Consider the following 57,671-nt stretch of genomic DNA (forward strand, 5'->3'; position numbering starts at 1 on the left):
AGCCGACGCAGGCTTTGCCTTCCCCAGCCAATCTGTTTATCTGGAACAAATGCCCCAGGAAAATAGCTAACCAGCACTTAAGAGACGAGACAGCGTTTCGCGCAATTCTTTCGGCATCAACGGTTTATTGAGCAAGGCCAGCCCGTGCTGTTCCATTGTACGAATTAAATCCGGTGCTGTATCACCTGATAAAACAACAGCCGGGAGGGTGCTGTATAGCTTTTTGCGAACTGCAAGAATGGCATCCAACCCGGTTTCACCTTCACGCAGGCGATAATCGGCAATAATGACATCGGGGCGTTCCATCAGATTATTACAATGTGCCAAGGCTTCATCCACGGAACCTGCAATCATTGGGATACAGTCCTACGCCTCCAACATATATTGCGTGGCAACCTGCACATCAATTTCATCTTCAACAAACAAAATTCGGCTGCCTGCAATACCAAATTCATCCAGATCCACCTCAGGGCCTTTAACTTCCTCTTCAATCAAGACAGAAGGTTGATTAAACCAAAAGACTGAACCTTTCCCTTCCTGAGAACGCAAATGGATTTGTGCCCCAATCAGGGTGGAGATCCGTTCACAGATGGCAAGCCCAAGCCCCAAACCCTTGCGACGATCACGTTCGGGATTACCAACCTGGCGGAACTCCTGAAAAATAACTTTTTGATTGTCCTTAGAAATCCCAATTCCAGTGTCATAGACATAAAAACCCAACGCATCCCCATGACGGCGCACACCAACACGCACCCGGCCGTTATGTTCAGTATAACGAATAGCATTGGCGACCAGATTACGCAGCAAACGTTCAAACTGCACCGCATCGGTATTAATGTGCCCCGAACAGGGGATAAAACGCAAATCGACCCCTTTTTCCAAGGCCACCGTTGAAAATTCGGTTTCCAGAGCTCTAAAGCAATCACGCACACTGATCGGTTCCAGCTTCACAGAAACCGCATTTGCATCCAGTTTTGAAATATCCAGAATGCCGGAAAACAGCTCATTCATGGTTTCCAAAGAATTGGTGATGCGTTCCAGTACCTTCATCCCTGCGGGGTCTTGGACAAATTGTTCCAGTACACTCAACAACAGCCCCATTGCATGCAAAGGCTGACGCAAATCATGACTGGCGGAGGCCAGAAACTGTGATTTCGCAATACTGGCAAGTTCCGCTTTTTCTTTTGCTTCTTCCAGTCTTTGTTGATGTTTGGCTTCCTGTGTCAGATCATGATAGGTCGAGAGGACTGCCGTTTCCCCATCATAAAAAATTTTCGTACAGGACAAGGTGAAATACTGTTTTTCGCCTGCTTCATTTTCAAAATCAAATTTATGATCATGAACCGCTTCCCCCTTGGCAAAGGTTTGATTAATTTCCTGCGCGACCCCCAGTCCCTCAAAAATATTTTCCCTCGTGCCAATGTGAAAGGCATCATCAGCAGCCTTGTTAAAAAACAACGCACGCCCATCAACAAGGTGGGTCACAACGATCGGAATAGGAGAAGCGTTAAAAATAAAACGCAGGTTTTCTTCGCTGGCTTTATAGGCTTCCCGGCGGCGGCGATCGTCGGTCACATCAATACCACTACAAGCCAGTCCCATGACTTCCCCATTTTCCGGGTCTTTCATCGGTTCTACAACCAGATCAAAATATTCAGAATTTTCATCCCCGGAAACCGAGGGCATTTCCACCCGCTCGCCAATCCCTGTTTCCAGAACACGGCGCTTAATCACCCCCATTCGATCAGCCAGATCTTTTGGAAGAATATCCCAATCCGTCTTGCCAATGACCTCGTTCTGAACAAAGCCCATATGGCCGTTATAAAGCCATGTATAGCGAAGTCGCGTGTCATGATGGCACAAGGCCATCGGACTGAGCCGCAAAGCGTCCAGAAAACGTTTTTCAGATAAACGCGATTTATCCAGCTCTTCCCTAAGCTGGCGGACTTCTTCTTCCAAACTTGCGATTTTTTCTGACTGATCTGTGTCGTTCATTAGATGTGCCCAAAGGAATTCCCCTTTCAATAAGTCGCATATTTTTTAAGCACTGACCAGACTCTTTCGTGTCATTCCCTACCTTTGACAACCAAACACTTCAAAATACGCCTATGACTACAATTAACAGGGCTTTAATGAACGTCTTTACGGCGATCATTCTCAAAACCGGGACCGGGGTCATGGCAGCGCCGATCAGGGCCAACATATCCTTTTGCCCGCACAAAATCACGGGGATGGTGCATGATGTGCTGGATATGATGTTCCAACTTCTTTGCAGGAAAAGGTTTAATGATATAACCATGCGCCCCCGCATTACGGGCCGCTAAAATATGTTCCTTGTCGCAATATGACGACACCATAAGAACGAAACATTCCGCATGTTTCAAACTGTCATCCCTTCTTAACAAGTGAAGGAACTCAGCCCCCGACAACATGGGCATTTCAAAGTCCAGCAAAATGAAGTCCACATGGGCAAGGCGCAAAATATCGAAGGCATCTGCGGCCTCCCCTGCCCCATAGATTTCACGCGCACCAAAAGATTTAAGCTCACGTGTTAAAACTTTACGGGCAATGCTGCTATCATCAACAATAAGATATGACAGCTCATTCAATGGCCTGAGGTCAGGCTCCTGTGATGTGGTTTGGTTTGGAACAAACACTCCCATGCCTCCTCCCTTTGACCAATCTATTGCGTTGTGCCTTGAAGGTTAGAAATGAATCCTACCTCATAACCACCCAACCAGCAATTATCGAAAGCTGTAACTAGAAGTTTCAGAAAAAACAAAGGGATAAAAGAAAAAAGCCTCAAAGCGATAAGCTTGAGGCTTTTTTAAAATGGTAGGCACTAGAGGATTCGAACCTCTGACCGTTCGATTAAAAGTCGAATGCTCTACCAACTGAGCTAAGTGCCCTCATTTGAGGTGGTCCGAACTGTCGCTTGACGTTGTGTCCGTCCCGTTTGGTGAGGCGGTTTATAGTGGGGTCCAGCCAACTGGTCAATAAAGAAATTCAAAAAAATGAAACTTTTTTAAAAAGCTTTTATTTACAACACTTTATTAAATCCTTTTTTGACCTTCCCTCCCCTTAAAAAAACAAATCCCCGCCATAAAGACAGGGATTTTTTTGAATTAAAGAGTCAACTTTCAGACTCTAAATCCTAATCAGAACTGATAAAGGCGAATCAATCTTCTGCTTCAAAACGTTCCAGCAATTTTTCTTTTACATTAGGCGTGACAAAATCAGAAATATCACCGCCCAACTTGCCGATCTCTTTGACAAAACGAGAAGAAATAAACTGACATTTATCAGAGGCCATCAAAAACACCGTTTCAATGTCCGGGGATAAATGGGAGTTCATCCCCGCCATCTGAAATTCATATTCGAAATCAGAAACCGCACGCAAGCCCCGCACAATGGTCTTCGCCCCTTGGTCCTTGGCAAAGTTCATCAACAGACTTTCAAAAGGCTTGACTTCAATTGTCGCCCCGGTCCGTTTCATAATCGCAGGCAGCTCATGTTCCACCATGGCAACACGTTCTTCCAGGGAAAAAAGCGGCCCCTTGCCCCGATTGATGGCAACAGCAAGGATCAAATGATCCACGATATTGGTTGCACGTTCAATAATGTCGAGATGGCCGTTGGTAACCGGGTCAAAAGTCCCCGGATACACACCGATACGTTTCTTACCCATAACTCGATAACTCCATTAAAGCATAAAGCGGATAAGGGACGCTCAGGCTTACACCTTAAGCGCCCTCAACAGTGTTGTTATTCTCTTCGGCTGCTGCCTGTTCACCAGTTTCCTCAGCAGCGGGGGATTCTTCTTCCCCCTCGCCTTCACTATCATCGCCCATATCGCGGAAACAGCTAACGGACACAACGCTTTCGCCATCAGCGACACGGAACAAGGTCACACCTTGCGTTTTGCGTCCTGCAATGCGAACTTCGCCAACACCTGTGCGGATCAATTGCCCCCCATCAGTCACCATGATGATTTCATCTTCGGCTTCAACCGGGAAGGAAGCCGCAACTTTACCATTGCGTTCCGACATTTCGATATTAGCAATCCCCTTACCGCCACGCCCGGTGGTGCGATATTCAAAGGAAGAAGAGCGTTTGCCAAAGCCACGTTCCGTAACGGTCAACAGGAACTCTTCTTTTTCTTCCATTTCGGCAATTTGTTCGTCGCTCAAAATACCTTTATCCGGTGTTTCACCCTCTGCACGAACAGCCTTGGAATACCGCAGATACGCATCGCGTTCTTCTGAAGTCCAATCCCCGCCATTCAAAATGGACATAGAGATCACATTATCCCCCTCACCCAAGCGGATACCACGCACACCAGTGGAATTACGCCCCGCAAAGACACGAATATCTTCAACCTTAAAGCGGATACACTGACCATCACGCGTTGTCAGGAAGACATGATCTTCCGGCTTACAAACGGAAACAGCCACCATGGAATCACCCTCATCCAGCTTCATGGCAATCTTGCCATTGGCTTTCACATTGGTGAAATCGGACAACAGGTTACGACGCGCCCCGCCCGATGCGGTAGAGAACATGATATGCATGTCCTTGGCCTGGCTTTCATCTTCCGGCAACTCCATCACGGTTGAAATGGTTTCGCCTTCATCCAGTGGCAACAGGTTGACCATCGCCTTACCCTTGGACTGTGGATTGCCCAGCGGCAGTTTATAGACTTTCATCTTATAAACCATGCCTGTGGAGCTAAAGAACAACAGCGGCGTATGGGTATTGGCGACAAAGACATTTTCAACGATATCTTCGTCTTTGGTGCTCATGCCTGAACGCCCCTTACCACCGCGACGTTGCGCACGGTACGTATCCAGCGGCACACGTTTGATGTAACCGGAACTTGTCACCGTCACAACCATATCTTCGCGTTGGATCAGGTCTTCAATATCATGTTCGAATTCTGCTTCCTGAATTTCAGAGCGACGCGGTGTAGCAAACTGGGCATGCATGTCCAGCAGCTCGTTGCGCATCAAGGTCATCAGTTTTTCACGCGAACGCAGGATAGAGAGATATTCTTCGATCTGATCGCCCAACTCACGTAAATCACCCGCGATCTTTTCACGTTCCAGCCCCGTCAAACGGTGCAGGCGCAGTTCCAGAATCGCTTTGGCCTGTGTTTCAGACAACATATAAGAGCCATCAACCACCTGACGGTCCGGTTCATCCAGCAATTGGATCAACGGTTCAACCTGACCTGCGCGCCATTTACGGTCCATCAACTGGGCACGGGCCGTTTGCGGGTCCGGTGCGGCGCGGATCAACTCAATCACCTCGTCGATATTTTCAACGGCCACAGCCAAACCAGCCAAGACATGAGCCTTGTCACGCGCCTTACCCAGTTCATAAATGGTACGGCGTGTAATAACCTCTTCACGGAACTCAAGGAAAGCCTGCAGGATTTTCTTCAAATCCATCTGTTCCGGCTTGCCTTTATTCAGGGCCAGCATATTGACACCAAAGCTGGTTTGCAGCGGTGTAAATTTAAACAGCTGGTTCAGAACGATTTCCGGCTGGTGGCCTTTTTTGATTTCAACAACCACGCGTACGCCTTGGCGATCAGATTCATCACGCAGATCACCAATGCCCTCGATCTTCTTATCACGCACCAGCGCCGCCATCTGTTCGATCATGCGCGCCTTGTTGACCTGATAGGGGATCTCGGTGATGATAATCGCCATACGGTCTTTGCGAATTTCTTCAATCGCCGTTTTACCGCGCATCACCACAGAACCGCGACCTGTATGGAAAGCAGAACGCAACCCAGTTTGCCCCAGGATAATCCCGCCAGTTGGGAAATCCGGGCCAAAGACATAATCACGGATCAAATCATCAATGGTCAGATTCGGATTATCAATCAAGGCACAACAGGCATCAATCAACTCCCCCAAGTTATGAGGCGGGATATTTGTTGCCATACCAACGGCAATACCACCTGCACCATTCACCAGCAGGTTCGGATATTGCGCGGGCAGAACAGAAGGTTCCAGCGTGGTATCGTCATAGTTGGCTTTAAAATCAACCGTGTCTTTATCAATATCAGCGATGAGGTTATGAGCCGCCTTATCCATACGCGCTTCGGTATAACGCATAGCTGCTGGTGGATCACCATCCATGGAACCAAAGTTCCCTTGCCCGTCAATCAAGGGCAAACGCATGGAGAAATCCTGCGCCATACGAACCATGGCATCATAAATCGCGCTATCGCCATGGGGGTGGTATTTACCCATCACATCCCCGACGATACGAGCCGATTTACGGAAAGGCTTGTTATATTCGTAGCCACCTTCCTTCATGGCATAGAGAATGCGCCGGTGAACCGGCTTCAACCCGTCACGTACATCCGGCAACGCACGCGAAACAATTACACTCATGGCATAATCGAGATAGCTGCTGCGCATTTCATCTTCAATGGAAACCGGGGCAATATCCATGCCCGAAGGCGTCTGTTCGTTGTCGCTCGTCAATTGAGTAACCCAATCTATTTATTTGCGTCTTTGAAGGCCGAAGTTTTCCTTTTTTTCAAAAGGATAATCTACGTCCCTCGATTTTGCCCAAAGGTATAGCAATTTTCAAATCCAACAACAACAAAACTATGCCCTTCATATAAAGAAAAACACCTTATTCTCGTCTTGCGGGCTTTGCGAGTGATAGGCAATGAGATAGAGTACCCAAATGGCATTTTCCTAAACCATAAGAATGATTTTCTCGATGGCGACAAAACTGGTAAAGATCACATCCACTGCTTTAAGCTTTTGCGCCACAGCAGCCCCCCATTACGCCCTGGCCCAAGACGTACCTGCAGACAGCTTTGTTGAAAACACCGCAATTGTCCTTTTATTTATCCCTCTCCTGATTCTGATCGGGATTGTTCTCTATCGAACACAAAATCAAAAAACGCCCCCTTTACCACTCGCCAACAAATACCTGGCAGCCCTTGAACAAGCCTCTCAGGGCTTTGCCCCTTTTATGCGCCCGGAGCAAAAACATTCCACCAAAGAAGCAATGGGATGGCTATTAAAGGAAACCGCCCGCACACTTGATGTTTCCCAAGTTTGTTACTGGAGCTTTGAACGGGAACAATCCTCCTTGATGATCAAGCATTTTTTTGATGCACATGGGGACCCCCTGCCGACAAACCAAATTCTGTCACGCCAAAAGCATCCTAACTTTTTTGCAGCTTTGGAAGCGGGCCGCACCATCTGCTTTTCCGATGCGCCCAATGATCCGCGCTGTGCAAAACTGATGGACCCCTTACCCCCTCAGACCTTACCTAAGTCCATCATGGCGGCAACGGTTGGCATTGATAAAGAGGCCCACGGCGTTTTATTGATCTCCGCCAAAAGAAAACAGCGCTACTGGGAGGAAAGTGAACAGCAATATGCCGGGGCAATTGCAGACCTTGCTGCGTTTTATCTCACCACCCAAGATTTACAAACTGCCCAAAAAGCCTTTGAAAAAAGTGAAACCCGCTTTCGCGATCTTGTTGACGCCAGTTCTGACTGGTACTGGGAAACCGATAGGGAACACCGTTTCAGCTATTTTTCAGAACAATTCACGGCCTTGACAGGTATCCCGCAACAAACATTGCTGGGCAAGACACGTAATATTTTTGCAAAAGAATCCGCCATGTCCCCCAAATGGATCAACCATTGGGATGACCTGCAAAACCACCGCCCCTTTCGTGACTTTAAATATTCCACCCCTGTCGGAGAACGGATCTTGCGGGTTTCCATTAATGGCAAACCCCATTTCGATAAAGAAGGAAAGTTTCTTGGCTATCGGGGAACAGGCTCAGACGTCACAGAAACAGCAGCCTTTAAAACCCGTTTTGAAGAAGGGATCAATGCCCTGCCCAATGGGTTCCTCATGTGGGATGCAGATGACCATCTGGTGATGTGGAATAAAACCATTCTCGATATTTTCCCCATCCTTGAACCTTATACCAAGCGCCCCCTCAGCTACCTTGAACTTGTAAAATTATGCGGGCAGGAAGAGGCAATTAAATACCCCCGCCCCTTAGATGACAGCTTATGCGACGATATCCTCAAACGCCATAAAGCAGGCGGAACAACCGAGGTTGAACTGACAAACGGTAAATACTTGCTGGTCAATGAACAGCCAACCTCAGAAGGCGGCATTATTGGCATTTACACAGATATCACGACCTTAAAAGAACGCGAAAAAGAACTTATTCGTAACAAACGCTATTCAGAGGCCCAGACACAATGCAGTAACGTGCTTTTCCATGCACGCAACGAAAGCTTTATCCTGTCTGAGGTCTGCCGCATTATTACGGAAACAGACCCATTTGACGTTGCCTGGATTTCCCTTTTCAACACGCCGGGACAATTACCTGAATTCTTGAAAGTCAACGTGCAAAAAGGCATGGCTGACGATCTATATGAACATCGCCCCTCCAGCACCTTAAAGCAAGTTTTCATAAAACAGGAACATATTGAATTTTCCATCAAACTCATGGTGCAGGCATACCCGGATTTCAAAAAGCACATTGAAAAGGCCGACATCAAATATGCAGGTATCTTCCCCATCTGGATTGATACGAAGATTGCGGGCTTTCTGAATGTTGCCACCAGCCAGCGTTCAAATTTCAGGCAACGTCACGTCAGCTTGTTGATGCGTCTTGCCAATGACATCGGTTATGGTCTGTCCAGCCTCAGAAGTGAACAAAGCCGCCTGATTGCCGAAGAAGCCCTGCGTGAAAGCGAAGGCCGCTATCGCAGTCTTGTAGAAATGTCCCCGGATGCCATTCTGGTTTTAGATGAAAACCAGAAAATCGTTTTCTCCAATCCGGAAAGCTATAACCTTTTCGCAACGATCAAGCGCAATGACATCATTAACCAGCCCTTCAGCAGCTTTACAAAAAGCTCCAGCAACCTGTTTAAAGCCCCTCCGGCCGTTGATGATAAAGACCCGGCGCAATATTTGACCTCAGTAAAGCTCCTGAAACTGGATGGGACAGAATTTGAGGCCGACATCACCGCCCAGCCTGTTTCTTATGCGGGGCTTACAACCCGCCTGCTCATTATCCGGGATGTGACAGAACGCAACCGGATGAATGAACATCTTGCTCAAACCTCCAAACTTGCCACACTTGGCGAAATGGCTGCGGGTATTACCCATGAACTTAGCCAACCGCTTAACATCATGCGCTTTGCCGCCGAAGGCAGCTTGTTGAAGATGGACAAAAACACCCTGAGTGAAAAAGATGTTCAAAAGCAGCTCAACCTCATCAGTATGCAAAGTGCACGCATGGCCGATATTATTGACCATATGCGTGTCTTCAGCCGTAAAGACACAGGGGAAATTGAAACATTTGACCCCACCCTTGTGGTGCGCCAATCGGTTGATATGGTTGAGGCGCAATTCTTTGCCGAAGGCATTATTTTAGAAGCGCGCTACCCCTCTTATTATGGCAAAGTCAAAGGGCGCCCCATTCAGCTTGAACAGGTTATCCTTAACCTGATCAATAATGCACGCGATGCCATTAACCAACGTTATGAACAACTGGACAACGGCAAAAACGAAGAAAAACGCATTATCGTCATTATGACCTATGATCAGGCTGATGATGAAATCAACATTGCTGTTACAGACAACGGTGGCGGTATCGAAGACGATGTTATCGCCAAACTGTTTGACCCTTTCTTCACCACAAAAGAAGTTGGCAAAGGAACCGGGTTGGGACTATCGGTCAGTTACGGCATTATTGCGGCCATGGGCGGAACAATTCAGGCTCGCAATATTCATAAAGGGGCACGTTTTGATATTTGCCTCCCCTGTTTTGACCCACAAACAGAAACCACAACCCCAGCGCAGCCCCCCTTGGAAACAGAAGATGAAATTGAAGAAGACCTCGGCATTAATTTCGGGGAAGGTGAAGGTAATATTCTCGTCGTTGATGATGAAATCTATGCCGCCGAAGCCATGATGGAGTACCTGCTGGAAAACGGATATTTCGTAAATATTGCCAGCGATGGCGAAGAAGCCCTCAACCTTTTTGATCAGGAGCCTGCCGATGTGGTCGTTACAGATATGCGCATGCCTAAAATGGATGGCTATATCCTTTTGAAAAACCTGAAAAAAAGAAATCCGGATATCCCTGTCATTATCGTCACAGGCCATACAGGAATAGAAGAGTCGAACATGGAAGAACTACATACATTGGCATTCAATGTCCTAAAAAAACCTGTAAGTTTGTCACAATTATCATCAGAAGTTGAGAAAGCCCTTCAGACGGTTCAAAAGTATAATTAATTTTCTTTTCAGCATTGTGAAACCCCTCACATTCCAATATGATGTGTCAGCTTTTTAAATCGGAATAGATTACACATGAAAATCCTAGTTGCGGATGACCATAATCTTGTACGCGAAGGGTTAAAACCTTTCCTTGAAGAATTGGACCCAAACGTTGAAACTGTCGAAGCTGCGTCATTTGATGAAGCTTTTCTGGTTGCACAGAACACAGCTGGCCTTGACCTGATTTTGATGGACCTCAAAATGCCGGGGATGAACGGATTTGATGGCTTGGTCAAAATGTGTGAAACCTACACATCTGTACCCATCGTAATTTTATCCGGTCATTTCAATCGCCATGATGTGCTAGAGGCTGTTGAACGTGGTGCTGCGGGCTACGTCCCCAAAACAATCAGCGGCTCTGCCATGGTGAACGCCTTACGGCTGGTTTTATCCGGTGAAAAATACATCCCGTCTGCCGCCTTTCAGGAAACACCAGAAGACAATGATGACAGCCCCATTGGTCGCAGTGCAGCCAGCACAGATATGACCGACGGCCCACTTTCGCGTTTAAGTGAACGTGAAAAAGAAATTTTAGGGCACTTGATTGAAGGCAATACCAATAAAGAGATTGCCCGCAAACTTGGCCTGCAAGAAATCACTGTCAAAGTGCATTTGCGTAACATCTATCGCAAAATGGATGCGGCCAACCGTGCACAGGCTGTTCGCATCGCCCTTCAAAACGGCTGGCAAGGCTGATTGTAGACAAGACCATCAAATAAAAGAAAAGCCCCTCACCAATGTGAAGGGCTTTTTTCATACGTTCAGCAAGGCGAAACTTATTCTTCAGAAGCAACTTCTTCTGACTGAACGCGTGCTTCAGCTTTTTCACCTGCTTTTTCCAGCTTGGAAATACGTGCACGAGCAACAATCACCTGCTTTTCAATATCCGCTTCTGTACACAACCCCAAAGTCACCGGGTTACGTGGTGTAATATTGGCAGAGTTCCAGTGGCTCTTGTCATCAATGGCTTTAATGGTCGGCTTTGTTGTCCCCAACAGCTTTGCAATTTGTGTATGCTGCAATTCCGGGTGATTTTTCAACAACCATGCAATCCCGTCCGGACGGTCCTGACGTTTGGACACAGGTGTGTAACGCGCACCCTTACCACGTGCCTTGGGGATCGGGTTGGTGGATTTTTGCAGCTTCAAGCGTTTTGTTGCATCAGCTGCACAACGGTCAATTTCATCTTGCGTCAACTGACCATTGGCAATCGGATCAAGACCTTGCATGCCCATACCAACTTCACCATCAGCAATCGCCTGAATTTCCAGCTCATGCAAACCACAAAAGTCTGCAATTTGAATAAAACTCAAAGCGGTATTTTCGACAAGCCAAACGGCCGTCGCCTTGGGCATAAGAGGCAGCGCCATCTTCTTTATCCTTTTCTTAAACTAAGATGTCGATTGAAGCATCATCGACCAAATTGATCTTTGCCTACTATATAGTCGACTTTTCGCTCAGGTCAAACCACTTCGTATCACTTGGGCTTAACTTTCCACTTTAAGGACGATTTTCCCAATATGTTGTGAACTTTCCATCAAAACATGCGATTGGGCAGCATCCCCCATATCAAAGCTGGAATGTAGCACGGGCTTTACCTTACCCGCCTCAATCAACGGCCAGACAGTGTCCTTAAGCTCTTGTGCAATTTGCGATTTTACGGCCAAAGGCTGCTGACGCAGGGTGGACCCCGTGATCTGCAACTGCTTCATCATCACACTCATGAAATTGACTTCAGCTTTAGACCCTTGCAGATAGGCGATATTGATCAGGCGTCCCTTGCGGGCAAGGCATTTAATGTTACGTGCAATATACTCCCCACCAACCATGTCGAGAATCATATTCACGCCTTTGCCCCCCGTGGCCTCTTTCATCACCTCAACAAAATCGGCTGTCTTATAATTAATCGCCTGAACTGCACCTAGCTCTTCACAAGCCTTGCACTTTTCATCTGACCCGGCCGTCGTATAGACCTTCACACCCAAAGCTGTCGCCAATTGGATTGCGGTTGTCCCGATTCCACTCGTTCCCCCGTGCACCAACAGGCTTTGACCTTCTTTCAGCCCCCCTTGCACATACAGGTTAAACCACACAGTAAAAAATGTTTCCGGTACAACAGCAGCCTCTTCCATACTCAAGCCAGCAGGAATCGCCAAACATTGTTCGGCCGGGACATTACAATATTGCGCATAGCCACCACCATTGGTCAGTGCACAAACCTTATCACCAATTTTCAGTGTTTCCACACCATCAGAAACGGCAACAACCTCACCGGAAATTTCCAGTCCCGGCAGGTCAGAAGCCCCTGGGGGCGGCGGATAAAGCCCTTTGCGTTGAATAACATCCGGTCGATTGACCCCCGCAGCCCCAACCTTGATCAACACCTCACCATCGGTCAAATCCGGTACAGTGCGTTCCACAAGTTTCAAGACGTCGGGGCCACCCGGTTCACTGATTTCCACGCATTTCATTGTCTGATCATTCATAACGCACGTACCTAAAAAAATTTATTGCCAAAACAGTCTCTATCTATTTGTAAAAGAAACAAGTTGCATATACAAATGTCAATTATTGTTGCGATGCAGCAACTATTTTTCTTGACCTAAGTCATGCCAGCCCCCTAGATTGCGCCTGCCCACAAAGGCAAGTTTGACAGGTTGAGGCCAAATAATAAGGGCTGTCGTTTTTCATTAAGCGACAGCCCAAAATTATTTCAGGCTCCCTTAAAATAGTTTTTTGAATTAACCATTGCCGTCAGCGATAGTTTTGGGCTAGAAAGCCGCGTTTGGAATTTTTTCGCGAAAGTCGCGCGGGAATAGGGATATGACTGACAGAGCGTTATTGCCTACGGGCCTACAGGATATGTTGCCAATTGATGCACAATATGAAGCATCTGTTGTTGATCATCTCATGACTTCCTTTGCCTCCCAAGGCTATGACCGCGTCAAGCCCCCGCTTATTGAATTTGAAGAGAACCTGCTCCAAAGCAATGGCGCTGCGCTTAAAGCACAAACATTCCGGGTGATGGACCCGATTTCACAGCGTATGTTGGGGATTCGCCCTGATATCACTGTACAGGTTGAACGGATAGCCTGTAGTCGTCTGGTGAATGAACCCCGCCCCTTGCGCCTGAGTTACACCGGGCAAGTTTTGCGGGTCAAAGGCTCACAACTGCGCCCGGAACGCCAGTTTGCTCAAACAGGGATCGAACTCATCGGCTCAGATGCACAAACAGCAGATTGCGAAGTTGTTCTTCTGGCCGTGGAAGCCTTAACCAAAGCTGGTGCAAAAAATCTCAGCGTTGATCTGGGCTTACCCCCATTGGTGCCTGCGATCTGCGATAGTTTGAATATGGATGAGCAAACGAAAGCTCAATTACGCACGGCACTGGATCGCAAAGACGCTGCCGAAGTCAAAGCCCTTGGCGGGGAAGCTGCTGATTTGTTCGGCCGGCTTCTTGATAGCGCAGGCCCGGCAAAAGAAGCGATTGCAACGCTTAAAGAGTTAAATTTATCCGGTCTGGCCAAGGAATTATGCCAAAACCTGATCAATGTCTATGACCTGATTTCAAGCCAAAGCCCTGAGCTACGCATCACCGTTGATACGGTTGAAAATCGCAGCTACGAATATCACAGCGGTGTGTCCTACACCTTCTTTGCTAAAGGGGCGCGTGGTGAACTGGGCCGTGGTGGCCGCTACGTGACTGGTTCTGGGGAAGCAGCTACGGGTGTGACACTATTTATTGATACCCTGATGCGTGCACTTCCAAAAGCGAGCGCCTCTGAAAAAGTTTTCGTACCTCTGGGTACAGATGCACAAGCAAGTGCACAATTGCGCCAAAACGGCAATATTACAGTTAACGGTTTGCAAGAGGTCACTGACCAGAAGGACGAAGCCAAGCGTCTGGGATGCAGCCACATTTTCTTAAACGGGAAGATTGAACCGCTGGCAGTCTAAAGCGGGCAAGACGGAGTATTTCATCAAATGACAAACGTAGTCGTAGTCGGGACCCAGTGGGGGGACGAAGGTAAAGGCAAGATTGTTGACTGGCTTTCAGAACGTGCAGATGTAGTTGTACGTTTCCAAGGTGGCCATAATGCAGGTCACACTCTCGTCATTGACGGCGTGAAATACAAGCTCAGCCTGCTGCCATCAGGCATCGTGCGTGGGGGCAAACTGTCCGTGATTGGTAACGGTGTGGTGATTGACCCGGCTGCCTTGCTCCAAGAAATCGACACGATCCGGGGTCAAGGTGTGGATATTACACCTGATAACCTTGCGATTGCTGAAAATGCCTGCTTGATCCTGCCGGTTCACCAGAAACTGGACAATGTGCGTGAAGAAGCTCTGGGCAAAGCCAAGATCGGCACCACAGGACGTGGCATTGGCCCGGCTTATGAAGATAAAGTCGGCCGTCGTGCCATTCGTTTTGGTGATCTCGCTGATACGGCAACTCTTCCGGCAAAAGTTGAAAAACTGCTGGAACACCATAATGCAATCCTGCGTGGCTTGGGTAAAGACGAATGGACAGCAGATGAAATCCTGCAACCGCTTCTGGAAATGGCACACAAACTGATGCCTTACTCTCAAATCGTTTGGCAACTGCTTGATGATGCGAAATCCAAAGGCCAGCAAATCCTGTTTGAAGGTGCGCAAGGCACATTGCTCGATATCGACCACGGGACTGTTCCATTTGTGACTTCCTCCAACACAGTCGCAGGTCAAGCCTCTGCCGGTTCCGGTATGGGGCCTAATGCCCTGTCTTATGTGTTGGGCATCACCAAAGCCTATACGACACGTGTAGGTTCTGGCCCGTTCCCAACAGAATTGTTTGACGAAGTCGGCCAAGGCTTGGGCGAGCGCGGCCATGAATTTGGCACAGTTACCGGACGTGAGCGTCGCTGTGGCTGGTTTGATGCCGTTCTGGTTCGCCAGGCTGTCAAGGTCAATGGTATTGACGGTATTGCCCTGATGAAACTGGACGTTCTGGATGGCATGAAAGAACTGAAAATCTGCACAGGCTACAAGCTGAACGGTGAAGTGATCAAACACCTGCCATCCAACCCGGCCGAACAGGCCGAAGTTGAACCAATCCTTGAAGTGATGGAAGGCTGGTCTGAAAGCACCGAAGGTGCCCGTACCTGGGCAGATCTGCCGGCAACCTGCGTTAAATACATCAAACGCATTGAAGAGCTGATTGAAACACCTGTTGCGGTTTGTTCCACAAGCCCGGAACGTGATGACACAATTTTGGTGACAGACCCATTCAACGGCTAATCTGAAAGAACAGACTTTCAATTATAAAGGTCCGGTTCGTCCGGGCCTTTTTCTTTGGGTGTTTTCTTGGGTCAAACCTCGCTGAAGCACATAAGATCATTTTTTATATTTTATTCACATCCCTTTAACTGTTTATCTTTTATGATCTATAAGATTTTCGTTAGTATATCTGATACGATGTGCACAATCGTAGAAGAAAACTTACGACCAAGGGCGTTATACAGAAAAGATCCATAAATGGCCGATCAAGAAGACCAGAATGCACAAGCTCAGGCGCAGGGCGATGAAGCCGCTCAATCTGCCCCTGAGCCCCCAAAGGAAAAGGCAAAGCCAATTCCACCTGTTGCGCTGGACCGCTATTCCATTCACCCCAGCCTTCCGATTGCAGAACTGAGCACCCCATCGGCCAAAGCCTATGTGGCCGAAGATAAACGAAATACCGAACGCAAACTCTTTGCCCTTGTTTGCCCGCCCTTTCTTGGGGCCAGAACAGGTGTTATGGATGTTCTTAAAGGGGCCAATATTCGTGGTTCCATGAACCTGGTTGAATGGGGAACCGTCTTTTGGCCCCCGATCAGTCAACGAACGGTTATCGTCATTTATGAACGTCCCGGCGGCGGTCGCCTTCTGGATCACCTGGGCCAAATCAACCAGCATGAATGGGTGCGTAAGATTATCGAGCCCCTTTGTCATGGGTTGATGGAACTTTCTTCTCGTGGGGTGACACACCGCCAAATCCGCCCTTCCAACCTGTATTTCCTTGATGGGTCAATGGACCGCCTTGTTCTGGGGGACTGTACCTGCGTCCCCTCCGGATATGATCAGCCGATCCTGTTTGAAACACTGGAACGCGGGGCCGCCCCACCACAAGGACGGGGGGCCGGCGACATTGCCGATGATATGTATGCCCTGGGTGTTTCCATCATGTTTGCCATTGCCGGGGGCAACCCGGTTCCCCATTTGCGAACCGATGATGATATTCTCTATGCCAAGATGGTTGATGGCTCTTACGCCACCCTTGTCGGGCAAGAAGCCGTTCCGGTAAATATGGTGGAATGTCTGCGTGGCCTGCTTTCTGATGACGAGCGTGAACGTTGGAGTCTGGAACAGCTTGATCTCTGGATTAACGGTCGCCGCCTGACCCCGATCCAGAAAAAAGCAGCCCCAAAGGCCAAACGCTATATTGATTATGCCGGACGTGAACATTTCAATACACGGACATTGGCACTGGCTGTCACCCGTATGCCCAGTCAGGTTGACAAGCTGGTCAAAGACGACATGCTAGAAACCTGGCTCAAGCGAGATTTGGAAGATTCTGATTTGGCGGCGCGGGCCTCAAACGCCATTCATATGGCGCAAAATCAGGCTGGTGATAAAGATGTGATGGCCGCCCGTATCGGGATTGTTTTAGACCCATCCCTGCCCATCCGATATAAAGACGTCTGGTGTATGCCGGATGGCTTTGGTACAACGCTGGCCCATTCGATTTTACATAAAGGCAATGCCAATAACCCGATTGAACTGGTCACACGTGGCCTGCCCCGTGCCTGGTTTGATGCACAAGATCTCTATAACCCAGTCCATGTTGCCCTTGAAAAGAACTTTGATCAGCTTCAGGATTTTGTCCAGCAACGCAAAATTGGCTATGGGGTAGAACGGGTCCTTTATGAAACCAACCCAACGATTGCCTGCCAAAGTCCTTTAATTCTGGAAGAATACGTCACGACCATCAAGGAACTGATGCCTGCCTTGGAACGGGTTTCTGCAAAAATTGATAAAAAGAAAAAACCGATTGATCGTCATATCGTGGCCTTTATCGCAGCCCGATTGAACCAAAATATTGATCCTCACCTTAAATCCGTTGGCGATGAACGCGAAGATATTGCCACCTTGGGAATGATCAGCCTTCTAGCCCTTGTCCAATGGCGGACAAAAGCCGGGACGCTCATGGCCTTTACCAGCTGGGTCGGTGCCCATATGGGGCCTGCAATTAAAGCTTATCACAGTAAGTCCATCCGCGAAGAATTGGAAAAAGAAGTTCCAAAACTGATCCGCAAAGGCAACCTTGCCGACCTGTTTAACCTGCTGGATAACCCCGAACAGCGTGCACAGGATCAAATGGAATTTGACGAGGCACGCAAAGAATTTGAAGATGCTGAAATTGAGGTCAAAGATATCGAAGGCAACGAAAAATCCATGCAGAAAAATTCCAGCCGTATGGGGGAACAAGCCGCTGCCATGACCTCGATTGTCATTTCTCTTTTAATTATTACCGTGACATTCTTTGGTAAACTCTGGTAAGGCAATAGCGTCATGGCAAAAACAACAGTAACAGTTACCAAAAAACCGGGAAGTGGCAGCAGCGGCGGATTAATGCTGCTGGGGATGGTTGCCCTTTTTGCAGCCGTCATCCTGATGCTGGTGTCCATGGCCTCTTTGGTTCTGGTCTGTTTTGGGATGCTCCCCACCTTTGTGGCGGTTTTGATTGATCGTTCGCCCCAACGCTTTGCTTTTATCAGTGTGCTGGCGATGAACTTTGCCGGAGTGTTCCCCTACCTTCTTGACCTTTGGATGGGCAGCAACAGCATGTCTGTTGCCATCGACACACTGACCGATGTCTTTTCCCTTTTTGTCATGTACGGCCTGGCTGGATTGGGCTGGCTTCTCTTTATCGTTACCCCGCCTATTGTCACAACGATTTTGACCTTCATTGCCCAACGCCGCGTTTCAACATTGCGTGCCAACCAGAAAAAACTGCTGCAAGAATGGGGCGACGATATCACCGATGATGATGGAATTGGTAGTAGCGCTGCTCCCGGCGAGATGAAAGAACCCGGCGCCCCACCATCTGGAGAGCCAAAGGCACCACAAGCCCCTAAAAAATAACCGCCCTGATCATTCATTCAGGACGGCTTGGAAAACAGACTTAGGGCGTAAACTCATAAAAAACGGGCTTGCTTAATAGCGCTCCCGCATTTCCTTTTCTTTCATGCGTTGTTCAAGCATTGCATTTTTCATTGATTTTTGCAGTTTTTCAAACGCACGAACTTCAATTTGGCGGATACGCTCACGCGAAACCCCATATTGCTGGGATAAATCTTCAAGAGTGGTCGCACGCTCTTGCAGGCGGCGTTCCATCAAGATATGGCGCTCACGCTCATTTAACACACCAAGCCCGGCTTCCAGCATAACGCGGCGGTTATCCAGCTCTTCGCGTTTTGCCAGTTCTTTTTCCTGATTGGGTGTTTCATCAACCAGCCAGTCAATCCATTCACCATCCCCGTCCATGCGCAAAGCTGAATTCAGGCTATGGTCAGAACTCGCCAAACGGCGGTTCATCTGAATGACTTCTTCTTCTGGAACGTTGAGCTTATCCGCAATCTGCGTCACATGTTCCGGGTGTAAGTCCCCTTCTTCAATCGCCTGCATTTGGCCTTTCAGCTTGCGCAGGTTGAAGAATAGTTTTTTCTGAGCTGCCGTGGTTCCCATTTTGACCAAAGACCAGGAATGCAGGATATATTCCTGAATGGAAGCCCTGATCCACCACATTGCATAAGTGGCCAGACGGAAGCCTCTTTCAGGGTCAAATCGCTTGACGGCTTGCATCATTCCCACATTGCCTTCGGAAATGAGTTCGCCAACAGGCAGGCCGTAGCCACGATAGCCCATAGCAATTTTTGCAACAAGCCGCAGGTGACTGGTGACGAGTTTATGGGCAGAAGCGTGATCTTCAGCCTCGCGCCAACGAACGGCCAGATTATATTCTTCCTCGACACTGAGCATCGGGAAACGTCGAATTTCACTAAGGTACCGTGAAAGATTGCTTTCAGGTGTAAATGTAAGTCCTAAGGTATTTGTCGCCATGTGCCAATCCCCCTATCGGATCTGGATTACACGGATAGCTCGGCGGAACCACCCGTCATGGATGCCCTCCTTTGAAATCCCCTTCACATTTATAGTACCTAACTACAGCACTCAGGTATAGATAAAAATTAAATTTTCTTCAAAATTTTAGATAAATTACTGATTTCCCTTGGTAACTGATTTTCAAACCGTAAGAATTCCTGTGTTCGCGGGTGCAAAAACCCTATAATATATGCGTGTAAAGCATGGCGCTTAAAGGTGCTAAATTCCGCCCTTTCTTCAGGACTGAGCGCCCGCACAAAGCGGGTCGGTGTTTTTCCATAAAGCGCATCCCCAACGACCGTATGTCCCTTCGTTGACATATGCACCCGGATTTGATGGGTCCGTCCGGTTTCAAGGCGACATTCCACCAAAGACGCCATAGACCCCAAGGGTTGAACCAGGGCGTAATTGGTCATTGCCTCTTTACCGCCCCTTGTCACCACAGCCATTTTTTTCCGATTCTGCGGACTACGGCCAATATTACCTTCAATGCGCCCCTCTTTTGGTGAAGGCATCCCCCACACCACAGCCAGATAAGCCCGTTCCAGTGAATGGGCGGCAAACTGTTCTGACAAAGCCACATGGGCAATGTCATTTTTTGCCACTACCATCAGCCCGCTGGTTTCCTTATCCAGGCGGTGTACAATCCCCGGACGCTTCACCCCGCCCACACCTGATAAGCTGTCCCCACAATGATGCAGCAAGGCGTTCACCAGCGTACCTGTATAATTTCCAGCCGCAGGATGCACCACCATGCCCGCTGGCTTATTCAGGACAATGACATCATCATCTTCAAAAACAATCTCTAAAGGAATGTCTTCGGCTTCGGGCTCATATTCCTTGGCTTCGGGAATTTCGAAAGAAAAACACTGTCCGGGTTTGACCCGAAGGGACGGGTCGGTTATGGTCTCGCCACACAGCGTAACAGCCCCTTCTTCGATGAGGGATTTCAGGCGCGAACGCGACAAGCCGCTTTCACCAAAAGAAAGAAGTTTGTCCAGTCGAATGCCTTTGTCTTCATCACGGGCGGTTATGGTAAATTTATCGGTCATGATCACAAGCTAGAGTAAAACAGATGGGAAGAACAGTACTGGTTTCTGCCGTAGTCGGCATGGGAATTTTAATCATTCTGGGTATGGTTGCTCTGGTTTACGGCCTAATGCAGAAGGCAGACAACCCCGATTTTAAATTTTTTGACCTTGCCAAGGAAGCCCCGGAACTGGAAAAAGCCCTAAAAGAGGTTGAAGTCCCGCTGGTTGGGCAGGTTAAAGAAGACAAAACCACCCCAACAACAACACCCGCACCTGTTGCTGCTGTTCCGGCGCGTGCCTTTGGTGATATGCGCCTTGAAATCCCGACAGGCTATAAAGTGGTAGAAACAGACATGGATTCTCAACGTCTTGTTCTGCGCCTGATCAATGAGGCTGGTATCAACCGCCTGATGGTTTTGGATATCAATACGGGGGCAAAACTGGGCGGTCTTTCCCTTCACCCCGCCCAATGATTATCAAACAGTCAGACCTTGACTGTTTATTAGAGCTTACAAGACAAGCTCATCCAGAAGAATGCTGCGGACTGATCGTCGGTGACGGTGAGACAGTCGAACGCCTGATGCCATCAGCCAATATCACAACAGGTGATAAGACCAGAAGTTTTGAACTTGATCCCAAGGTCCGTTTTGAGCTGATCCGCGAAAGTGGGGAACGTGCCCTGATGGGGTTTTATCACTCCCATCCCAACGGTTCCCCCTTCCCCTCAGAAACCGATAAATCCATGGTCTATGAACCTGAACTACTTTGGGTCATTACCACACTGGATAAAATCAAGGCTTTTCGCTTTTGTGAAGTAAATCAGGACTTTGAAGAGATTCCCATTCAGGTTAAGCTATAACCATAAGAACCACAATAAGAGGAGGGCGGGATGAATTTCTGTAGCGACAATACGGCAGGCGTCTCCCCCGATATTCTGGAAGCCCTTGCCAAGGCCAATGAAGGACCGTCCATGCCCTATGGGCAAGATGACCTCACTCTCAAGGTTGAACGCCATTTCAACGATATATTTGAATGTGAAACCACTGTCTTTTTAACGGGGACAGGTACCGCTGCCAATGCGTTGGCCCTAAGTACCCTGACACCACCTTATGGCAGTATCTATTGTCATAAGGATGCCCATATCAATTGCGATGAATGCGGCGCACCGGAAATGTTCACAGGCGGGGCCAAACTGATCACCCTGCCCGGACCTAATGGCAAACTTCATTCCGGTGAACTTGAAACCGCACTGGCGGCCACCAGTGATGATGTCCATCAAACCCAACCCGCTGCACTCAGTATTTCCCAGGCAAGTGAAGCTGGAACCGTCTATGGGCCATCAGAAATCCATCACCTCAGTGCAATCGCCAAGGAATATGGCCTCTATATGCATATGGATGGGGCCCGTTTTACCAATGCCCTATGCACATTGGAATGTAGCCCTGCTGAGCTAACCTGGAAGGCAGGCATTGATGTACTCTCCTTCGGGGCGACCAAGAACGGTGCCATGAATGCAGAAGCCATCGTCTTTTTCAATCGCGATCTGGGGGCTGATGTTGGCTATAAGCGCAAACGTTCCGGCCACCTCCATTCCAAAATGCGTTTTATTGCAGCCCAATGGGATGCTTATTTAAACAACAGCCTCTGGCTTAAGAATGCCCGCCATGCCAATGCGATGGCACAAAGACTTAAAAGCGGCTTGGAAACTGTTTCAGGTGCAGAGCTATATTTCCCGGTTGAAGCCAATGAAATCTTTCTTTCCTTACCTGAAAACACATTGCAAACCTTGGAAAAAGGCGGCTACAGCTTCTATCGCTGGCATGATTCTGCCTCTCCACTGATACGGCTTGTCACCAGCTTCAATACAGAAGAAAGCGATGTAGATGGTTTTATAAAAACCGCTCAAAGCGCATAAAAAAAGAGCCCTGTCATCTCAGCAGGGCTCTTTTATTTTACTTACATGGTATATCCAAGTCGCAGGCCACCCCAATGGCGTCCCTTGACATTAATTGGTGCAGAAACATCTTTCATAATCACGACATTACCCCCACCCATATCACGCAGATAAGTCTGTAACAAATAAGGTTCTTCATTACGCGCGGCTGAGAAACACGTGCGATCTTTAAAGAAGCGACGGTTACGGCAATGGGCATTGTTCCAGACTGGATCACTGCCTTGTTCTTCTGAATAGACCTTGTTATGGGTTGGAATAAATCCATCCAGATTTGCTGCTACACAGAACGCAACACGATCATCAAACGTCAAAGCCGGTTCGGCAATTGGCGTAAAGATACGGTCCGTAATCGGGACAAAGCGTGTCATATGTTGCAGGGGATCACTTCCTGGAATTTCTTCATATTGTTCATCAAACAGGTCTTCAATTTGAATTGTACCTGCGTTGATTTCACGCTCCAGCGCGTCTTCAATCTGTTTGGCACGCGCCTGCACTTCCTGAATGAAGGGTTGGTCAGCAGCTTCATGCCCATAAAGATAATCCCCCAGACGAACAGCGAGATAATCATCCAGTTCAAAGTTCACCGTGACCTGAGAGCCATCGACATCGGCAATCGTTGCAAACAGAAAGCCAACATTTTCAAGATCGAAGGAGACTTCGTGTCCCACTTCTGGCTTTCCGCCATCCAGCTTCATCACCGCATATTCCTGCGTCAGGCTAAGTACTTCATACCCAAAGCTCTGCCCGTGAAGGGTCAGCTTACCAGTCTCACGCGCATCAGGTGAACGTTTGTGGTGCGCAGATACGTCTGAGCTTTCCATAATGATTTTGAAGCGATCAACCATGTCTTGCAACATGCTCATCACCTCATCAGAAGAGGTCCGCACCTCATTGGTCACACTGCTGACCTGAGCCGATTTTTCCAAAATCACGCCGACACGTTCAGAAACACCACGGGTGTTATCCGCAGCCGTTTGGGCGTTGGAGCTGATTTCCTGTGTACTGGCTTCTTGCTGCTCTACAGCCCCGGCGATATTGACAGAAATGGCATTGATCTCATCAATGGTATCAGAGACCCCCTTGATCGACTTGGCCGCCCCTTCCGTCATATCCTGAACATGATAAATCTGGGTGCGAATTTCATCGGTGGCCTGTGCCGTCTGGTTAGCCAGCGTTTTCACTTCGCTGGCAACAACGGCAAACCCCTTCCCCGCATCCCCGGCACGCGAGGCTTCAATAGTTGCGTTCAGGGCCAACAGGTTGGTTTGTTCGGCAATGGTGTTGATCAAATTCACGATCTCACCGATTTTTTGCGTTGCCGTTAACAGGTCATTCACGGTTGTGGTCGCATGGGAAGACTGTTCCACAGCATCACTGGCAATCAAGGTTGTGCGCGACATCTGCGTTGCAATTTCCCGACTGGAAGCCGCCAGTTCTTCTGTCGCTGCAGCTACAGCCTGCACATTTTCAGAAGCCTGTTCAGCCGATGCCGCAGCTTCATTGGATTGCACATCCACATCCCCGGTGGCATCAATCGCATCTTGCGTCGCTGTTTGGAGCGTCTGGCTTTGACGTACAGCCTCAGCAACCGTACCGTTGACCTCCCCTTCCAACGCATCTGACAAAGACATCATTTCACGTTTAAGCGCAACTTCACGGTCTTTTTCAGCCTTTAAGACCTCAACACCGCGTAGCTCATTGGCATTGGTCTTAAAAACCTCCAACGTGCGGGCCATGGAACCAATTTCATCTTGTTGCTTTGTGCGTGGAATGGAAACTTCATTGTTGCCTTTGCTCAATTGCGTCATCACATCACGAATATCCGTGATTGGGGCAAGAAGGCGAACCCGTGTAAACCAAATAAAGAAAAGAAGAAGTGACAGCAAAAGCAAAGCATACAAGACGCTGGCTGCTGTCAGGATTTGCCCCAGATCTTCCACACCTGAGATAATATCCTGTAGTTCATTGCGTTCTGATACGTCTGACATGAAGCTGAGCAGGTACATAGATGCCCCTGTCCCTACCAGCATCAAAAAGGCAAGCAGACTTGGAATTACAAGCCCAATTGTCTTAATTTTCATATCCTGAATGAAAGACATATAGTGTCCCCTAGCATTTTTATTATCAATTATAATTTTTTGTAATTAATAATATAGGAAAAGGGGGAGGATATTCAATTACCACTAGGTATTAGGTGCCTTGCAGCAATTATCTACATATGTACACATAAAAAATGACGTAAATACAGTTATGTCATTCGTTTTATAGATGTTTTTACAAGTCAGGAACGCAGCCAGGCGTCAATACCGCCCCGCAAATTCGTGGTATTATCGTAGCCCTGCTGACGCAGCCAGCCCGTCACCTGCATGGATCGACCACCCAGATGGCACATGACAACCACAGTCTTATCCTGCGGGATTTTATCCAGATTTTGCGGAACCTCATTCATTGGAATTTCCAAAGCCCCGTCAAAAGACTGTGCCGCTGTTTCCGCAGGCTCACGGACATCCAGCACCACATGGTCATGGCTGTCGGCCCGGTATTGCTTCAATGTTGCAATATCAATTTCAAGGGGTAAGAGATCAGTCATGAGGCCCTCCAATCATCAGTTAGCGCTAATATAATAAGCAGCCGGACTGAAATCAATTAAAAATCCATCCCCAAATCCAGACAAGGCGAACTGTGGGTCAACCAGCCAATGGAGATCACATCGACCCCGCTTTCTGCAATTGCAGGGGCTGTATCCAGTGTCACCCCGCCTGACGCTTCTGCAACAGCGCGCCCGTCAATCATTTTGACGGCTTCTTTCAACAGGTCCGGCCCCATATTATCCAGCAAGATCACATCAGCTCCCGCCTTGAGACCTTCTTCAAGCTGGGTCAGGTTATCGACTTCCAGTTCGATCTTCACCATATGGCCGACTTTGGCTTTGGCACGTTCAACAGCCTGTGTAATCCCACCACAAGCAGCAATGTGGTTATCCTTGATCATCAAGCCGTCATCCAGACCAAAACGGTGATTAAAGCCCCCGCCACAACGCACCGCATATTTTTCAAAGGCCCGCAACCCCGGCGTTGTCTTACGTGTACAGGTAATGCGCACATCCGTATGGGCAACCGCATCAACAATCTTGCGCGTTTCAGAAGCAATGCCAGATAAATGCCCCAGATAGTTCAGTGCCACACGTTCTGCCGTCAGGATCACACGGGCTGGCCCTTCCAAAACAGCGACTGTATCACCGGGCTGTACACGTCCGCCATCGGCAATATAGACTTCCATATCCACACGCGGGTCAATCAGGTCAAAGGCCATTTCGGCGAAGTCAATACCAGACAGCGCCCCGACCTGACGGGCATTGATGGATGCCTTCACCCAGGCATCATCGTCGATCACCATATCTGTGGTTAAGTCTCCACCCCGGCCTAAATCTTCTGCCAAGGCTGCACGAACCGCCGGTTCAATCAGGATCGGTGATAACGGTTCAACTTTTACGCCGGCTTCTGACATGATTTTTCTGCCCCTTGAATATCAGTTCCGAGATTAAGGCCGCGAATAAACGCGTCTGTTTCTCTAAGTGTAATTTTATGGCGACGTGCCTGTTTGGGATCGGTTTGCGGATAATCGTTTCTAAAATGCCCCCCGCGACTTTCGCGGCGTTCCAGTGCAGAAACGATTATCATTTTTGCTACGATCAGCTTATTGGCAAAGGAAGGAGTAAAACTGCCTTTTTGGTCTTGCCAGTCAACGATTTGCGCCAAAGCCTCATAAAGCCCACTTTCACTGCGCTCAACACCACATGCCTTATAGAGCAGGTCTGCCAGCGGCTGGCTTAAATCACGTGTCCCTGAAGATGTCGGTTGAGGGTCCGTATAAATCGGATCCTTATAATTCTTCATCAAAATATCTTTGGCAACACGACGACCAAAGACGATCGCTTCCAACAAGGAATTACTGGCTAAACGATTTGCCCCATGCACCCCGGTGCAGGCCGCTTCGCCAACAGCCCAAAGGCCAAACAGGCTGCTGCGCCCGTCCAGGTCCACATCAATCCCGCCCATATGGTAATGGGCAGCAGGGGTCACAGGAATAGCTTCCTCACGTGGGTCTAACCCAGAATTACGGCAATAGCCCCAAACCGTTGGGAAACGATCAGGAAAAGCCGCACCAACGGCTTTGGTCGCATCCAGATAGACTTTTTCCCCAGCCTTGGTGCGTCGCCAAATAGCGCGTGCAACCACATCGCGTGGGGCAAGTTCTGCATCATCGTGGATAGCTGGCATAAAGCGAACACCCCGGCTATCAAGCAGTTCAGCCCCCTCGCCACGCAGGGCTTCTGTCGCCAGCGGCATGGGCTTGATCCCCACATCAATAGCCGTGGGATGAAACTGCACAAATTCCATATCGGCCAAACGTGCCCCGGCCCGCGCCGCCATAGCTAACCCTTCACCGCAGGCTGTTTGTGGATTGGTCGTATAGCCAAACAAACCACCCACCCCCCCTGTCGCCATCACCACAGCGCCAGCCGTAATTTGCAGGTCATTGCCTAAAGCATCCTTGGCAAAAGCCCCTTTCACACGGGCATTTTCCACAATCAGTTCATACGCGTGGCAGTTTTCCAGCACATTGATTTGGGGCGTACGCATCAAAGCCTGCCCCAAAGCACGCATCAGTTCCTTGCCTGTGCTATCCCCATTGGCATGCAAGATACGACGAAATGAATGAGCCGCCTCACGCCCAAGTCGCAACTTGCCGACATCACAGCGATCAAAATTCATCCCCCATTGGATCAAAGCCTCAATCAATTCAGGCCCTTCATGGGTGATCACCCGTGCAGCATCCTTGCACGACAGCTCCACACCAACATCCAACGTATCTTTTAAATGATGTTCGGGGTGATCATCTTCCCCCATTGCCGCAGCAATACCGCCTTGCGCCCAGGCACTGCTGGAACCTTCCCCAAGGGGGGCCTTTGCAACAACGCATACGTCCAGACCTTCCAGTTCAAGCGCGCAGACAAGACCTGCGGCACCCGCCCCGATGATCAGAACATCTGTGGAAATCTGTTCCATCAAAAATGCTTTTCTTAGCTCGCGTCAATCATCGCTTCAATAGAAGCGCGTGCAGGTTCGGCAATGGCTTCATCCACAAACACTTCGTTGGACATATCGCGCAGGCAATCAACGATTTTTTGTAATGTAATCTTCTTCATGTGTGGGCACATGGAACAAGACATGATGAATTCCGTATCCGGGCAATCGGCACGAATATTATCCGACATGGAACATTCTGTAATGAGAGCCGCCATTTCCGGTTTTTTCTCTTTTACAAAATCAGCCATTCCGGTTGTGGAACCTGAAAAGTCAGCTGCATCCAAAACATCCGGCGGGCATTCCGGATGGGCCAAAATCACACATTCCGGGTAGTCTTTACGGATTTGTTCGATGTCTTCTTTCTTATAAAGTTCATGAACTTCGCACTGGCCTGCCCATGTCAGAATTTCGACATCTGTTGTCTTGGCGACATTGGCTGCCAGGAACTGATCAGGGATCAACAAAACCTTGTCACTATCCAGTGATTCCACAATCTGCTTGGCATTGGCAGATGTACAGCAAATATCCACATAGGCTTTCACATCAGCCGATGTATTCACATAGGTACAAATCGGCACCCCCGGATTATCTTCACGCAGCTTCTGGACATCGGCCCCGGTGATAGATTCAGCCAGCGAACAGCCTGCTTCCGGGTCAGGGATCAGAACTTTTTTGGATGGGTTCAGCAATTTTGCTGTTTCAGCCATAAAATGCACACCACAAACCACCATCACATCGGCATCAACTTCCTTAGCCTTTACCGCCAGTGCCAAAGAGTCGCCCACAATATCGGAAACACAATGGAAAATATCACGTGTTTGATAGTTATGTGCCAGAATCACCGCATTGCGTTCTTTTTTAAGACGCAGGATTTCATCCACATAAGGGGCAATGACAGGCCATTCTTCAGCGCTGATATGTTCTTTTACACGCTCATAGACAGGTTGCATGCGTTCCGCAACTTCTGCTGTAAATTCAAACTCTTCAACGGCCTTTTGGACAGCGACATTCATAATTCTTTGGCTCCTTATGCTCAAAACGAGCATATATGACGGAAAAATTGAGGGAGATTTTTCATTAACCTCCATTTGAGCATAAGCTATGCATGCAGTGCACAATCGTCAAGTTTTTTCTGGAACCACTCACAAAAGCGATATCTAACATACTGAAAAGTAAGAAGAGTTATTTTAAAGTTTTTGACAAAACATTCTTGTTTAACGCTTGCCCACAGGTAATTTAGGGCCTGCTGTCAAACGTTCTGCCAAAATATCACGCACATAACGAAAGGTTTCTGCCGGGCGCCCACCTGTTCGGCTTTCATATTTCCCCGTGCCTTCCACAAGGCCGCTCTTTTCCACCAGGCGACGAAAATTTTGCTTATGAAGTAAGTTACCTGTAATGGCCTCAACTGTTTTTTGCAGTTCCAGCAAGGTAAAAGTCGGTGGTAAAAGCTCGAACACAACCGGGCGGTATTTCAGCTTACCACGCAAGCGTCCCATCGCTGTTGCCAGAATACGCCTGTGATCCAACACCATGGTATGGCTGTGATCATGGGCAGAAATTTCTTCATCTTGGTCGCGTTGCGCCTCTGTGACCAAGCCAGCTTCATAGAGCAATTCGTAACGTTCCAAAACCCGGTCTTCATTCCAGCGGACTTGCTCAGACCCAAAACAGGCATCAATACGGGCAAAACGTTCCCGAATTTCAGCCGGGTTATTTCCGTTTGCCGCCCATTCTTCAAGGCCGGGTTCAATTTCTTCACTGATGATTGCTGGCTTACCCGCTCGCCAATCCTCCCAGGGGAAATAACGATACCAGTTTTGCCACAGCGCATCACCTGCACCTGCCGGGTTGGCTTCTTGTGCCAGTGCAAGATAACCAATGGAAAGAACGCGTGCACCCAATTCCTGTTCACGTGGGTCACGCCCCCGATCACCAAAGGTATAGAGCTGTTCCACATAACCAAGGGCAAGTTCGGTCTGTTCTTCCACCCAGGTGCGCAAGCCCATATCAAGGGTACGGTGATGTTCTGGATAAAACGGGCCATAAGGCAAAGCCTCTAGTGTATTTTCACTAATGGCTTCGCCAACACGGGCAACACCGTCTTCATTAGAAGCCAGTGCATGATCGACCCTGCGCACAACAAGGATGCGCGGCTCAGCATCCGTCACCGCAACGATGACGGCTGTCAAACCGATCTGCACACTTCCTGCATTATTAAAATCGTCAGAGCCAAACGCCGTCATAAATTAATCAAGACCTTTAATCACCGCGTGACCGGACGTATCGGCGAACTTATCCAACTGTTCTTGTGTGGCTTTTTCCTGATACTTATCCTTATATTCACTATAAGGCATGCCATAGATGACTTCCTTGGCCTCATCCATAGACAGCTCAACGTCTTGCTGATTGGCAGCAGCCTTGTACCATTTTGCCAAACAGTTACGGCAAAAACCCGCCAAATTCATAATATCAATATTCTGCACATCACTTCGATTTTGCAAATGCGCCACTAACCCGCGAAAAGCTGCAGCTTCCAGTTCTGTGCGTGTTTTATCGTCCATTTTCTTTTCCTTATATTTTCACAAGACTTGTTTATTCGTAATCATCATCTTCAACAGCCACCGGGCTTGAAGCCAAATAAGCTGAACTGTTCATCACCAAACTCACCAGTTCCGGCTGGCGGTTTGTTCCGGTTTTGCGAAAAACCTGCTTGAGATGCGAGCGCACCGTATTCATGGAAACACCGACTTCATCGGCAAAGGTTTCCAGTTTTTTCCCGACAATCAAACCTTGAAGCAAGCGGGCTTCTGCTTCGGTCAAACCATAGAGGCGCGCCAACACATTAGTGGGCGGTTCATTAAACTTTTCCGGATCATTGATAAAAACAGCGACCTTGCCTTCATCAGAGGAAATATCGTCTTCATCCGGCAAAGGCACAACCAGCAGAGAAAAAGAACGACGCATGGATGGACGTGACACGATCATCGCCCCCCCTTCACGGTCTTCGTCTTCACCAATGTCGATGGCCGCATCTGCGATCATGGTATGAAGGTTTTTGGTTTCCCCAACCTTGGCCGTTCGAAAAACACCCGTTGGCCCCACATCCACCCCATCGCTTTGGGCAAAAATATCGCTGGCATTATTGTTCATAAACAGAACTTGTGCCGATTTATCAACAATAACGACCCCCATAGGCAGCTTGTTTAAGGCAGCTGCACCAAAATCTGTTTTCCTGTCATCGGCAAATTCGTCCCCGCTGAACATTTCTGTATTGGCATCAGGGACGAAAGTTTCCCCTTCCAAAACAGTTTCAACAGCCTTAAGCATCTGGTCCTGACTAAAGGATTTAAACATATAGCCAGCCACACCACATTCCAGCGTCTTGTTGATGGCCTTTTGGCTTTCCGTTGCTGAAATAATGATAATGGGGACTTCAGGGCGTTTGCTTTGAACCGCCCGAATACCGTCCAGCCCCGCCATCCCCGGCATATTCAGGTCGGCAATAACCAAAGAAAAATCAATATCTTGAGATAAGACCGATAGCAGGTCCGGATAACTGGTAGCCTGCAAGATTTCAGCATCGGGCTCAATCTCCCGAAGGACCCCTTTTACACCCTCCAATAAAAGTGGATGATCATCGGCGACGACAAATGTTGTTTTCATTGTTCCTCATACACCCTGTTAATCTTTATTATTATGTCCGTTGCGGAAAGTTTTTAACCTGCACGCTACGGATGAGTTGTCGCAGCTTAGCTGGACGCAACGGTTTATGCAACAAGACGAAGCCACTGGACTTTGCCTCTTGAATACGATCAGGCGCTGTATCCCCGGTAATAATGGCAGCCGGTATCTGTTCACCCAGTTTTTCATGGATTTTGCGAATGGAATCAGCCCCTGTCATCTCTTCCTGCAAACGGTAATCTGCCAAAATCAAACTTGGCATTTCATCTGTTGTATCAATGGCCTCCAAAGCTTCCTGTGTAGAACCTGCTGCCAGTACATTGTATTTCCACCCGGAAATCAGCTGCTTCATCCCGTCCAGAATATCAGGTTCATCATCAATCACCACAATCAATGGCACTTCCGATCCACTTAAGGCAACTTCGATTGGCTTTTCTTCGGCCTCAATCACTTGAAGTTCATCTTTGGGAACCTGCAATGTAAAGGTTGTCCCCTTCCCATGAACCGACTTCACCCCCAGATTATGGTTCAACAGGGCCACTACACGTTCCACAATGGCCAACCCGAGGCCAAGACCACGGCGGCGATCACGTGCCGGGTTGTCCAGTTGCTGGAATTCGACAAAAATATCATTCACTTTGTCTTTTGGAATGCCCACCCCGGTATCAGAAACCTGTAACAAAACCTCATCACCACGACGGCGTGCCCCCAGCAAAATACCGCCTTCTTGCGTATAACGCACCGCATTGGACATCAAATTAGACAGCACGCGCTCCAACAAAACAGGGTCACTATGAACAGCCAAATCAGGACAGAATGATTTCAGGATCAGTCCTTTTTCTTCGGCCAGTGCACTATATTGTTTAATCAAGCGTTCCACCAGCGGGCGTAACATGACGGGTTCTTTTTCCGCCTTCATCACTCCTGCATCCAGCTTGGAAATATCCAACAGGGCATTCAACAATCCACGTAAGGCTTCAAGGCTATCAGAAATATTATTGATAATACGCAAGTCCCCTTGGGCATTATCCGTATTGACCTTACGGCGGCGGTCTTCCAACGCAGACAAAAACATGCCAATGGCGTGCAGCGGTTGGCGCAAGTCATGACTGGCCGCAGCCAGAAACTTGGATTTCGCCTTGTTGGCATTTTCCGATTCAAGACGAGCCTGTTCCAAACGATCTTCGGCCTCAATCCGGTCTGTGATATCAATAACGAGTGATACCGTCCCGCCATCCAGCGTCGGTGCTTCACTGACTTGCAGATATCGCCCATTTGACAGAGCCTCCATAAAGACACCTGTCGGTTTGTGGCGGAATTTGCGACGACGATCGGCATATCCTTGCCCATCGCGAATACCGCCACGTTCTTCCATCTGCATAACCAGTTCTTCAAAGGTCACACCTGGGCGGATACGATCATTGAGCAATTTATAATACTGGTAATATTTACGATTACACAGAACCAGACGGTTTTCATGATCCCAAAGGGCGAAAGCCCCCGGCATAATCTCGTTTGCCGCCATCAAACGGCTGCGGGCCTGTGTTTCTGCCGTAATATCGGCCCCGGTCCCCCGATAACCCAAAAATTCACCATCGGTACTGAAAATTGGCTTACCACTAAGCTTGACCTGCCGCCAAATCCCGTCAGGACATTTAATGGAATAAGAAAATTCCCGAAAACGTCTGCGGTTTTTCAAATCATTTTCATGATGGATCCACTTATCAGGGTCATCCACATCACTACAGGTCAGCTTGCCAAATTCTGATTGGGTTTTGCCCAGAATGTCATCACGGGAAAACCCGGTAATGTCATAAAAACGATCAGACAGGAGTGAGTATTTCAGTTCCCGATCCGTTTCCCATAACCAGTCTGAGGTTGCTTCGGCCACATCGCGAAAACGGGCCTCACTGATTTTCATATCTTCTTCGCGCCGTGCAATTTCATCAACCAAATAGCGCAAGGCGTCAGCCATGTCAGAGATTTCATCCTGCCCCTGTGTGGGAATTTCAGCTTCCCCACCTTCTGCATGAGTTCGCATTGACTGTTTCAAGGCATTCAGGCGGGTTAAAATTCGCCAGATAAACGCCCCGCCAATCAAACTGAGAACAACCACCGCACCCAACACAATGTTTGTCAGAAGTGTGGTTCGACTTTCAACAAGATGCTGGAACTCCAGACTATTTTGTTCAATCCCTTCACGCATGCGCCGGATCAAATCATTCACAGAATAAACGAAGCGGCTGGACAAGCGTTCATTTACCGCCAAAATACCGGAAACCCGTTGCAAAATAAGCGCATGACGGGCTTGCAACGCAATCAACCCATCTTCACCCAATGCAATATTGCGCAAACGCTGCATCGTCTCTTTTTGCACAGGCTTATCTTTCAAAGCCTCTTCATAGGCTTTTAATTTTTGGAGTTTTGCCAACAAACCGATGCGGTATTTTTCAAAACTTGCCTGATCCTTGATGGTTTCAAAAATCAACAATCGTTCAATTAAATCATTAAATAAATCGAACCAGACGGCTTTTTCAAAATCACGGTGAGCTGTTTTTTCACGAACAAGCCCTTGCAACTCCAAATTTCTTTTTTGCTTCAAGCCGGTTACTTCAATGCGTTCCTGAACCAGTTGATCCAGACGCCCGTAATTTTCCAAAAGCTGTTCACGCGTTAAGTTAATGACCTTAAGAACATCAGTATCAACCTCATAGGCGCGCAAAGAACCCACGATTTCCTGTAACCAGCGCACCCGGTCTGCGATACGAAATGAAATGGTTTCACGTTGGGCCTGTGTTGTGACACGAACCAACATAGGAGCACTGGCAACAATTGCCTCACTTTGCTGCCCCAACTGATAAGCCAGCGTCATGGCGGGCAGACGTGACAGGGCAACCTCTTCAATCCCTTTGTTAAATTTCTGGATTGAAAAAATACCAACACCAGCCGCTGCAATCGTGAACACCACAGCAAGCGTGAAACTGGTAATCAACTGAGCAAATACACCGAAGCGAAAGCCACCCATCGTGTCACAGCACCATCTACATTATTTTTACAATTGAAATGATAGTAATTAGTTTTGGTTGAAATTTGAAACATTTAATCAAAAACATACCGGATAAAAAAAATGGGTGATAAGAAATCTTATCACCCCAAGTCCGCCGAGAAACTACGTCGTACTCAGAACCCCAATATGGAGAACTGTTTAGATACTGCCTGAAAAGTTTGGCATTGCCTTCACCCATATAGGTGAAAATACATATTTTTTGTAAAAATAAACGACATCCCCCTGACAGACAGACAAAAAAAAGGGTGACAAGAAACCTTATCACCCCAAGTCCGCCGAGAAACTACGTCGTACTCAGAACCCCAATATGGAGAACTGTTTAGATACTGCCTGAAAAGTTTGGCATTGCCTTCACCCATATAGGTGAAAATACATATTTTTTGTAAAAATAAACGACATCCCCTTGATATACAGACAAAAAAAAGGGTGACAAGAAATCTTATCACCCCAAGTCCGCCGAGAAACTACGTCGTACTCAGAACCCCAATATGGAGAACTGTTTAGATACTGCCTGAAAAGTTTGGCACTGCCTTCACCCATATAGGTGAAAATACATATTTTTTGTAAAAGAAAAGATCCTTAGCCTTTTTCAATCGGCTGAAGCCCTGCTAAAAATTTCTTTGCTGTCCCCGCCTTCAAAAACTCCAAAGCACATCCCAGTTCTTTATCCTTTTTGTCACTGACCTCAGGGCAGGCTTCAATAGATGTATTCCCCAAAACCCCATCTTTATTCTGCACCTTCCCTTTATTAAAGGATTTGGCATGGATCACATTGGGCAAATCCGCTTCGCGCGGGGCCTTGAATTCTTTCTGTGCTCCTTCGGCTGTTTTTTCCTCAACCTTGGGCACATCAAGACGAATATCCGGGGCCACACCGACTTTTTGAATGGTACGCCCTGACGGCAAATAATAAAGGGCTGTTGTCAGACGCACGGCCCCTTCTTTCAACAAAGGCATAATGGTCTGTACAGACCCTTTACCAAAGGTTCGACGCCCCATCAAGATCGCCCGGTTGTGATCCTGTAAAGCGCCTGAAACAATTTCAGAAGCAGAAGCCGACCCACCATTAATCAAGACAACGACAGGAAGCCCTTCGGCAATATCACCACTGCCCGCCCCATAACGGCGCACATCATCAGCAGCACGCCCGCGAATGGAAACCACATCCCCATCATCAAGGAACAAGTCACTCAACGCGACAGATTGCTGTAATAAACCACCGGGATTATTACGCAGATCAAGAACAACACCTTTTAAATTGCCATCTGTATCTTCATATGCCTTGTCAAAGGCTTTGCGTACATCACTTTCCATTCGTTCAGAAAAAGACACAACACGCAAATGGAGGTAATCCTCATAAAGCGCATGTTTAACCGCACGAACCTGAATAATATCGCGCACAATCGTCACATCAAAAGGTGCACGCTTTTCACGATCCACCGTCACCGTCACAGGTGTGCCCGGTTTGCCCCGCAAGGTGCGCACTGTTTTCGTCAGTGTCCATTCCTTAATAGATACCCCTTCAATATGGGTAATATGGTCCCCCGGCTTCAAACCGGCACGATCTGCGGGCGTATCTTCAATGGGGGAGACGACTTTTAAAAAACCATCCCCTTGCTGAACCTCAATCCCCAGACCACCAAACTCACCACTGGTATCGACCATCAGCTCCTGAAATTCAGCAGGGGTCATATAACCGGAATGAGGGTCCAGTTTTTCCATCATCGCATCAAGGGCAACTTCCACGACCTTGGCTGGCTGAGCCACCCCTTTGGGCGTACCATCAGCGGCTTCTGCCCAAGCCGTGTCCTTGCCATTCAGCCCCTCAATCGCATAAGTGATCAGGTCCTGATCAGAAACCTGTTTGACATAGCTGCGACGCACCACCTTGAAAGCATCAACAAACTGATTAAACTGGTCCTGACGCGTCCCGTCATCTACAGATTTTTCGTGGTAGACGTTCTGAAAGCGGGCCAAGTCCTCCATCGCTTCTTTTGGCAGACCATGCGTCCCTGTCAGCGAAGAGACCCAGCGCCCCACAGGACCATCATCAATCGCGCATCCGCTTAATGTCGGCAAGAAAACGGTTGCAGTTCCCAAAGCGAGAACAACCATCATAATGGAAGGCAGGCGTGACCAGATTTTCATAGGTGTAAACTTTCAGTTCGTTCGACCTCTCATATATATGTCGAACGGTACACATACTCAACAGTCTTAGGGCAAAAACAGGCCCCCATGAACACCACAGGAGCCTGTTTTAAGATTGAAAACGACAGTTTTATCCGTCCGCGTTCATCTGCTTGATGATTGCTTCCAGGGTTTCAACCGCCTTGTCATTGGCAACCTGACAGGTCCCTGCATTTTCATGACCGCCGCCATTATAGTTCAACATCAATTCTCCAACATTGGTCTGAGACCCCTTGTTGAGAATGGATTTGCCACAAGCAAAGACCGTATTTTGTTTTTTCAACCCCCACAAAACATGGATCGAGATATTGGTATCAGGATAGAGCGCATAAATCATGAAACGGTTGCCCGTATAGATAATATCTTCATTGCGCAGATCCAACACCACCACATTGCCATGAACCTGACTGCAACGTTGCAGCTGTTCAATAAATTTGGGCTGATGTTCATTATACATATCCACACGTTCTTTGACGTCTGGCAATTCAAGGATTTCCTGAATGGACATGCTGGCACAGCTTTCAATCAAATCCATCATCAATTGATAATTGGAAATGCGAAAATCACGAAAACGCCCCAGCCCTGTACGCGCATCCATCAGAAAGTTCAACAGTACCCAGTTTTCAGCCTTGAGAATTTCTTCACGGGAGAACTGGGCGGCATCGCCTTTGTCCACGGCTTCCATCATCTCATCCCAGCTTTCCGGGAATTCACCATGACCGCCATAATAACGCCAAACCACACGTGCCGCAGACGGAGCGTCCGGATCAATAACATGATTTTCAGGATCACCGCCCACACGAACCGTTTCACTCAGGTGATGGTCAAAGGCCAGATGGACCCCATCCACATAAGGCAGGTTGGTCGTGATATCACGATCCGTAATCGCAACCTTGCCATCCTGCATATCCTTTGGATGCACAAAGGTAATCTCGTCAATGAGGTCCATTTTTTTCAACAAAACCGCACAAACCAGACCATCAAAGTCGCTTCGCGTTACCAGTCGAAACTTTTCCCCCATATCACAACTCCTTCTTTCATGCACCGAGGCTTTAATTTCCTCAATGGGTATTACATAATTTGTTTAACGTTATCCTAAAAATAAAACTATTTCAAAGCTTTCCAACTAAATATTTAAAATTTTATATATTTTAAAAAGTTCCAGCGAACATTTTGATACTGGTGATTAAAAGGAAAACCGCAAAAGCTTTTTTCAAATAGGTCGGGTTCACACTATGGGCAATACGTGCCCCCAACGGGGCACACAAAACGGTCATGGGTACGATCAGGACAAACCCCAATAAATTCACATACCCGATAGAGCCAACAGGCAACCCTGCGGCCCCAAAGCCAGAGATAATAAAACCGACCGCACCGGGGATCGCAATCACCAGTCCAATCCCTGATGCACAGGCAACCGCCTTGCGCATGGGGAAATTATAAGCACTCAGGATCGGCACACTGATGGACCCGCCGCCGATTCCCACCATAACCGAGATTGAACCGATGATAAAAGCAAAGACAAATTCAAGGGGCTGACCGGGTAAACCATCACGAAAATGGCCACCTGTTTTTGAAAACAGCATGCGCAAAGCCACAATAAAAGCCAGAATGGAAAACATCACCGTCAGCACCTCCCCTTTCAGGAAAGAGGCTAAAACAGTCCCGGCGATCACCCCGACGACAACACCTGGGGTCCAATTTTTCAACAAGGTCCAGTCCACGGCCCCCTTTTTATGATGGGAGCGCACCGATGACACAGAAGTTGCAATGATTGTGGCCAGTGATGTTCCAACAGCAACAAACATGGAAACATCCGCACTGACACCAAACGTCTGAAACAGGAAATATAAGACAGGAACAATCACAATTCCCCCGCCGACCCCTAACAGGCCAGCCAGAATGCCTGCAACAACACCTGTCGCCCCCAAGGAGGCGACAATTTGCATTAAAAATAAGGGGTCAGAAAATAAATTTGCCAAGTTCTTCCCTTTCAATCGAGCAAGGCGGTCATTTTTGATTCAATTTCGCGCATTTCCATTTAAAAAGCCACGGTTTTTATCCGGCATTATTGCACTGGTAATCTTTTTAAATTACACTTTTGCGATAAAACACCGTTTAACTGGGGATCAATCATGGCAAACGGCGCCGAACTCGACATTTTCAACATTTCCTCTGGCCTGTTAGGCGGGCTTGCAATTTTCCTGTTTGGACTGGAACAACTTTCCGGCGGGCTTAAGGCTGTCGCTGGTGAGAAAATGAAGACCATCCTTGCCAAGCTAACTTCCAACCGCTTTATGGGGATGTTTACAGGCGCTTTTGTCACCGCCATCATTCAAAGTTCATCGGTCACAACGGTTCTTGTCGTCGGGTTCATCAGCGCCGGATTGATGAAACTTTCCCAATCCATCGGGATCATTATGGGGGCGAACGTTGGCACAACCATCACCGCCCAGATTATTGCCTTTAAAATCACCCATTTTGCAATGGTGATGGTGGCTGTCGGCTTTTTCATGTTCTTTTTCAGCAAGATCGACAAAATCAAGCAATATGGCAATATGCTGATGGGGCTGGGCATGGTGTTTTTGGGCATGAACCTGATGTCTGACGCCATGAAGCCCCTGCGCAGCTTTGAACCTTTCCTTGATCTAATGGTCAGTATGGAAAACCCGTTCTTTGGCCTGTTGGTTGGCGCAGCCTTTACCGCTTTGGTTCAATCATCTTCTGCTACAACCGGGATCGTCATTGCATTGGCAACACAGGGATTGCTATCCCTGCCCGGTGGGATTGCCCTGATTTTTGGGGCCAATGTGGGCACCTGCGTGACCGCCATGCTTGCCTCCATCGGGAAACCACGCGAAGCCATCCGCGCCGCTGTCGTCCATGTCCTGTTCAACATTGCCGGGGTGTTGCTCTGGATTGGTTTTGTAGATCAACTGGCAAGTGTTGTGCGTGATATTGGTGGGGACACCAGCGGCACAGCGCGAGACATCGCCAATGCCCATACAATTTTTAACGTCGCCAATGCCATCCTGTTCATCTGGTTTGTTACCCCATTTGCCAGACTGGTCGAACGGCTGGTCCCCCTGGAAGACAAAGACACAGGCCCGTCTGTTAAGCCCAAATACCTTGAAGAGGATATTATCTCCACTCCCTCCATTGCCTTAAATGCCGTGCGTCTGGAAATTGGTGAACTGGGGCGCCACGTCCAAAGAATGATGGGAAGTATTTTACCTGCCACACTTAGCGGCACACGCGGTTCTTTGGATAAAGTGGCTGATCTGGATGAAAATGTCGATCAGCTCCATATGTCGATCATTAAATATGTGCGCAAAATCGGTGCTCAATCCCTTGGGGAAAATGATATGCGCGAGGTTGTGCGCCTCATGTCAGCTGCCAATCATGTGGAAAATATTGGCGATATTATTGAACGCGATCTTGTGGAAATCGGCAAGCACCGTATTGAAGAAAAAATCACCGTCAGCCCACAAACAACCCATTTGCTCAAATCCTTCCACGGTAAAGTCGAAGAAGCTCTGGACCTTGCTCTGGAAGCCCTTCACACAGATGACCCGGATGTGGCACGCAAAGTCATCGCCATGAAAGGCCCCCTGACCCATGAAGCCAAACATATCACCAAACATGGGGCTGAACGCCTGATGCAAGACGGCGAAAACCGCCATTATTCCTATTCACGGGAAATGGAAACCGTAGAACGCCTGCGCCGTATTTACTATTTTGCCAAACGCATTGCCAAAGGGGTTATTGCCAAGGCTGAGGAAATTGAACGAGAAAACTGGGAAGAAGATAAAAACCTGTCTGAAATGCAGGCTCTAAGCGCTGAGTAACAGCCCCTATAGGCATCACCCCCTACCCCATCACGCGTTCAATTTTTTCCAGTAAGGCATCAGTTTTAAAAGGCTTGATCAAATAACTGGATGCCCCGGCCTTTTTGGTTTGATGGACAATTTCCTGGCGTTTTTCAGCAGAAATAATAATCACGGGAAGCTGTTCCAGCTGTTCATCCGCCCGAATGGCATTCAGCAATTCTGTCCCTGACATAGGTTCCATATTCCAGTCAGTGATCACTAGATCGCATTCACCTTTTCGGACCTCTTCCAACGCAAGCTCAGCAGAATTGAATTCCTGCACATTTTCAAAACCCAAAATTTCCAATTGTGAGGCAATTGCCAAGGTCATGACTTCATAATCATCGACAATGATAATTTTAGAATCTTTATCAACCGCCATTTAACTCCCTCAAGTCCCTAGAAATAATCTTTTTAGTTTAAATACATACATTATTTTTACCACAAATAAGATTGAAACACGAGATCAAACCACGCCTTGTGTATTGCAGTCTTGTTACATTTCACCCCAGTTTAGAGTCGACCCTTCCCCAAGAACGCGATACATATGCCTGCATGAACAAAGAACTTAATATAGAAATTTTTCTGGTTGCCGTCCCCGGTCTGGAAGATGCCTTGCTCAATGAAACCCGTGCACACGGATTTCGCAGTCCAAAGCGCAGCAAAGGCGGCATTACAATTGAAGGACGCTGGCATGATGTGTGGCGTGCCAATCTTGTCTTGCGCGGTGCCAGCAAGGTTTTGGCCCGTATCGGTTCGTTTCGCGCCATGCATCTGGCACAGCTGGATAAACGGGCGCGTAAATTTAACTGGTCCGATTTCCTGCGCCCGGATGTGCCTGTGCGCATTGAAGTTAGCTGTAAAAAATCCAAGATCTATCATCAAAAAGCCGCAGCCCAACGCATAGAGCGCGCCATCACAGAAGAACTCGGCGCGCCTGTTTCTGCGGAAGCTGAGATTTGCATCAAAGTGCGCATCCTTGAAGACCTCTGCACCATCAGCATTGATACCTCCGGTGAGGGCCTGCATAAACGCGGTCATAAAGAGGCCCTGAACAAAGCCCCCATGCGCGAAACATTGGCTTCCCTGATCCTGCGCCAATGTGGCTTTGATGGAAGTGAGCCCGTCATTGATCCCATGTGCGGGTCCGGCACCTTTGTGATGGAAGCCGCTGAAATGGCAAGCCAACTGGCGCCGGGGCGCAGTCGTAGCTTTGCCTTTGAACAGCTTGTCACCTTTGATCCGGCCCGCTGGCATGAGATCAAAGACAAACAAACCTCTCTACAACCATCTGTACATTTTTACGGGTTTGATCGCGATGGCGGGGCCATTCAACGCAGCCAAGCCAATGCAAAACGTGCAGGCATCACGGAAAGCTGCACCTTTACCCGTCAAACCATCAGCCAACTCAAAGCCCCCGACGGGCCAAAAGGGCTCATCGTCATCAATCCCCCTTATGGCGTACGTATTGGCGAGGTCAAGAAGCTTTTCCCGCTCTATCAATCCTTAGGCAATAAGTTAAAAGATGGGTTCTCTGGCTGGCGTGTCGGGATTGTCACCAATTCAGATAAACTGGCCAAAGCAACCGGACTGAAATTTAACAACACCAAAACCGCCTTTTCCCATGGCGGGATACGTGTCACGCTCTATCAGGCTGAGCTTTAGGACTTATGAGGATGTGGCCGTATAGGGACAAGTTTATAGCCGTTTTCAGCCCAGCCCTCTGTGCCTGCTGGAAACCAATATACTTTCCCATATCCCAGTAAGCTTGCCCGTTTGACCGCATTCCACGACATCCAGCAGTCCTTTAAGCAAAAAAAGACCAAGGGTTGCTGTTGATCACCTTTGCTAAAAGTCTCTAGCCCCTGTTTAAAATAAGCCTTCTGTTTTGGCGTTAAGGCCCCACGGCCCACATCCGGCAACCATTGACTGTTGGGAATGCTTCTACGTGGGCGAATCGTCAACCAGTCCCCATCAATCCCATCGGTTAAAAAACCATTTGCACTGATAACATCAATGAAAACAGCCTGCCCCTTTTCGTGCATAGCCTGTGCCTGTTCCACACTCAGCACTTGCCCCCCCGGCACACGATCAGGCACAGGGGCCTTATAACGGTTCATGCGAAACCCATCAGGCAAGGGCACTGTGGCAACACAGGCAGAAACCATCAAAGTAAAAACGAGAACCAGCCTTTTCATTTTTTGCCCCCTTTCTGCATCAACCCCTTCGCCGGGTCATAGCCAATAATGGCAATGACAATAAACAATAGGGTCGCAGCACAAGTAATACCCAATGCCTCAGGGTTAAATTTACCATAAAGGGCAAAGCGGATCATCTCCACCGCATAGGTAAAAGGATTGACGTGACAGATTTGCACCAGAAACTCACTGGATTCTGCAATTTTCCATAACGGATACAGGGCAGAAGACAGAAAGAACATGGGGAAAATGACAAAATTCATAATCCCGGCGAAATTCTCCAGCTGCTTGACCCAGGAAGACAGCACCATCCCCAAGGCCCCCAACATGACACCGGTTACAATCAACACCGGGAAAATGCGCACATACCCATCCAGCGGCAATTCAATTCCAAAAGAAAACGCAATTGCCAGAAAGACATAGACTTGCAAGATGGAAACCAGTGCCCCGGCGATCAGTTTGCTTGATAACAAAAACCAGCGCGGCATGGGGGATGTCATCAGCACCCGCATACTCCCCATTTCCCGGTCATACACCATGGAAAGGGAGCTTTGCATGCCATTAAACAACTGGATCATCCCCAACAGGCCGGGGATAATATAAACCTCATAGGTGATATAGGTTTCATAAGGCGGGATGATCGAAACCCCAAGCGCAGCACGAAACCCTGCGGCAAACACAAACAGCCACATCAAAGGGCGTACAAGGGCGGCAAAAAACCGCTCACGCTGTTGTAAAAAACGCAATAACTCGCGTGTCACCACCCCTGAAAAACAGACCCAATATTGGTTCATAAGGCCCCCTTGTCTTGCGTAAAATTCACAAAGGCAGCTTCCACAGAGCCATATTCACCACAAAGCTGTTCAACTGAATTTGTGGTTTTAATCTCCCCCTGATGCAGGATCACCACATCATCGCCCATTGCAATTTCATCAATCAAATGGGTTGCCCATAAAACGGCGATATTGTCATCGCGACAAAGCTGATGGACATGTTCCACAATATTTTTGCGTGTAGGCACATCCAGCCCGACGGTAGCTTCATCAAGGAGTAGGATTTCCGGTTTATGCAGCAAGGCACGTGCGATCTCCACCCGGCGTTTATGCCCCCCATTCAGCTGGCGGACCTTTTCATGGCGACGTTCAAACATATCAAGGCGAGTGAGTTCCTTTTCAATCCGCTCATTGGTTTCTTTGCGCGCCAAACCATGAAGAGAAGCTGCATATTTCAGGTTTTGCACAACAGTTAGGTCCAAATCCAGCGTGGTTTGCTGGAACACCACCCCAATCCTGGCCAATGCCGAACGGGTCTGCTTGCTGATATCCACCCCATCAATACACAGGCGACCTTCCTGCGCAGAAATCAGAGCTGTTGCAATCGAAAACAGGGTGGATTTCCCCGCCCCATTGGGACCGAGTAATGCCGTCACCCTGCCCTTTTGCAAATCAAAACTGATTGAACGCAAAGCGGCCTTCCCATTCCCGTAAGAATAGGAAAGCCCCTCTACCTGAAATACAGACCCGTTTTTTTGTGTCATTTACGGCTTCACCGCCACACCCCAAGGGTAGCGCCCAACTTTAACAGACTTAATCGCCTTGAGCGTATCCACATCCACCAATGAGATATCCCCGCTAACCCCATTGGTGGTCAGCAATTGTTTTTCACCGGGCAGGAATTCCATATGCCAGACCCGACGGCCTACAAGGATATATTTTTCCACCTCAAAAGTCTTGCGGTTGACCACAGCCACATGGTTTGCCGGGCCAAGCGCGATAAAGGCATATTTGCCATCAGATGTCAGGCGCATGCCCACAGGCTGCACGCGGTCTTGGTGAATGCCCTTGATGGCAAACTTAATCTTTTTCTTAATGGTGAAATTTTCCGTCTCAATCACAGAGACCGTCCCACCGATTTCAGAAGATGCCCACAACAGGCTGTCATCCTGTTCAAACACGGCATAACGCGGGCGTTGGTCAACCAGTGTATTTTCAAACAGCTCATTTTTCGCTGTATCAATCCAATGGACCATATTGGTGGTTTCTGATGTGGTAATCGCCCATTTACCATGATGGCTAACGGCCATACCTTCTGGTTCCACCCCCACATCAATCTGGGCCAGAACCTCAGAACTTTCCACATCCACCACGGTTGTCAGCGCATCATCTTCATTAGCGATATAAAGGCGGCGGTTATCTGGATGCAGTGCAAACAATTCCGGGTCCGCCCCTGAGGGCAATTCCCCAATTTTCTTTTCCGTTGCCGTATCATAAACTTCCACCGTGTCATCATCAGATGTACAGATGAACAGCTTTTTATTATCCTTGCTTAAAATAATCCCGCGCGGGCGTTGACCAACTTCGATTGTGCGCACCACTTCCATGGTTTTACTATCCAAAATGGAAACCGTATCGTCTTTTTCGTTAGAGACATAAATGGTCGCCGCCGTTGCCATGGTAGAGGCCATCAAGGTAGCACTAAAAGCGGATAAAAAGAGTTTCTTCATTGTGATGAATCCATTTTACAAGTCGTTTCCGGCTGATCAAAGCCAAGGGTATCAAGTTCATTTGATTGATGCATAAAGCCTTCCAGCGGCGGTTGTGCCACCAGCGAACGCGCAGCCGTCACCGCAACAGGTTGGCGCAATTGCCCACTCCAGCTGCGATAAGACAGTTTACGCCCCTTAAAGGCTGCCAGTTCAAATTCCGATCCACGGATATAGGCATTGAGTGTTTTATAATCGTTTGATTTGGTGCGCGTTGCCGCCTCACCAATCGTGCGCACCGCCGCCCAGGCCGCATAATCACGCCCGATCATGCGGCGTTTGGCTTTTTTATAAAAACGTTTTTGAAGCTGGGCTGCGCCCCATTGTTCCACCGTCCAGTACCAGGCCGTGGGAAATAAACCTTGCGTGCCAGCCACCGGGCGCGGATCAAAGGTGCGATACATCATATATTCCCCAAAATCGCCCAACTCATCAGCCACCATCAACACATCATAGTCTTTGCCTTGCGTTAAAAGCGGGACTTCGGCCTGGGCCGTGCGTCGTGCATCACGTCCGCCATCCCATTTCTTATCGACAACAATCTTGGCACCAAATTTTTTGGCAGAACGTTTCAAGGAGGCTGCAAACAGCTGATCGCCTTCGCGCTGCCCGGCAATCAAAAACCATTTATTCCAGCGTTTCTTGACCAGATATTGCGTCAAGGCATCGGTTAACATGGCACGGGAAGGAATGGTATGCAGGACGCGTTTGTCACAAGCATTCTGGCGTAAATCATTGGCCTGTGCCTGCACATTAAAGAACAGAACATCTGTCTCTTTTACCCCGTCCACAACCTTCTTGAAAACCTTGGCAGGCAGGTCAAGGATCAGCAGTTTATGACCTTTGTCGATCATCGCTTTTACCGCAGCAACCGCATCTTCATCTTCGCGCAGGCGGGCATCTTCCACACTGAAAGACTGCTTTAAAAAGCGCCCTGTCGTGTTGTTATCTTTCAGGGCAACCTTCACCCCTTGCCACCCCAGATCATCAGGGCGTTCTTCAATATTGGAGAGAACCGGCGGCATTTCCATTTCCTGCGAAACATAAGCCATCCGGATATCTAACTTATCCTGTGCCCATGCACTGCTTACCATGGTTAGAAACAGGGCCAAAGCCCCACTTAATAAAGAACGCATTAGGTCCTCAAATTTACAACTTTCATTTCAGCTATTAGAGCAACGCATGACAGACCCTACAACTCTACCTTTGTCGAATGGAACCATACAAACCATCTTGATAAAGTTTGTGAAAATGAAATAACTAACTTTGAAAACAGGACTCAGATATGTTTGTCAAAAAACGCCTTCTTTCTTTTGCTGCCGCCTTCACACTGGGTGCCGTCGCCCTGACTTCCATGGCTGATGCCAAAGGTTATCTGGCACGTAAATCCGTTGAACTGCCCGATCTGGTTCTGGGCACAGATGAAGCGGGCTATCAGGTCAGCACAAAGGAATATAACCTGGAAACAGGCAAGTCCTATGCGCTTAAAATCATCAGCTCCGGACGTAAAGAATATGCGATGACAGGCGATGATTTCTTCAACTTCATCTGGCTGCGCAAAGTCGAAGCAGGTGGTATGGAAATTAAGGCCACACATCTTTATGAACTGGAATTTGAAGATGAAGGCGAAGCTGAAATTTACTTCGTGCCGATCAAGCCGGGTAAATACATCCTCAAGGCTGAAGGTCTTGAAGCAAAAGGTACATTCACAACAATCAATGTGAAATAATGCCAAAACGTTTCACGGCCCTCATCACAGCAGCCTTACTTGCCTGCCTCCCTTCCATATCTGAGGCAGGCAGTATTGTGGTGCACAATAACTCAGCCCATAAGATCAAGGTGGCCTCTATTGGGGGCAGTGGAACTGTTGAGCCAAACAGCAGCAAGACCATTGACTTCAAAAACGAAGAAAATGGCGCAGATATTAACATCTGGTGGCTTAAGAACGCACGGGAACTCTGCCAAATCTACACCCCATGGGACCGCACCATCCGGGTGAGTGGGAAATACACCATTGCCTGCCTTTCCAGAAATTGAATAACTCGTCCGAAAGTCGAATATGAAAAGTTTTTTGCACGTGCTAACTTCAAATCATCGAGCAGCTAAAATCCCTAACCGTTCGATCTATGACGTCACAAGTTTTTTGACACTCATAGCCTCCCTGTTAATACTTGTATGCGCAAGTCCACGCGTTGGGCTTGCGCTTTCTTTTGATGAAATTCAGGATAAAGGCGAAATCATCATCGCCGTTTACCGCGACTTCCCACCCTTTTCCTATAAAGAAAAAGGTAAGATGAAAGGCGTGGATGTGGATATCGCTAAACATATCGCCCAAAAACTTGATGTACGCCTCAACCTAATTGAACAAACAGCCGATGAAAGCGTCGATGATGATTTGCGCAATGCCGTCTGGAAAGGCCATTATCTAGGAGGGCTTGTAGCTGATGTGATGCTGCATGTGCCTTATGACAGCCAGCTTGCCAAACGTAACGACCTTGTGGTGCTGTTTGGCCCCTATTATCGCGAAGACATGGTACTGGCTCGTGATATCAAAAAGGTCGGCAAGGATGCTACACTGGCCGTGTACCGTTATGAAAAAATCGGGGTGGAGCTGGATTCACTGGCTGATATGTATCTGTCCGGGGCCTTTGGTGGCACTATTCGCAAGAATTTAGTCCATTACACCACGACCTATAAAGCGGCTGATCACATGATTGCCGGGGAAACTCACGGGCTAATGGGACCACGCAGCCTTGTAGAAGGCGCTATTGGTTCCCATAAAGATAAATATGATATCGGCAAAGTCCCCACACCGGGCCTGATCAAGGATAACTGGCTGATTGGAGCCGCTATTAAAAACACCTACCGCCAATTAGGGTACGCCGTGGGCGACATCATCGGTGAGATGGTGCGCAGCGGCAAGATCAAAGAAATCTTTGAAAAGCATGGATTGAGCTACACCCCGCCACCAGACAGTTTTTACAATTAAGGAATCGTGTGATGAAACGCTTTCTTGCCAGCACCATCATAAGCCTTTGTGCCCTCAGTCATGCCCATGCAGGCTCTATCCCCAAAGACCCCTGGCAATCACCCATGTGGGAATATTTGGCAGCCGAAACCTTTGGCAAAACCGCTGATATCCGTGTGGATGAACGCATAAAGATCTATGCGCCCTTAAATGCTGAAAGCAATTTCACCGTACCCGTCTCTGTGGATGCCAGTGGGATCAAAGGGGTGGAAGAGATTGTGCTTTTGACCGACCTCAACCCCTTCCCCATTGCCGCACGTTTTTATCCAAAATCGGCCAAAGCCTATTTCGCCACGCAGGTGAAGCTTAATGAAGGCAGCGTCATTCACGCGGTTGCCAAACTGCCAGATGGCAGCTGGGCCATGAGCGGGACATTTGTCTGGGCCCAAGGTGGGGGCTGTGCGGCCCCCAGTGTGCAAATGGCATCCTCAGACTGGTCTGATCATTTACTGGAAGTTCAGGCCAAGGTCTGGCCGACAGATGATAATCACAACCGCCTGCGCCTGCGTATTCGCCACCCGATGGATACGGGCCTCTCGGGCAATGTGGCGACCTTCATTTTAGAAGAGGTCAATGTCTATGATGCAGAAGAAAACCTGCTGACCCGATTTGAACCGAAAGAACCCATCAGTGAAGACCCGATCTTTACTTTTGAGCTGCCAAAAACAACGGGCAACCTGCGCATCACCGGGCGCGATAACAATGGCAATGAATTTGATGTGAAGGTGGCAACACAATGAAATTTCTCGGCGCACTGATTGCACTGTTTCTCTATTCACAAACGGGTCTAGCAAAGGAGTTAACCTACAACCTGACCCCGATAGAGGTCGCCAAAGATGTTTATTTTTTCATGGGGGAAAAACAATATTTCAGCCGTGAGAACGGGGGGAACATTGTCAATACAGGCTTCATCATTGGCACAGATAGTGTGATCGTCATTGATAGCGGCCCCTCTCTTCGCTATGGCAACGAAATGAAACGCGCCATTGGCAAAATCACGCCCAAACCTGTACGCCACCTGATTCTCACCCATCATCACCCGGATCATTTTTTCGGTAACAGTGCCTTTGATGGGGCGGATATCTACGCCTTGCCAGAAACCCTTCAAGCCATGAAAACCGAAGGCGATGGCCTGTTGGAAAATATGTTCCATATGGTCGGTGACTGGATGATGGATACAGAAATCAAACTGCCCAATAAAACGGTCAATGTCTCAAAAGCCAGCATGGCGGGGCGCAATTTACGCTTTATCCCGCTGCAAGGTCATACGGTTGGGGATTTGGCCATTTTGGATGAACAAACAGGTACACTCTTTGCCGGTGATCTGGCTTTTTATGAACGCACGGCCACCACGCCGCATGCCCATCTCCACGATTGGTATGCCTCCCTTGATATCTTAATGGACATTCCTTTTAAGACGGTTGTTCCCGGTCATGGCCCTATTGACCGGGATGGGCGCTCCCTGCGTCAGACATTGGATTATCTGCAATGGCTGGAAACCGTCTTAAAAAACGCGGCACAAAACGGATTGGAAATGACAGAAGCCATGCGCCTTGATATCCCGGACCGTTTTCAACAGCTTGCCCTTCATCGCGATGAGTTTCAACGTTCTGTCTCGCACCTGTGGGCGGGCATTATGAAAGAAACCCTGCCCCTGCTTCCTTCTGAACTCGACTAAAGTCGAATACGGTTTTGACTTAAATCAACGCGTAAAAAACCAAATTCGACTTTTTGCCAATTGTTCAAAAAGCCCCCGTTTTCCCATACTGAAAAATATGGGAGAGGCATTTTCTCTACTGACTTTATTTAAGATTTTTAGAACCCCATGAAAGGGAGATGTGGATGAAACGGGCATTATTGGCCACAGCTGCTGTAAGCATGCTTGCGGTATCTGCTTTTGCAACAGACGCCAAGGCTGGCGTCACAAATGATGAAATTCTCAACGACCATAAAAACACCAAACAGGTTGTTACAGATGGTATGGGCCTGCAAGCACAACGCTTCAGCCCGCTGAACCAGATCAACAAGAAAACCATTTCCAAGCTGGTTCCAGCCTGGAGCTTCTCTTTTGGTGGTGAAAAGCAACGCGGTCAGGAAGCGCAGCCGCTTGTGGCTGATGGTGTGATGTATGTGACGGGTTCTTACTCTCGCATGTTCGCCATCGACGTCAAAACAGGTGAAGAACTGTGGCAGTATGATGCGCGTCTTCCCGATGGCATCATGCCATGCTGTGACGTGATCAACCGCGGTGCGGCCCTTTACGAAGACATGGTTTACTTCGGCACACTGGATGCAAAAATCGTCGCACTGGACGCCAAGACAGGTAAGGTAAAGTGGAAAAAGAAAGTTGGCGATTACAAAGCCGGCTATTCTTTGACAGCCACACCGCTGATCGTTGAAGGCAAGGTTGTGACAGGCGTTTCCGGTGGTGAATTCGGTATCGTCGGTAAAGTTGAAGCCCGCGATGCGAAGACTGGTAAACTGGTTTGGTCACGCCCGACTGTTGAAGGCCACATGGGGACGCTCAATGGTAAAGAGAGCACCATGACAGGTACGAAAAACGCGACCTGGCCGGGTGACATGTGGAAATACGGTGGTGGTGCAACTTGGCTCGGCGGCACGTACGACCCTGAAACACGCCAGCTGTTCTTCGGTACAGGTAACCCCGCGCCGTGGAACTCCCACCTGCGTCCTGGCGACAACCTTTACACAGCATCCCGTCTGGCCATCGACATTGATACAGGCGAAATCAACTGGCACTATCAAACAACACCGAACGACGGTTGGGACTTTGACGGTGTGAACGAAGTTGTGTCTTACAACCTTGATGGCAAGAAACTGGCAGCAACCGCTGACCGTAACGGTTTCTTCTACGTTCTGGACCGCACAAACGGTAAACTGCAAAATGCAACACCGTTTATCCGTGACATCACATGGGCAAAATCTATCGACCTTAAGACAGGTCGCCCGAACTACGCATCTGATGGCCGTCCGGGTAACCCGGCTGACACCAAAGATGGTAAAAAAGGCAAGTCCATCTTCTCTATCCCGTCCTTCCTGGGTGGTAAAAACTGGATGCCGATGGCTTACAGCCCGAAAACAGAAATGTTCTACGTCCCCTCAAACGAATGGGGCATGGACATCTGGAACGAGCCGGTATCCTACAAAAAAGGTGCTGCTTACCTCGGTGCTGGTTTCACCATCAAACCGTTGTTTGAAGATTACATCGGTTCTTTGAAAGCGATTGACCCGCGTACAGGTAACATCAAGTGGGAATACCGCAACAACTCCCCGCTTTGGGGTGGTGTCATGACAACGCCTGAGCTGGTTTTTACCGGCACACCGGAAGGCTACCTGAAAGCGTTTGACGCACAAACAGGTAAAGAAGTTTGGAAATTCCAAACGGGTTCCGGCATCGTGGGTTCCCCGATCACTTGGGAACAAGATGGCGAACAGTATATCTCTGTTGTCTCAGGTTGGGGCGGTGCTGTTCCGCTCTGGGGTGGCGACGTAGCTAAACGCATTAAAAACCTGAACCAAGGTGGTAGCGTTTGGGTCTTCAAACTGGTCAAGTAAGACGTAAAAGCTACAGGCTTTAACTACGTTGTTTGAAAGAGGGTGGTACCAAAGTCGGGTATCACCCTCTTTCTTTTTTTAACCAACCCCAGTGATTTCTGGTAAAATGACCTGACTTGCGATACAACTGGTGTTAAATACCCAAGAAAAAATATCTTGCAGGAAGGCTGAACAACGTATGTATAAATTTCTTGTCGCTGATGACCATCCCCTGTTTCGCGATGCCTTGAAACAGGTCATTGACGGACGCTGGGATGATGCGGAAATCGTCGAAGTATCCGATCTCGATTCTGCTCAAGAAGTGGCACAAAATGATGACGACCTGGATATGATCCTGCTGGATCTGAACATGCCCGGTGCAGAAGGTTTTTCCGGCCTGCTCAGCCTGCGTAATTACGCCCCGATGCTGCCTGTGGTCATCGTATCAGCTGAAGAAAGCCCGGATGTGATCCAGCGTGCCCTGACCTGTGGGGCGTTAGGCTTTATTCCAAAATCATCGTCAAAAGAACGTATTGGCGAGGCTATTCAGGCCGTTTTATCTGGTAATTCATTTGTGCCACCGGAACTGGCCGAAGCTATTGAAGAAAAACGTCGCTTGGATGATGAGTTACGGGAAAAAGCGGCCCTGCTCACACCTGCAGAACTCGGCGTTCTCAAACTGCTTACAGAAGGCAAACCAAACAAGATCATCGCGTATGAACTGGATATCAAAGAATCCACCGTTAAAGCGCATATCTCCCAGATTTTACGCAAACTCGGCGTTCACAGCCGCACACAGGCTGTTTTAGTCGCCAAAAACCTGACCTTTTAGGGGTGATGTCATCCTCGCGAATGCAGGGATCTCTATAAATCAGAAAGAGTTACGGAACGGGTCCATCTGCTCACCAGGATATTGTGCGTTAAATAAGCTGATCTCATCTTCAAGAATGATCATAAACCTGTAATATTTCCTCGACACTCGCATCCTTTTCAGCAGCTTCTTTCAAAGCTTGGGAATTCAAACTATTCGAGTTCGGCAAGCAAGTTGAAACCAGATCAACACAGCGATTATGAAAATCTGTGCAGTTTCTCTCATGTTCACTTGTCCCAACTTTTTCCTTCAAGTCAGACTACGCTAAATCGAAATGTTTAGTCACTCCGATTTTGTAAGCCAAGAAAACTAACATTTCGTGTGGCCCACCAAAGTGGGACACGTCACAGATCACGTCTTATTCTGCAGCATGTGAGGTTGGGCCTAGTTGGGAAAGGACGGTTTCTTTTAAGCCTTCTGACAAATTAGTTATGGAACCGACTTTCAGTTTTTTTCGGGCTTTTTCGGGGTTTCCCAGTGACATCTGGATATCGCCTCCCCTTGCAGGGTAGCGGTCAATCGACGGGGTAAAGCCTGCGATTGTTGCAATCGCTTTTGCCAACTGGTTGATGCTTGTCGTTTGTCCGGTGCAAACATTAAACACATCGGCTTCAGTGGTGGTTCGCTCCATTGCAGCGACGAGAAAACGCACGACATCACCGACATAGACAAAATCACGCACCTGTTGCCCATCTCCAAAAATTTTTAACGTCTTTCCAGCGAGCAACCGATCAATAAAAATGGATATCACACCGGAATAAGGTGATTTTGGATCTTGCCGTGGGCCAAAGACATTAAAAAAGCGCAAGCCTGTCGTCGGCACACCATGAATTAATCCAGCGACTTTTGCATGATATTCACACCCTAGTTTGTCAGCACCATAGGCACTTAGCGGGCGTGTACGATCTGTTTCACTTAACGGCACATTGGCATTATCCCCATAAACAGCAGCAGAAGAAGCATAGACAACCGGAACTTTTCGTATTCTAGCCACATCAAAAATATTGATGGTGCCGCTCAGGTTTACTTTATGTGTTTGCGGCCAATCTTCTATTGATTTTTCAACAGAGGCAATGGCGGCAAGATGAAAACAGCCGTCAACCCCAGCCATAGCCTTTTCAACATCCTGATAATCAGCTACATCCCCCACCTGTAAATCAATCCCATCCATCAAGTTTTCTCTTTTTCCAGTGCTTAAATTATCCAGCACCACAACTGAATGACCTCCTCTAAGGAGTGCCTCACATAAATGGGAACCAATAAACCCACATCCGCCAGTTACCAGATATTTTGCCATTTTTTTCTCCTTTGAATATGTTTACTCAAGGAATTGCAAATGGCTTGCCACAACATAAGATATTGATATAAAAAGAAATTACAAAAGAAACTTCTCAAAATCATCTCGCAAAATTTAAAACGAGTCGCATTCTGAGAAAAATAAACTGGCAACAAATTTGCTGGTTATCTCCCAACACTCATTCATTACGGGAGATTTCCAATGGACAAATCACAACAAACAATCTGGCAACTACTCGATAGTCGCCAACCTGGTGGTATTGAAAGCCATATTCTTGAACTTTGCATCGGCTTGAAAGAGGCTGGCTGGGCTGTCAAAGTCGTTTTTTTGACAGATTATGGTCGCCATCCCCTCAAAGAACAGCTTGGGGCTCATTCCATTGCCTATAAATGTCTGGACGGTAAAGCAAACAGCCTATGGGAAGCCCTGTCAGATGAAAAACCACTGGTCCTTCATACCCATGGTTATAAGGCCGGTTTTTTAGGACGGTTTTTTGGCAATTTTCACCGCGTTCCGGTTATTTCTACCTATCATGCCGGGGAAGAAACCAAAGGGAAACTGGCGCTTTATACTTTTTTGGACCGCCTGAGTGCACCACTGTCCACCCCGATTGCGGTAAGCAAGCAAATTGCAAAGAAACTGCCCAAAAAAACCCACTGCATTAACAATTTCGTCTCAATCCCAGATCATAGCCCCACTCCTTATCAAGGTCGCGTGGCCTTTGTGGGTCGCCTATCAGAAGAAAAGGGGCCAGACCTGTTTTGCAAAATTGCCCAACGTAGCCCTCAGCTGTCTTTTCACCTTTATGGTGATGGTCCAATGAGAAAAGAGTTAGAAGAAACCTATGGCAATCACGTCACCTTCCACGGTCAGGTCAATATGGAAGACCATTGGCAAAACATTGACCTTTTATGCATGCCATCGCGCTTTGAAGGGCTTCCAATGGCGGCACTGGAAGCGATGGCTAGATCCATTCCTGTCTTAGCCTCAAATGTCGGGGCCTTTCCCGTCTTGATTGAGCAGAACCAAACAGGCTGGGTTCTGCCTTTAGAGCAATTATCCGAATTCAACACAGCCCTAAACCATTGGCACCATATGGATACACACTTGCGCCAGATGATTGGGCAAACAGCACGTCAGAAAGTCAAAGCCCTTTATAGCCCACAGGCTATCATCCCTCAGATCGAAGAAATCTACCTTCAAGCTGCAGGGGAATAAGATGACACCTGCACCTTATCCCCTGCTCACACTCTGGGCCTGTTTGATCAGTGCGCTCTACCGCCCTGTGGTCATTGATTTTGAAACAGGGGGACTGGCGCAGGTTCTCTCAAATGGTATGGGGGCAAACTATATTGTCTGGTTCTCCCTCCTTACCGGGACAATTTTGCTGAAAAGGCACCCTATTCATATCCCAGTTACGGTTTTATGGCTGGCTTTGGCCTTGATGCTTTATCCATCGGCAACCTTGTCCTGGATTGCAGCCAGCTTCATTGCCCTGCACCTGTTTCTTTACAGCCACAAAAGCATGGCTGCCCTTCTGTTACTCGCGGCATGCCTCAGGGAACCGCTAACAGCTGTTCTAATGAAAATTTTTGCCGGAAACATTCTCGGTTTTGATGCGCTGTTAGCCAACATAGCCTTAACCCTTATGGGGCAAAATGCCTTGTTAAACTCAAACATTATCATGGTAGATGCTGCACAGCCCCTCTTAATTTTGACGGGCTGTTCCGTCTTTGCCAACCTGTCCTACATCAGCCTTTTATGGTTGAGCCTTCATGTCTTTTTTGACTGTAAGATCACCCCGACAAGCTGGATTTTATTGATAGGGGTAACTGGTTTAACCTTGGCCTCAAATGCCTTTCGCCTTGCTCTCATGACCCCATCCCAGGAAGCCTACCTTTTCTATCATGATGGGATGGGCAGTCAATTTTTTGAATGGGGATTAATGGTTCTGAGCCTTATCATCATCGTCGGGGGGTGCCATTATGCCAAACGTCCATAAACCCTACCTATTCTTGTTGGTTCTGGTCTTTTCAACGTCGCTCTATTTCAAGACATCAGGGTCTGTTCCATCGACAGAAACAGAAAGTTATCAACTGGATCACAACGACCTGACCCTGACCAACAGTATAAAGCCGGTGAACCGAGGCAATTTCACCATTCATTTTTATGAAAGCCAGTCCTGTCTTGGCCTGCTTGCAGTCATCGCCCTGAATAAAAATGAAGAAGGGGCTGCGATTTTAGCCTATTACCTGAAACGTCCCCTGTCTGATATTCAATTTATATTCAAAGGCAAGGTTTATAATCATTTTCCCGCCTTCTCTTACTGGCTATCTTCTCTTCACCCGTGGCAAGCCCCCTCTTATGTATGGGCCGTTAAAGAATTTGGCCGTTGCAAATTGATAGAGAACATTAACTGGGCACACATTTAAACTCTCATTTTGCGATTTTCTCATTTTGCAACATTGAAATCCCCCCTTTATTCGCTGAAATTTCTGGCATGAGCCTTGCGCTAATCTCTTTAAACAAACAAGGAGGTTTCCATGCGTATGACTTATCACCTCGCCGTCTCTAGCATCGGCATTGTCTTTTTCACTCAAGTTGCCCAGGCCCAGGAAGCAATTACCCATGTGGAATTGGAAGACGGTTTGCTCTCCTCCATCCAAACTGCCCTGCCCGAACGCAGCAACGTGGATATGGATTTTCTCAACCCGTCCTACGACCCCACCATCCGCTTTAGTCAGGACACTCAAGTTGGTGTCACCTTTATTGATGAGGGTGCTGGTTATCGCAACAGTCTGGGATATTTCACCTTTAATGATAACACGTTTGACAATCTCTCCTTTGGCGATATCGACACCAACAACAACGGTATGGTGACGATTGGGGAACTGTCGAACCTGAATGGTGTGAACACTGGCATGATTTTCAATAATGCCTCAAAAGCGGGTGGTGGTGGAAACTTGCGTGCCGGAGACACCGTTGTTTTGGGGGGTGGAACAGCCATTGCCAATGGCACGGATTTCTCCATGGAAAATGGCACCACTTTTTCTTCGGGCACCAATATGGGCTTCTTCCTGTTGCAAAACGCCTATTCCCGAAGCGGCGTGAACGAAAATGCCATGACGATGTATAGTGTTGACTTCCTCAATCCGGAAAATACCGCCAGCGCGACTTATGATGATGTTGCAGGAAATTCCCGTCACGTCGCCATGATGTTTACTGATTATGAACAAGACGAACTGGTACTGGCCTATGAAGACCTGTATCGCAATGCCTACAGCGACGAAGATTTCAATGATGCAGTCTTTCGCATTCGTACCGATCCTGTTGAGGCCATATCAGGTACAAATGTCACCATTATGGCAGCTCCAGCCCCCGGACTGGGGGGCGGTTTGGCCGGATTAATTGGCCTCACGGGTGTTTTTGCCCTCACTCGCAGAAAACGGAGTGATGATCAATGACACTCCTTAAACGCCTGCCCCCCGCCCTGCAACAGTCTGCCATTTACGCACTGGCTCTAGCTGGAGCCAAAGGCATTTCATTATTGATGGTGCCGATTTTCACGCATTATCTTAGTCCAGCAGATTATGGACGTTTAGATGTTTTGCAAACATTGGCCGATATCCTGAGCATCATTATCGGGCTGGGGCTTGCTGATACTTTATTTAGATTTTGTAACGACGAGCGCCTTTCCAAAGCCGGAGAAACTGCCGCCCAGCTTTACGGGCTCGCCTGGGTGATTGCAATTTGTTCCTTTAT

General features: G+C 48.2%; 52 protein-coding genes and 1 tRNA gene (2 of these 53 only partly in view). 24 read left to right on the plus strand and 29 right to left on the minus strand.

Translation table 11 applies throughout. The features are described 5' to 3' along the window. A protein-coding gene (locus E4K71_RS08815; protein ID WP_135078720.1) for a mechanosensitive ion channel family protein crosses the window boundary here: on the plus strand, window positions 1–70 show its final stretch. Its footprint begins 1,034 nt before the window's first position; the window shows 70 of its 1,104 coding nt (coding positions 1,035–1,104); the start codon falls outside the window, past its left edge; it ends in the stop codon at window positions 68–70. On the opposite strand, the gene E4K71_RS08820 is transcribed toward E4K71_RS08815, so the two are convergent. From E4K71_RS08820 to gyrA, 6 genes are all read right to left on the minus strand, one after another. Continuing rightward, window positions 67–354, minus strand: coding sequence for a response regulator (locus E4K71_RS08820; RefSeq protein WP_135078722.1), 288 nt, complete (start codon window positions 352–354; stop codon window positions 67–69). The two genes, E4K71_RS08815 and E4K71_RS08820, sit on opposite strands and share 4 nt — an antisense overlap. A gap of 12 nt (window positions 355–366) precedes the next feature. Then, window positions 367–1,995 carry an ATP-binding protein gene (locus E4K71_RS08825; protein WP_135078724.1) on the minus strand — a complete coding sequence of 543 codons (1,629 nt, stop codon included), beginning with the start codon at window positions 1,993–1,995 and terminating at the stop codon, window positions 367–369. A gap of 134 nt (window positions 1,996–2,129) precedes the next feature. Then, window positions 2,130–2,663, minus strand: coding sequence for a response regulator (locus E4K71_RS08830; protein WP_135078726.1), 534 nt, complete (start codon window positions 2,661–2,663; stop codon window positions 2,130–2,132). A 170-nt stretch (window positions 2,664–2,833) separates the two neighbouring features. Beyond that, window positions 2,834–2,909 (minus strand) — tRNA-Lys (locus E4K71_RS08835). 269 nt (window positions 2,910–3,178) lie between these two features. Continuing rightward, the gene (coaD, locus tag E4K71_RS08840) at window positions 3,179–3,688 is read right to left on the minus strand and encodes a pantetheine-phosphate adenylyltransferase (protein WP_135078728.1); all 510 of its coding nucleotides are present in this window, start codon (window positions 3,686–3,688) and stop codon (window positions 3,179–3,181) included. 55 nt (window positions 3,689–3,743) lie between these two features. Next, a complete protein-coding gene (gene gyrA / locus E4K71_RS08845) occupies window positions 3,744–6,467 on the minus strand; it encodes a DNA gyrase subunit A (protein ID WP_135082022.1) in 2,724 nt (907 codons plus the stop codon). Between the two features lie 277 nt (window positions 6,468–6,744). Here gyrA and E4K71_RS08850 point away from each other — a divergent pair, with 277 nt between their 5' ends. Next, the gene (locus tag E4K71_RS08850) at window positions 6,745–10,311 is read left to right on the plus strand and encodes a PAS domain S-box protein (protein ID WP_167730399.1); all 3,567 of its coding nucleotides are present in this window, start codon (window positions 6,745–6,747) and stop codon (window positions 10,309–10,311) included. Between the two features lie 75 nt (window positions 10,312–10,386). Then, window positions 10,387–11,049 carry a response regulator transcription factor gene (locus tag E4K71_RS08855; RefSeq protein ID WP_135078732.1) on the plus strand — a complete coding sequence of 221 codons (663 nt, stop codon included), beginning with the start codon at window positions 10,387–10,389 and terminating at the stop codon, window positions 11,047–11,049. Window positions 11,050–11,129: 80 nt separating this feature from the next. Here the strand turns inward: E4K71_RS08855 and E4K71_RS08860 are convergent, their stop codons facing one another. Continuing rightward, window positions 11,130–11,723, minus strand: coding sequence for a cell cycle transcriptional regulator TrcR (locus E4K71_RS08860; RefSeq protein ID WP_135078734.1), 594 nt, complete (start codon window positions 11,721–11,723; stop codon window positions 11,130–11,132). Window positions 11,724–11,840: 117 nt separating this feature from the next. Continuing rightward, a complete protein-coding gene (locus E4K71_RS08865) occupies window positions 11,841–12,839 on the minus strand; it encodes an NAD(P)H-quinone oxidoreductase (protein ID WP_206201885.1) in 999 nt (332 codons plus the stop codon). A gap of 337 nt (window positions 12,840–13,176) precedes the next feature. On the opposite strand from E4K71_RS08865, the gene E4K71_RS08870 reads away from it, so the two are divergent. The 4 genes from E4K71_RS08870 to E4K71_RS08885 all read left to right on the plus strand — a co-directional run bounded on the left by E4K71_RS08870 (window position 13,177) and on the right by E4K71_RS08885 (window position 18,516). Beyond that, window positions 13,177–14,310, plus strand: a complete 1,134-nt coding sequence (locus tag E4K71_RS08870) for an ATP phosphoribosyltransferase regulatory subunit (protein ID WP_135078736.1) — start codon at window positions 13,177–13,179, stop codon at window positions 14,308–14,310. A gap of 27 nt (window positions 14,311–14,337) precedes the next feature. Further along, window positions 14,338–15,630 (plus strand): adenylosuccinate synthase, encoded by a 1,293-nt coding sequence (locus tag E4K71_RS08875; protein ID WP_135078738.1) that lies wholly within the window; start codon window positions 14,338–14,340, stop codon window positions 15,628–15,630. Window positions 15,631–15,867: 237 nt separating this feature from the next. Beyond that, the gene (locus E4K71_RS08880) at window positions 15,868–17,931 is read left to right on the plus strand and encodes a protein kinase family protein (RefSeq protein WP_135078740.1); all 2,064 of its coding nucleotides are present in this window, start codon (window positions 15,868–15,870) and stop codon (window positions 17,929–17,931) included. A 12-nt stretch (window positions 17,932–17,943) separates the two neighbouring features. Next, the gene (locus E4K71_RS08885; protein ID WP_135078742.1) at window positions 17,944–18,516 is read left to right on the plus strand and encodes an acyl-CoA synthetase; all 573 of its coding nucleotides are present in this window, start codon (window positions 17,944–17,946) and stop codon (window positions 18,514–18,516) included. Window positions 18,517–18,588: 72 nt separating this feature from the next. Here E4K71_RS08885 and rpoH read toward each other — a convergent pair whose 3' ends face one another. Both rpoH and E4K71_RS08895 read right to left on the minus strand, forming a co-directional pair. Next, window positions 18,589–19,494, minus strand: coding sequence for an RNA polymerase sigma factor RpoH (gene rpoH / locus E4K71_RS08890; RefSeq protein ID WP_135078744.1), 906 nt, complete (start codon window positions 19,492–19,494; stop codon window positions 18,589–18,591). A gap of 128 nt (window positions 19,495–19,622) precedes the next feature. Then, window positions 19,623–20,588: an RluA family pseudouridine synthase gene (locus E4K71_RS08895; protein ID WP_135078746.1), complete on the minus strand. Its 966-nt coding sequence runs from the start codon at window positions 20,586–20,588 to the stop codon at window positions 19,623–19,625. Between the two features lie 23 nt (window positions 20,589–20,611). Here E4K71_RS08895 and E4K71_RS08900 point away from each other — a divergent pair, with 23 nt between their 5' ends. The 3 genes from E4K71_RS08900 to E4K71_RS08910 are packed head-to-tail and all read left to right on the plus strand — an operon-like array spanning window position 20,612 to window position 22,482. Next, window positions 20,612–21,040 (plus strand): hypothetical protein, encoded by a 429-nt coding sequence (locus E4K71_RS08900; RefSeq protein WP_135078748.1) that lies wholly within the window; start codon window positions 20,612–20,614, stop codon window positions 21,038–21,040. After that, window positions 21,037–21,426, plus strand: a complete 390-nt coding sequence (locus tag E4K71_RS08905; RefSeq protein ID WP_135078750.1) for a M67 family metallopeptidase — start codon at window positions 21,037–21,039, stop codon at window positions 21,424–21,426. Before E4K71_RS08900 ends, E4K71_RS08905 begins: the two co-directional genes overlap by 4 nt. Window positions 21,427–21,456: 30 nt before the next feature. Then, window positions 21,457–22,482 carry a low specificity L-threonine aldolase gene (locus tag E4K71_RS08910; RefSeq protein ID WP_135078752.1) on the plus strand — a complete coding sequence of 342 codons (1,026 nt, stop codon included), beginning with the start codon at window positions 21,457–21,459 and terminating at the stop codon, window positions 22,480–22,482. Between the two features lie 41 nt (window positions 22,483–22,523). On the opposite strand, the gene E4K71_RS08915 is transcribed toward E4K71_RS08910, so the two are convergent. From E4K71_RS08915 to E4K71_RS08970, 12 genes are all read right to left on the minus strand, one after another. Then, complete coding sequence (locus E4K71_RS08915; protein WP_135078754.1) at window positions 22,524–24,620, minus strand: HAMP domain-containing methyl-accepting chemotaxis protein; 2,097 nt, start codon at window positions 24,618–24,620, stop codon at window positions 22,524–22,526. A 182-nt stretch (window positions 24,621–24,802) separates the two neighbouring features. Further along, window positions 24,803–25,111, minus strand: coding sequence for a rhodanese-like domain-containing protein (locus tag E4K71_RS08920; protein WP_135078756.1), 309 nt, complete (start codon window positions 25,109–25,111; stop codon window positions 24,803–24,805). Between the two features lie 56 nt (window positions 25,112–25,167). Next, entirely contained in the window at window positions 25,168–26,028 is an 861-nt protein-coding gene (gene nadC / locus E4K71_RS08925) for a carboxylating nicotinate-nucleotide diphosphorylase (protein ID WP_135078758.1), read from the minus strand. After that, a complete protein-coding gene (locus E4K71_RS08930; protein WP_135078760.1) occupies window positions 26,010–27,590 on the minus strand; it encodes an L-aspartate oxidase in 1,581 nt (526 codons plus the stop codon). The genes nadC and E4K71_RS08930 overlap by 19 nt, the downstream gene beginning before the upstream one ends. Window positions 27,591–27,604: 14 nt before the next feature. Next, entirely contained in the window at window positions 27,605–28,624 is a 1,020-nt protein-coding gene (nadA, locus tag E4K71_RS08935) for a quinolinate synthase NadA (RefSeq protein WP_240796777.1), read from the minus strand. Between the two features lie 201 nt (window positions 28,625–28,825). Then, on the minus strand, window positions 28,826–29,857 hold the full coding sequence (locus tag E4K71_RS08940; protein ID WP_135078764.1) for a hypothetical protein: 1,032 nt from the start codon (window positions 29,855–29,857) through the stop codon (window positions 28,826–28,828). A 3-nt stretch (window positions 29,858–29,860) separates the two neighbouring features. Then, on the minus strand, window positions 29,861–30,175 hold the full coding sequence (locus tag E4K71_RS08945) for a DUF1244 domain-containing protein (protein ID WP_135078766.1): 315 nt from the start codon (window positions 30,173–30,175) through the stop codon (window positions 29,861–29,863). A 31-nt stretch (window positions 30,176–30,206) separates the two neighbouring features. Further along, a complete protein-coding gene (locus tag E4K71_RS08950) occupies window positions 30,207–31,277 on the minus strand; it encodes a LuxR family transcriptional regulator (protein WP_135078768.1) in 1,071 nt (356 codons plus the stop codon). A gap of 31 nt (window positions 31,278–31,308) precedes the next feature. Further along, complete coding sequence (locus E4K71_RS08955; protein WP_135078770.1) at window positions 31,309–34,320, minus strand: ATP-binding protein; 3,012 nt, start codon at window positions 34,318–34,320, stop codon at window positions 31,309–31,311. A 621-nt stretch (window positions 34,321–34,941) separates the two neighbouring features. Next, entirely contained in the window at window positions 34,942–36,510 is a 1,569-nt protein-coding gene (locus E4K71_RS08960; protein ID WP_135078772.1) for a S41 family peptidase, read from the minus strand. 130 nt (window positions 36,511–36,640) lie between these two features. Further along, window positions 36,641–37,570 carry an exopolyphosphatase gene (locus E4K71_RS08965; protein ID WP_135078774.1) on the minus strand — a complete coding sequence of 310 codons (930 nt, stop codon included), beginning with the start codon at window positions 37,568–37,570 and terminating at the stop codon, window positions 36,641–36,643. Between the two features lie 130 nt (window positions 37,571–37,700). Continuing rightward, window positions 37,701–38,531: a sulfite exporter TauE/SafE family protein gene (locus E4K71_RS08970; RefSeq protein ID WP_240796778.1), complete on the minus strand. Its 831-nt coding sequence runs from the start codon at window positions 38,529–38,531 to the stop codon at window positions 37,701–37,703. A gap of 153 nt (window positions 38,532–38,684) precedes the next feature. Between E4K71_RS08970 and E4K71_RS08975 the strand changes: the two genes are divergently transcribed. Next, the gene (locus E4K71_RS08975; protein ID WP_135078776.1) at window positions 38,685–40,397 is read left to right on the plus strand and encodes a Na/Pi cotransporter family protein; all 1,713 of its coding nucleotides are present in this window, start codon (window positions 38,685–38,687) and stop codon (window positions 40,395–40,397) included. 22 nt (window positions 40,398–40,419) lie between these two features. Here the strand turns inward: E4K71_RS08975 and E4K71_RS08980 are convergent, their stop codons facing one another. Then, window positions 40,420–40,800: a response regulator gene (locus tag E4K71_RS08980; protein WP_135078778.1), complete on the minus strand. Its 381-nt coding sequence runs from the start codon at window positions 40,798–40,800 to the stop codon at window positions 40,420–40,422. A gap of 173 nt (window positions 40,801–40,973) precedes the next feature. On the opposite strand from E4K71_RS08980, the gene E4K71_RS08985 reads away from it, so the two are divergent. Next, a complete protein-coding gene (locus tag E4K71_RS08985; RefSeq protein WP_135078780.1) occupies window positions 40,974–42,083 on the plus strand; it encodes a class I SAM-dependent RNA methyltransferase in 1,110 nt (369 codons plus the stop codon). Here the strand turns inward: E4K71_RS08985 and E4K71_RS08990 are convergent. From E4K71_RS08990 to E4K71_RS09010, 5 genes are read right to left on the minus strand one after another with little or no spacing between them, the layout of a single operon-like run. After that, window positions 42,080–42,616, minus strand: coding sequence for a rhodanese-like domain-containing protein (locus E4K71_RS08990; protein ID WP_135078782.1), 537 nt, complete (start codon window positions 42,614–42,616; stop codon window positions 42,080–42,082). The genes E4K71_RS08985 and E4K71_RS08990 overlap by 4 nt on opposite strands. Further along, window positions 42,613–43,410 carry an ABC transporter permease gene (locus E4K71_RS08995; protein ID WP_135078784.1) on the minus strand — a complete coding sequence of 266 codons (798 nt, stop codon included), beginning with the start codon at window positions 43,408–43,410 and terminating at the stop codon, window positions 42,613–42,615. The genes E4K71_RS08990 and E4K71_RS08995 overlap by 4 nt, the downstream gene beginning before the upstream one ends. Continuing rightward, complete coding sequence (locus tag E4K71_RS09000) at window positions 43,407–44,153, minus strand: ABC transporter ATP-binding protein (RefSeq protein ID WP_135078786.1); 747 nt, start codon at window positions 44,151–44,153, stop codon at window positions 43,407–43,409. Before E4K71_RS09000 ends, E4K71_RS08995 begins: the two co-directional genes overlap by 4 nt. Further along, the gene (locus E4K71_RS09005) at window positions 44,154–45,119 is read right to left on the minus strand and encodes a PQQ-dependent catabolism-associated beta-propeller protein (RefSeq protein WP_135078788.1); all 966 of its coding nucleotides are present in this window, start codon (window positions 45,117–45,119) and stop codon (window positions 44,154–44,156) included. Continuing rightward, entirely contained in the window at window positions 45,116–46,294 is a 1,179-nt protein-coding gene (locus E4K71_RS09010; protein ID WP_135078790.1) for an ABC transporter substrate-binding protein, read from the minus strand. Before E4K71_RS09010 ends, E4K71_RS09005 begins: the two co-directional genes overlap by 4 nt. Before the next feature lie 149 nt (window positions 46,295–46,443). Between E4K71_RS09010 and E4K71_RS09015 the strand changes: the two genes are divergently transcribed. The 7 genes from E4K71_RS09015 (at window position 46,444) to E4K71_RS09045 (ending at window position 52,573) form a co-directional block, all read left to right on the plus strand. Beyond that, the gene (locus E4K71_RS09015) at window positions 46,444–46,887 is read left to right on the plus strand and encodes a copper-binding protein (RefSeq protein WP_135078792.1); all 444 of its coding nucleotides are present in this window, start codon (window positions 46,444–46,446) and stop codon (window positions 46,885–46,887) included. Further along, the gene (locus E4K71_RS09020; RefSeq protein ID WP_135078794.1) at window positions 46,887–47,195 is read left to right on the plus strand and encodes a hypothetical protein; all 309 of its coding nucleotides are present in this window, start codon (window positions 46,887–46,889) and stop codon (window positions 47,193–47,195) included. Before E4K71_RS09015 ends, E4K71_RS09020 begins: the two co-directional genes overlap by 1 nt. A 40-nt stretch (window positions 47,196–47,235) precedes the next feature. Next, the gene (locus E4K71_RS09025; protein WP_167730401.1) at window positions 47,236–48,147 is read left to right on the plus strand and encodes an ABC transporter substrate-binding protein; all 912 of its coding nucleotides are present in this window, start codon (window positions 47,236–47,238) and stop codon (window positions 48,145–48,147) included. 11 nt (window positions 48,148–48,158) lie between these two features. After that, window positions 48,159–48,926: a quinoprotein dehydrogenase-associated SoxYZ-like carrier gene (locus E4K71_RS09030; RefSeq protein WP_135078798.1), complete on the plus strand. Its 768-nt coding sequence runs from the start codon at window positions 48,159–48,161 to the stop codon at window positions 48,924–48,926. Further along, entirely contained in the window at window positions 48,923–49,864 is a 942-nt protein-coding gene (locus tag E4K71_RS09035; protein ID WP_135078800.1) for a quinoprotein relay system zinc metallohydrolase 1, read from the plus strand. The genes E4K71_RS09030 and E4K71_RS09035 overlap by 4 nt, the downstream gene beginning before the upstream one ends. 164 nt (window positions 49,865–50,028) lie before the next feature. After that, window positions 50,029–51,762 (plus strand): PQQ-dependent methanol/ethanol family dehydrogenase, encoded by a 1,734-nt coding sequence (locus E4K71_RS09040; protein WP_135078802.1) that lies wholly within the window; start codon window positions 50,029–50,031, stop codon window positions 51,760–51,762. 178 nt (window positions 51,763–51,940) lie between these two features. Continuing rightward, the gene (locus E4K71_RS09045; protein ID WP_135078804.1) at window positions 51,941–52,573 is read left to right on the plus strand and encodes a response regulator transcription factor; all 633 of its coding nucleotides are present in this window, start codon (window positions 51,941–51,943) and stop codon (window positions 52,571–52,573) included. Between the two features lie 397 nt (window positions 52,574–52,970). On the opposite strand, the gene E4K71_RS09050 is transcribed toward E4K71_RS09045, so the two are convergent. Next, on the minus strand, window positions 52,971–53,909 hold the full coding sequence (locus tag E4K71_RS09050) for an NAD-dependent epimerase/dehydratase family protein (RefSeq protein WP_135078806.1): 939 nt from the start codon (window positions 53,907–53,909) through the stop codon (window positions 52,971–52,973). 201 nt (window positions 53,910–54,110) lie between these two features. Here E4K71_RS09050 and E4K71_RS09055 point away from each other — a divergent pair, with 201 nt between their 5' ends. From E4K71_RS09055 to E4K71_RS09075, 5 genes are all read left to right on the plus strand, one after another. Further along, window positions 54,111–55,127, plus strand: coding sequence for a glycosyltransferase family 4 protein (locus E4K71_RS09055; RefSeq protein ID WP_135078808.1), 1,017 nt, complete (start codon window positions 54,111–54,113; stop codon window positions 55,125–55,127). Between the two features lies 1 nt (window position 55,128). Then, a complete protein-coding gene (locus E4K71_RS09060) occupies window positions 55,129–55,911 on the plus strand; it encodes a hypothetical protein (protein ID WP_135078810.1) in 783 nt (260 codons plus the stop codon). Next, the gene (locus E4K71_RS09065; RefSeq protein WP_135078812.1) at window positions 55,895–56,341 is read left to right on the plus strand and encodes a hypothetical protein; all 447 of its coding nucleotides are present in this window, start codon (window positions 55,895–55,897) and stop codon (window positions 56,339–56,341) included. Before E4K71_RS09060 ends, E4K71_RS09065 begins: the two co-directional genes overlap by 17 nt. A 111-nt stretch (window positions 56,342–56,452) precedes the next feature. Next, window positions 56,453–57,373, plus strand: a complete 921-nt coding sequence (locus tag E4K71_RS09070) for a DUF4114 domain-containing protein (RefSeq protein WP_135078814.1) — start codon at window positions 56,453–56,455, stop codon at window positions 57,371–57,373. After that, a protein-coding gene (locus tag E4K71_RS09075; protein WP_135078816.1) for an oligosaccharide flippase family protein crosses the window boundary here: on the plus strand, window positions 57,370–57,671 show its start. The gene runs 1,129 nt beyond the window's last position; 302 of the gene's 1,431 nt are visible here — the first part of the coding sequence; its start codon is at window positions 57,370–57,372; its stop codon lies off the right edge, out of view. The genes E4K71_RS09070 and E4K71_RS09075 overlap by 4 nt, the downstream gene beginning before the upstream one ends.

Origin of the sequence: Terasakiella sp. SH-1 (assembly GCF_004564135.1) — a bacterium.
Classification (GTDB): domain Bacteria; phylum Pseudomonadota; class Alphaproteobacteria; order Rhodospirillales; family Terasakiellaceae; genus Terasakiella.

Bases quoted from the DNA above. Each gene is read 5' to 3' on its own strand.
- E4K71_RS08820 (WP_135078722.1), bottom strand. From the start codon at position 354: ATGATTGCAGGTTCCGTGGATGAAGCCTTGGCACATTGTAATAATCTG.
- E4K71_RS08825 (WP_135078724.1), bottom strand. From the start codon at position 1,995: ATGAACGACACAGATCAGTCAGAAAAAATCGCAAGTTTGGAAGAAGAA.
- E4K71_RS08830 (WP_135078726.1), bottom strand. From the start codon at position 2,663: ATGGGAGTGTTTGTTCCAAACCAAACCACATCACAGGAGCCTGACCTC.
- coaD (WP_135078728.1), bottom strand. From the start codon at position 3,688: ATGGGTAAGAAACGTATCGGTGTGTATCCGGGGACTTTTGACCCGGTT.
- gyrA (WP_135082022.1), bottom strand. From the start codon at position 6,467: ATGGATATTGCCCCGGTTTCCATTGAAGATGAAATGCGCAGCAGCTAT.
- E4K71_RS08850 (WP_167730399.1), top strand. From the start codon at position 6,745: ATGGCGACAAAACTGGTAAAGATCACATCCACTGCTTTAAGCTTTTGC.
- E4K71_RS08855 (WP_135078732.1), top strand. From the start codon at position 10,387: ATGAAAATCCTAGTTGCGGATGACCATAATCTTGTACGCGAAGGGTTA.
- E4K71_RS08860 (WP_135078734.1), bottom strand. From the start codon at position 11,723: ATGGCGCTGCCTCTTATGCCCAAGGCGACGGCCGTTTGGCTTGTCGAA.
- E4K71_RS08865 (WP_206201885.1), bottom strand. From the start codon at position 12,839: ATGAATGATCAGACAATGAAATGCGTGGAAATCAGTGAACCGGGTGGC.
- E4K71_RS08870 (WP_135078736.1), top strand. From the start codon at position 13,177: ATGACTGACAGAGCGTTATTGCCTACGGGCCTACAGGATATGTTGCCA.
- E4K71_RS08875 (WP_135078738.1), top strand. From the start codon at position 14,338: ATGACAAACGTAGTCGTAGTCGGGACCCAGTGGGGGGACGAAGGTAAA.
- E4K71_RS08880 (WP_135078740.1), top strand. From the start codon at position 15,868: ATGGCCGATCAAGAAGACCAGAATGCACAAGCTCAGGCGCAGGGCGAT.
- E4K71_RS08885 (WP_135078742.1), top strand. From the start codon at position 17,944: ATGGCAAAAACAACAGTAACAGTTACCAAAAAACCGGGAAGTGGCAGC.
- rpoH (WP_135078744.1), bottom strand. From the start codon at position 19,494: ATGGCGACAAATACCTTAGGACTTACATTTACACCTGAAAGCAATCTT.
- E4K71_RS08895 (WP_135078746.1), bottom strand. From the start codon at position 20,588: ATGACCGATAAATTTACCATAACCGCCCGTGATGAAGACAAAGGCATT.
- E4K71_RS08900 (WP_135078748.1), top strand. From the start codon at position 20,612: ATGGGAAGAACAGTACTGGTTTCTGCCGTAGTCGGCATGGGAATTTTA.
- E4K71_RS08905 (WP_135078750.1), top strand. From the start codon at position 21,037: ATGATTATCAAACAGTCAGACCTTGACTGTTTATTAGAGCTTACAAGA.
- E4K71_RS08910 (WP_135078752.1), top strand. From the start codon at position 21,457: ATGAATTTCTGTAGCGACAATACGGCAGGCGTCTCCCCCGATATTCTG.
- E4K71_RS08915 (WP_135078754.1), bottom strand. From the start codon at position 24,620: ATGTCTTTCATTCAGGATATGAAAATTAAGACAATTGGGCTTGTAATT.
- E4K71_RS08920 (WP_135078756.1), bottom strand. From the start codon at position 25,111: ATGACTGATCTCTTACCCCTTGAAATTGATATTGCAACATTGAAGCAA.
- nadC (WP_135078758.1), bottom strand. From the start codon at position 26,028: ATGTCAGAAGCCGGCGTAAAAGTTGAACCGTTATCACCGATCCTGATT.
- E4K71_RS08930 (WP_135078760.1), bottom strand. From the start codon at position 27,590: ATGGAACAGATTTCCACAGATGTTCTGATCATCGGGGCGGGTGCCGCA.
- nadA (WP_240796777.1), bottom strand. From the start codon at position 28,624: ATGAATGTCGCTGTCCAAAAGGCCGTTGAAGAGTTTGAATTTACAGCA.
- E4K71_RS08940 (WP_135078764.1), bottom strand. From the start codon at position 29,857: ATGACGGCGTTTGGCTCTGACGATTTTAATAATGCAGGAAGTGTGCAG.
- E4K71_RS08945 (WP_135078766.1), bottom strand. From the start codon at position 30,175: ATGGACGATAAAACACGCACAGAACTGGAAGCTGCAGCTTTTCGCGGG.
- E4K71_RS08950 (WP_135078768.1), bottom strand. From the start codon at position 31,277: ATGAAAACAACATTTGTCGTCGCCGATGATCATCCACTTTTATTGGAG.
- E4K71_RS08955 (WP_135078770.1), bottom strand. From the start codon at position 34,320: ATGGGTGGCTTTCGCTTCGGTGTATTTGCTCAGTTGATTACCAGTTTC.
- E4K71_RS08960 (WP_135078772.1), bottom strand. From the start codon at position 36,510: ATGAAAATCTGGTCACGCCTGCCTTCCATTATGATGGTTGTTCTCGCT.
- E4K71_RS08965 (WP_135078774.1), bottom strand. From the start codon at position 37,570: ATGGGGGAAAAGTTTCGACTGGTAACGCGAAGCGACTTTGATGGTCTG.
- E4K71_RS08975 (WP_135078776.1), top strand. From the start codon at position 38,685: ATGGCAAACGGCGCCGAACTCGACATTTTCAACATTTCCTCTGGCCTG.
- E4K71_RS08980 (WP_135078778.1), bottom strand. From the start codon at position 40,800: ATGGCGGTTGATAAAGATTCTAAAATTATCATTGTCGATGATTATGAA.
- E4K71_RS08985 (WP_135078780.1), top strand. From the start codon at position 40,974: ATGAACAAAGAACTTAATATAGAAATTTTTCTGGTTGCCGTCCCCGGT.
- E4K71_RS08990 (WP_135078782.1), bottom strand. From the start codon at position 42,616: ATGAAAAGGCTGGTTCTCGTTTTTACTTTGATGGTTTCTGCCTGTGTT.
- E4K71_RS08995 (WP_135078784.1), bottom strand. From the start codon at position 43,410: ATGAACCAATATTGGGTCTGTTTTTCAGGGGTGGTGACACGCGAGTTA.
- E4K71_RS09000 (WP_135078786.1), bottom strand. From the start codon at position 44,153: ATGACACAAAAAAACGGGTCTGTATTTCAGGTAGAGGGGCTTTCCTAT.
- E4K71_RS09005 (WP_135078788.1), bottom strand. From the start codon at position 45,119: ATGAAGAAACTCTTTTTATCCGCTTTTAGTGCTACCTTGATGGCCTCT.
- E4K71_RS09010 (WP_135078790.1), bottom strand. From the start codon at position 46,294: ATGCGTTCTTTATTAAGTGGGGCTTTGGCCCTGTTTCTAACCATGGTA.
- E4K71_RS09015 (WP_135078792.1), top strand. From the start codon at position 46,444: ATGTTTGTCAAAAAACGCCTTCTTTCTTTTGCTGCCGCCTTCACACTG.
- E4K71_RS09020 (WP_135078794.1), top strand. From the start codon at position 46,887: ATGCCAAAACGTTTCACGGCCCTCATCACAGCAGCCTTACTTGCCTGC.
- E4K71_RS09030 (WP_135078798.1), top strand. From the start codon at position 48,159: ATGAAACGCTTTCTTGCCAGCACCATCATAAGCCTTTGTGCCCTCAGT.
- E4K71_RS09035 (WP_135078800.1), top strand. From the start codon at position 48,923: ATGAAATTTCTCGGCGCACTGATTGCACTGTTTCTCTATTCACAAACG.
- E4K71_RS09040 (WP_135078802.1), top strand. From the start codon at position 50,029: ATGAAACGGGCATTATTGGCCACAGCTGCTGTAAGCATGCTTGCGGTA.
- E4K71_RS09045 (WP_135078804.1), top strand. From the start codon at position 51,941: ATGTATAAATTTCTTGTCGCTGATGACCATCCCCTGTTTCGCGATGCC.
- E4K71_RS09050 (WP_135078806.1), bottom strand. From the start codon at position 53,909: ATGGCAAAATATCTGGTAACTGGCGGATGTGGGTTTATTGGTTCCCAT.
- E4K71_RS09055 (WP_135078808.1), top strand. From the start codon at position 54,111: ATGGACAAATCACAACAAACAATCTGGCAACTACTCGATAGTCGCCAA.
- E4K71_RS09060 (WP_135078810.1), top strand. From the start codon at position 55,129: ATGACACCTGCACCTTATCCCCTGCTCACACTCTGGGCCTGTTTGATC.
- E4K71_RS09065 (WP_135078812.1), top strand. From the start codon at position 55,895: ATGCCAAACGTCCATAAACCCTACCTATTCTTGTTGGTTCTGGTCTTT.
- E4K71_RS09070 (WP_135078814.1), top strand. From the start codon at position 56,453: ATGCGTATGACTTATCACCTCGCCGTCTCTAGCATCGGCATTGTCTTT.